A 57,671-nucleotide genomic window follows, 5' to 3' on the forward strand; every position below is an offset into this window, starting at 1 on the left:
TGGAGTTGGCAGGGAAGAGCTTGGACGGGTCTCCGCCATAAGGGCTGAGCATCCGTTCGACAAATGCGCTTGATACACCAGCACCGCCGCTCACGATGAATTCGGAAGGTGTGCTGTCGAGCGCTGCGTAACGTGCGCCATTGACAGTAACGTAAGAACCGCTCGTCAAACTGTCATCGGCTTTTGTTGGAACCATAGCATTAGCGTTGAACAGATCGGACATAACCAGTCCTGCACCCGTACACGCGCCGCCTGGAGCAAGTCCTGAAATTCCACAGAAGGAACGCGTCACGACACCATCTGGAGCTTGGAATCTGGAGCCTGCATTGACCAATTCAGGATCGTGTTGCTGAGTTGTGTTCATCAAACGTGCCCATAGTTGGTTGACACGGGTTGATGGGTGGCCGTACTGGTTGCTCGCGATACTCATCTTGAATTTCTCGCGATCATAGCCGAGCCAGACACCCATTGTGATATTTGGGTTATAGCCGACAATCCAAACGTCGGTAGAATCCTGGGTCGTCCCTGTTTTCCCGGCAAAATCTCCGCCGAATGCCAGGAGATTCTTCGCGCGGTTCGCAGTTCCGCGTGGTGTGTTGTAAACATCACGCAGCATATCAGTCAGAATGTATGCAGTTTGAGGTGAGAACACCTCTGTTTTTGTCTGCGGGTTTTCGTAGACGACTTTGCCTTCCGCGTCTTCGATCCGATCAATCATCGTCGATTCGATCGAAGTCCCGCCATTGGCGATCATTGCGTAAGCGTGTGTCAGTTCTTCAACTGAAGCTTCTGCACCACCACCTAGTGCGGAAGAAGGGTAATCGTTATACGCTTCTTCGATTCGTGAAAAGCCGGTTTTCTTCATGAACTGGATCGGCATTTGATTGCGGATGTCCGCAAGTAACCGGACAGCAGGCAAGTTTTGTGATTCAGCTAATGCCTTGCGTGCCGGCATGATGCCTTGTTCACTCGAGTTGATGTAGTTCACAGGGCTGTAGATCGTACCACCGACAGGCAGTTCGAACTTGACATCGACGACCGGAGAACCGGCGCCGATTCGGCCGAATTCGATCGCTGGACCATAGACAAGAAGCGGTTTGATGGTTGACCCGATGGAACGGAATCCTTGCGTCGCGTGGTTCATGTTTTCGATGGCGTAATCACGTCCACCGATGAAGCTCAAGATCCGGCCCGTTTTGTTCTCGATGGTCATTGATCCGACCTGGACAGGGAACTCTTTATCGACTTCTTCGCCATCTTCATTCAGCACACGGTCGATCGCTGTTCTCCCATAGTTATCGAAAGAGGATTTCGCGGCATCCTGTGCCAAGTAAAGGTCTTTATCGATCGATGAATGGATCCGGTAACCATTGGAACGGACTGCGCGGTCCGCAAGAATCGCATATTCCTCGAACAATTTATCGTTTTCTTCCAATGTTACTGGATCGATGCCGTTCTGTTCGGCAAGCACATCCATGACGATGCGCGTCGCACGACGTTCCAGCTCAGCTGTGACAAATGGGAATTCTTCATAAGCACGTGGAACCTTCCCGCGGAAATCTTGTGTGATATCATAAGCGACCGCTTCTTCGTACTCCGCTTCCGTAATGTACTCGGTTTCTTTCATCCGGTACAGGACGGTGTGCATCCGGGAAATACCCGGCTCCAGGCCTTCCGCATCTTTCAAACTGCCGTCATTCGTGAATGGGGTGTAGCGGAACGGCGCTTGCGGAATACCTGCGATGAACGCAGCTTGCGGCAACGTCAATTCACTTGCTGAAACGTTGAAAATTCCGTTTGCTGCCGTTTCGATACCAGCGATGTTGCTGCCTGACGAATTCCGGCCGTAAGGAATAATGTTCAAATACGCTTCAAGAATGTCTTCTTTTTCCATAAAGTGTTCCAGGCGCATCGCGAGCAGTAACTCTTTCGCTTTCCGCTCGTAGGACACTTCGTTCGTCAAGATTTGGTTCTTGATCAATTGCTGCGTCAATGTCGATCCACCAGTTTGCGTGGAGGAGTTCGAAACGTCTTGCAGTAATCCACGAAGGACCGCTTTTGGAACGATTCCTTCATGCTCAAGGAAATATTCATCTTCCGTCGCAAAAACCGCGTTGATCGCATTTTCTGAAACGTTCTCTAGTTTCGTCTCCTCGCGATCAAGATCGGTCCGGAGCTTCCCGAGGTATACGCCATCAGCGAAGAATAGTTCTGAAGTTTCTTCGTAGCTGTAAATTTCGCTGAGCATGGCGTCTTTCGTCCGCAGCTCTTCGTCATTGACGAGCGATGCGAAGTACCCTGCACCAACCGACATGCCGAACACGCCGCCAGCTACCAAGATGACAACTAGTAATAAACCTAAATTCCAAAGTACACTGCCAGTGATGCTCAGACGCTGCGCCCATTTCGCAGACGTCCATTTATTGAACGACTGATCGATTTCCCGCAGTCGCGTTTTAAGATTTTTTTGCACTTCATCAGCCTCCTAAAATCATGCTTTATTATAGCATATCCCGTTATTCACGACGAAAAATATTGACAACTGTCAAAAATAAAGTAGACTTACATATATATTTCATATTTCAAACGTTGAAAAGTCCGAAGTAGGGCATGCGATTTTTGTCAAGAGAGCCGGTGGGTGGTGCGAACCGGTCAAAACGCAATGGCTGAATTACAGACTTGGAGTTTACGGAAGTGTCCCGTTCGGCACAGACGAGTCGGGAGGGCGATCCTCCAAGCTGGGTGGTACCGCGCATATAGCGCCCCTGCATGAATATTTTCATGCAGGGGCGCTTTTTTTATTGCTGCGGGGACGATGTTTGACAATTCAAAGGAGGAACTTGAAAATGGCGAATGAATTATTGGATGACTTGAAATGGCGCGGCTTGCTGTACCAGCAGACGGACGAGGAAGGCATGCGTAAATTGTTGGACGAACAGAAGATCTCCTTGTACTGCGGTGTCGATCCGACAGCTGACAGCATGCACATCGGACACATCGTTCCATTATTGACACTGCGCCGTTTCCAACAGCACGGCCATCAGCCGATCCTGCTTGTCGGAGGCGCAACGGGAATGATCGGGGATCCGTCCGGACGTAACGAAGAACGTCAATTGCAGACAGTCGAACAGATCGACCGGAACGTCGAAGCCATCAAAGTGCAGATGCAGCAGATTTTCGATTTCAATGCGGAAAATGGTGCGCAGATGGTCAACAACCGCGACTGGATCGGCAGCATGAGCATCATCGAGTTCCTGCGTGATTTCGGGAAATTGATCTCCGTCAACTACATGCTGGCAAAAGATTCTGTGGCATCACGTCTGGAAGGTGGGATCTCCTTCACAGAGTTCTCGTACACGCTGATCCAGGCGATCGACTTCAACCACCTATACGACAACTACAACTGCCGTGTGCAAATCGGTGGATCGGACCAATGGGGAAACATCACATCTGGCCTAGAAGTCATCCGTAAAAACCACGAAGAAGAAACAAAAGCATTCGGCATCACGATTCCTTTAGTGACAAAAGCAGATGGTACGAAATTCGGCAAGACGGCCGGCGGTTCAGTTTGGCTCGATGCGAAGAAAACATCGCCATACGAGTTTTATCAGTTCTGGATCAACACTGCGGATGCAGATGTCATCAAGTACTTGAAGATCTTCACGTTCCTAGAGCGTGAAACAATCGAGAAGCTAGAACAATCTGTCGAGACGGAAGCACATCTGCGGACTGCACAAAAAGCACTTGCAGAAGAAATGACACGCCTGATCCACGGTGAAGGGGCACTTGAAGATGCACAGCGCATCACAAAAGCATTGTTCAGCGGCGACTTGAAGGCTTTGTCGTCGGAAGAAATGAAAGCTGCGTTCAAAGATGTACCTTCAGTTGAGCTTGCGAAAGAGCCGGCGAACATCGTCGACTTGCTTGTCGAAGCAGGAATCTCTCCTTCGAAACGACAAGCACGTGAAGACGTCACGAATGGCGCTATTTCGATCAACGGTGAAAAAGTGACGGACCTTGAACACATCGTGGACATCGCTGACCGCCTTGATGACGAATTCGCGATTTTCCGCCGCGGCAAGAAGAAGTACCACATGATTCAGTTCAACTGAAACATACCGTCCCGCTAAGCTGCCAGCGGGGCGGTTTTATTTTGCGTTCGCTGGAGCGATTGTGGCGGATGTTTAACACGTAATACGAAGGGAAAAAGATGAATGTGCAAAGAAATTCTTGAGGAGGCGTTAAGAATGGCAAGAGTAGTCGGTTCGTACGGAACGGAAAGAGAAGCGATCGAAGTGATTGAAGATTTGAAACGCCAAGGATATGCAAGTGAAGATATTTCGGTTTTGAGCAAAGATAAACGGGAAAGCGAAGCTATTTCGGAAGAAACGAATACGAATGTCGGGGAAGGTGCAGCAGCTGGTGCTCTTACCGGCGGCGCACTCGGCGGAGTCGGTGGTGTGCTTGCAGGAATCGGTGCGCTGGCCATACCAGGCATCGGCCCGATCGTCGCAGCAGGTCCGATCGTCGCTGGATTGACAGGCGCAGCAGCCGGAGCAGGGATTGGTGGACTTGCTGGTGCATTGATCGGTATGGGCATTCCGGAGGATGAAGCGGAAAGATACGAAAGAAGCTTCAATGAAGGAGAAATCCTGGTTCTCGTCGATGATGACCGGGCTGACTTGGCCGGCCGTCACGAAGGGGAACATCGCTTGTCTGATGACGGTTTGCTTGGCAAAGGCGGTCCGAATAATCAAGATCCGCTGAGTGGCGACAATACGGACCCGCTGAATAGAAGAGGATTCTAACAAAAGAAGGGGATGTCCCCTTCTTTTTATAGGACTAAAAGCTCCGGACAGTATTTTCGAAATGCGGACAGTAAATGAGTGATTCCGGACAGTGTTTTTCCCGATCCGGACAGTATTTGAAAATAGTGGAAATTAAAAGACCTCGAAAAGCGCTATCTAATGCGTTTCGAGGTCTTTTTAAAAAGCGTTTCACTAAACTCCACAACAATTCACGTTCAAAGCCAGCTTCAGGTCGCTGATTTCACTTGCAAAAAAGAAGGAAGTTCAATATCGCTGTAGAGTTCGGGATGGAGCAGCTGGCCGAGTTTGATCGCGCCTTCGAGTAGACGCGGCGAAGGACGGCAATACAATTCTTCTTCCATTATATGAATGGCATCTTGCGCTTTCATGCCAGTGAAACCATCACGCTTCCGCACGAGTGCGGGTTTCACTTTCGAAGTCATGATGCCGACCCACGCGAGCAAGATGGCGTCAGGGTCAATGTCGATCACTTCTTGCCACTCGGCTTGATAATTCGCAGTATCCTTGTCACCGAAGCAATTCCGTGCACCGGTCAGTTCGCTGATCTCAGTCAGCCAGTTCGTACCGCCGGGAGAGAAAATCGGCTTGGGCCACCATTCCCAGTAGACGAGCTTCGGTTGTTCGACTTTCGCCGTACGCTCACGCAAGTTTTTGATCGTCTGCTCGTACTCTGCGAGGATGGAAGATGCATCCATCCCGATCGCTTTTGCGACAGTGCGCAGATCCTCAGCGATGTCCGTCAAACTTTGTGGATCGAGGACGAGGTGGGGAATGTTACGCTCCATCAGCGCCTCGACATTCCGTTCCATTCCAGGGACGCTAAGTGAAGCGAGGACGAGATCCGGATGAAGCGCCTCAAGCTTGTCCATGTCGATGTTCAAATCGGGACCGAGTTTCGGGAGGCCGTGGACAGATGCGGGCCAGTCCGAGAAATCATCGACGCCGACAAGCAAGTGCTCGGCGCCGAGAAATGCAAGTAATTCCGTATTGCTTGGGCAAATAGAAATGATGCGCATGCATTCCAACTCCTTTTCACCATCGTACCATTGTGGGAAATACTCTACCACCCCCGAGAAGTTTTGAAAAGACAAAAAAACCGCCACCAGCCATCCGGAAAACCGGGGAGGCTGGAGCGGTTTTTTCGATCAGCGAGAGATCAGCGAGAGTAGAACTCAACGATAAGCTGTTCGCTGATTTCAGCAGACAATTCGCCGCGCTCTGGGTAGCGTACGAGTGTACCTGTTTTAGAATCAGCATCGAAAGATACATATTCTGGTACGAAGTTAGTCACTTCGATTGCTTCATTGATGATGTCCAAGTTGTTTGAACGTTCACGCATAGTGATCGTTTGACCTGGTTTCACACTGAATGAAGGGATGTCAACGCGTTTGCCGTCAACAAGGATGTGACCATGGTTTACCAATTGACGAGCTTGGCGACGAGTGCGCGCAAGACCCAAACGGTAAACAACGTTGTCAAGGCGAGCTTCAAGTAAGATCATGAAGTTCTCACCGTGTTTACCAGGCATTTTGCCTGCTTTGTTGAACAATGTTTTGAACTGACGCTCAGTTACGCCGTACATGAAACGTAGCTTTTGCTTTTCTTGCAACTGCAAACCGTATTCAGATACTTTACGACGTTGGTTAGCACCGTGCTGACCTGGAGCGTAAGGGCGTTTTTCTAATTCTTTACCTGTGCCTGTCAGGGAGATACCTAGACGGCGGGATAGTTTCCAAGATGGACCTGTGTAACGAGACATGGATGTCTCCTCCTCTATTGTTGGTTTTTGTTTGTAAAATAAAAAACCAGATGTATTCACGCGACCGCCATTTCATTTTCATGCACCTTCGCCCAGCAGCCTAGGGTTACACGATGCACCTCTACACGGAATCACTTCCCTGCAAGGAACAAAATGGACTTCTCCGCACATACAACTGCTGCGATTATTTTACACAAAGAATAGTATAACCTGACACCTTCAGCTCTGTCAATGAAAACAAAGCTTTCCCTTTTCTTTTAAGGATAATCGATGTAGAATGGGAAGTGATAGAAATGTAAGCGCTTTCTAACATAGTTGAGGGGTGTAAGATCAATGAAAAAGCATTCGAACCATTTGGAAACAACCATTATTCATCACGGGTATGACAGCTCAGAGCACCATGATAGTTTAGCGGCACCGTTATACCAGACGTCGACGTATTCATTCGCGGATGCAGCCGAAGGGGAACGGCGCTTTGCGGGAGAAGTGGAAGGAAACATTTATTCACGACTCGGGAATCCGACTGTGCGTATTCTTGAGCAGCGGATGGCTGCAGTAGAACGCGGGGCGGGGGCTCTTGCATTCGGTTCCGGGATGGCAGCGGTCAGCGCAATCTTAATCTATTTGACGAAGGCGGGAGATCATGTCCTTTGTTCACGAGGGATTTATGGCTGTACGTTCGGCCTGCTTGGGATTATGGAAGAGAAGTACGGCATTACGCATAATTTGATCAGCATGACGACAGAGGAAGAAATCGAGCAGCACATCCGGCCAGAGACGGTGTGTCTATACGTAGAGACGCCGATCAACCCTACGATGGAACTTGTTAATTTAGAAGCGGTGGCACGTGTCGCTGCGAAGCACAACATCAAAGTGGTTGTGGATAATACGTTCAGCTCGCCTTACTTGCAGAATCCGCTTGAGCAAGGGGCGGATTACGTATTGCATAGTGCGACGAAATACTTGAACGGCCATGGGGATGTCATTGGTGGCGTTCTTGTCGGCAGTGACTGGGAAGATATGCAGAGCTTGCGCATGACGGTCCAAAAGGATATCGGCGGCATCATGTCGCCATTTGATGCATGGCTATTGTTGCGCGGAATGAAGACACTTCATATTAGGATGGATCGCCACGTAGCGAATGCGGAGAAAGTGCTTGCGTTCCTGAAAGGTCAAGATGCAGTGAAGTCGATTTATTACCCAACGGACGAGAATCACCCGCAGCATGACATCGCAATCAAGCAAATGCGTGCAGGCGGAGGTTTGATCTCCTTCGAGCTTGAAGGCGGGAAGGCGCAGGCGCAAAACTTCATGGACGCGCTGTCACTCGTCAAGATTGCTGTTAGTCTCGGAGATGCGGAAACGCTCATCCAGCATCCGGCTTCGATGACGCATGCGGTGGTTCCACAGGAAGAGCGGGAATCGATGGGCATCACGGATTCGTTGCTGCGCTTGTCGGTCGGACTGGAACATACGGATGACATCATCGCCGACCTTGAGCAGGCATTTGCGAAGCTCGGTTCGGAATTACAAGAAATCTAAAAAAGCTGGGCCGGACTCCGCCTTCAATAGGCAGAATTCCGGTCCAGCTTTTCACTTTTTTTATAGATGCTTCATCAAGACTGCCGCAAATTGTTCGAGACCTTCTTGATCTTCGTGTGTAAAGCGGCTCAGTTCAGGGCTGTCGATATCGAGCACACCGATGACTTCGCCGTCTTTTTCGAGCGGGATGACGATCTCGGAGCGGGACGCAGGATCACATGCGATATGGCCTGGGAACGCATGGACGTCTTGGACGAGCAATGTCTTGTTCTTCGAGACTGCCGTTCCGCAAACTCCTTTGCCGACTTTGATCCGGACACACGCTGTTTTTCCCTGGAATGGACCGAGGACGAGCTCGCCATCTTCCATTAAATAAAACCCGACCCAGTTGATGCGTTCGAGGAATTCATTGAGTAAAGCAGAAGCGTTGCTTAAATTGGCGATTCGGTTTGGTTCGCCTTCGAGTAACGCATCCAATTGCTTGCTGAGCATTGCATATTGTTCTTGGCGGGTACCGCTATAGTCTGTTTGTGTATACATGTTTACTTACCCCCTGAAATTTAGATCGTATCTCTACCGTCAGTATAGAATTGTTCGTATCGCTGGTGCAAGCCCGACACACTATGTGCATCAGATCCGAAGACGAGTGGAATGCCGAGACGACGGGCTTGTTCAATGAAATGAAATGGTGGATAAGGCTCGCGGCAATCCGGTTTCGCGAGTCCGGCACTGTTGACATCGAGTTCAAGGCCAGCTGATTTAATCTTTTTCAAAACAGCTATGATTGCTTCGTTGTCATCGATTTTTTCGCCGTGCGCATACTGGAATTTATGGATCAACGTCGGATGACCGATCCGCTTCGGCTTGTAGGGGCCAAGGTTTGCTGCAATGGAAGCTTCAACCGCTTTGTAATAAAGCTGATATGCCGCTTCGACAGAGCCAGTTTCATGTGCCAGTTCCATGAATACGTCCGCGCTGTAATCGGCACAGAATATCTTGTCGTTCGCTTGAAGGAAGTGGACGGACAAGATGGCGTCGTCGAGTTCCGGTCCGAACTCATTCAAGAACGCCGTCGTCCTATCTTCATAGCCAGCAATAAAGTCGACTTCGAGGCCGACCCGGATGCGGATGCGGTCCTTGTATTCCTCTTTGATGCGCTTGACTTCATCCAAGTAAGGACGCAGCTGAGCGGCTGTCATTCCGCTGTCCTTCAACGGTGTCGGGTCCGTGAAGGAAGAGGGAAGGGGAGCGTGTTCCGTGAATGTCACATCAGTAAATCCGGTTTTTATGGCTTTCTCGACGTATGAACGGAGAGGGTCTGTCGTGCCATGTGGGCAATAAGGTGTATGGATATGACCATCTCTTTTCATGAATGCAGCACCTTTCTTTCAAGGAAATGGCGCACTTGACTTCGCTCGCCGCGAAACATTCAAGCACGCGTTACATTACAAAATGATTGCAAGAAAAATATTTAGCGCTTTTTGCTGGATTAGGTAACATAAGCTTATAGATACATGGTAAAATGAATAGTATCCAGCTAATAAGTTGGAATTAATAGTTTTTGTCAATGGTTTTCGAACAACTAACGGACATTCCAAAGTAGCTGGTTTATAATGACATAAGCACTCAACCGAGTGGTTAAATTACTACATAAGCGATGGAAATGTAATGGGGAACAGGAGGCTATATGGCTTATTATGGAGTATATCATCATAGCAGTCATCATTCTAATAGCGGCAATTATTACGGTCTTTTTGTTTCGGAAAAAACACAATGCCGAAATTGAGCGCTTAGAACAACTGAAATTGCAAATACAGAACAAACCGATTCTTGAAGAACTGACGAAAGTGAAACAACTGAATATGAACGGCCAGACGGAAGAGATGTTCGAGCGCTGGCGCGCGAAATGGACAGAAGTGATGGACATACATATCCCGAAAGTCGATGCTTCCTTATTCGACGCAGAAGATGCAATCGACCGCCTGCGGTTCCGGAAAGCTTCGGCGATCGAGAAGCAGATCGAAAAAGACATCGAAGAGTGCGACAAGGAAATGACGAAGATCCTGAACGAACTGGAAGAACTGATCGGCAGTGAAGAGAAGAATCGCACGGAAATGGATGTATTGAAAGAACAATACAAACTTGCGCGCAAAAAACTTCTTGCCCATCAATACTCATTCGGCGTCGCTGCAGAGCCGCTGGAAAAACGTCTTGAATCATTCGCTCCCGCTTTCAAGGAATATGATGAACTGACGGATCAAGGCAACTATTTGGCTGCCCGCGAAATCGTCATCGGTCTACTCGGTCAAGGAACGGAAACGTTCACATTGATCGAAGAAGTTCCAACATTGCTTTCTGAGATCCAATCGAAGATCCCAGCGAGCATCAACGAGCTGAAAAGCGGCCAACGTGAGATGGAAGAACAGACCTATTACTTGGGGCACCTTGAACTGACAGGGAAGCTCGACGCAATGGAAGCGGAACTTGCGGAATTGAAAGTGCAAGTATCCGAGATGAATACCGCTCCGGTGAAAGTGCGGATCCAGGAAATGAAAGATGAAATCGAATCATTCTACGATCTTCTTGAGGATGAAGTGGAAGCGAAGCATTTCGTGGAAGCTCATCAAGAAGAGACGGCAATGCAATTGGAACAAGCGATTGCGGATGCGAAAGAAATTTCAGCTGAAGCTGCACTTGTTCAACGCACATACAAGCTCCCTGAGCAGGAAGCAGCGATTCCGAAAGATCTGCAAAGTCAATTGGAGAAAATGTACCAGCGTTTCGAATTGCTGCATTCGCGTACAGAAGAGCAGCAGTCTGCGTATTCCGGATTGTCGGAGGAATTGGAAGATGTCCGTGCAGAGCTGTTGAAAGTACAAGGAGCACAGGCGGCGTTTTCACAATCGCTGCGTGATCTGCGTGTCGAAGAGAACGGTGCGAGAAGCCGTGTCGAGGAATTGAAGCGTCAATTGATCGACACGGACCGGATTTTGCACAAAGCGAATATCCCGGGGATCCCGGAAGAACTTGACGCACGCTTTGAAGAAGCGGAAGAGGATTTATTCGTCGTCATCAAAGCGTTGAACGAAGTCCCGTTGAACATGAAGCAAGTGAGCCAGCATTTGGCCAAAGCGGAAATGAGCATCGAAGAAGTCGCGAAACGGACAGACGAAACGATCGAGAACGTGGAACTTGTCGAACGGATCATCCAATACGGGAACCGTTACCGGAAAGCAGACCAGCAATTGGACGGCAAACTGAAGGAAGCGGAAGAATCGTTCAGACAACTCCGATATGCGAAGGCGCTTGAAGAAGCGGCGACAGCAGTCGAAGATTTCGAACCAGGCTCGATGAAGCGCATTGAAGTACTTTCAAAAGAAGAAGCGTGGCGCATGTAATAGATTGACGAAAACCATCAGCGTTCTGCTGATGGTTTTCTTTTCGGAGGGAAACAGATGATCTACTTGGACAATAGTGCAACGACGAAGCCGCGGGAAGAAGTGCTGGAGACTTTTGTAAAAGCGAGTGCACAATTTTATGCAAATCCGGCATCCCTTCATACATTGGGGAACGCAGCGGAAGACTTGCTGGAGAGTGCACGCCGGCAAATCGCCGGGTCCTTACAGATGGACACCGTTTATTTCACTTCCGGTGGAACGGAAGCGAATAATTTGGCATTGTTCGGTGTCGCGCACACTTATGCACACCGTGGCAAGCACATCATCACGTGTGTCACGGAGCATCCAGCTGTGTTGAATACAGCACTAGCACTGGAGCGGCAAGGCTTTGAAATCACCCGGCTGCCGGTAGACGAAGGTGGCCACATCAGTTTGGAAGACTTGCAGCAAGCATTGCGACCGGATACGATTCTCGTCAGCCTGATGCATGTCAATAACGAGATCGGGACCATCCATCCAATAGCGGAAGTCAGTCGGCTGCTTGCCGGCAAGCGTATTTTCCTTCATGTGGACGCGGTGCAAAGTGCCGGGAAATTAGCGCTTCCTGCAGATGCGATGCCGGATTTGCTGACTGTGTCTGCCCACAAACTGCACGGGTTGAAAGGAAGCGGCATTTTGGCGACCAACAACGTCGAGCTCGCGCCGGTTCTTCATGGTGGTGGACAGGAAAGCGGTGTGCGGAGTGGGACGGTATCAGTGCCGCATGCTGCTGCTTTTGCGAAAGCGTTGAGGTTGGCAACACCATCGCCGGATCAAAGGGCTTGGAACAATGACCTGCGAACGTTCCTTTCAACATTTGAACGCGTGAAAATCGTTTCACCACAAGGGGCAGCACCGCATATTTTGGCGGTTGCTGTAAGAGGTGTAAAAGGGGAAGTAATCGTCTCCGGTTTGCAGCAGCAAGGCGTCGTCGTCTCGACTTCCAGCGCCTGTTCGTCGAAGAACACGAAGACAAGCCATGTAATCGAAGCAATCAGACTTCCGCAACCTTACCGCAACGGCGTCATCCGGATCAGTTTCGGAGATTTTACAAATCGCACGGACATTGATAAATTTAAACAGGCATTCCAGAATGTTTATGAAGTGATCAAAGGAGTTTAAATAGATGAAAACAAATCAAGTATTGATCCGTTACGGAGAATTATCGACGAAAGGGAAGAACAGAAAGTCGTTCATCTCGCATCTCCGAGAAAACATCCGGCAAACGTTGTCCGATCTTTCTTCTTTCAAGATCCGCGCTGAACGTGACCGGATGTTTATCTTCTGTGAAAATGAGCGGGAGATGGAAGAAATCATCGTCCGCCTGCCGTCCGTCTTCGGGATCCAATCGTTCAGCCCGGTCATCGAATGCGGGCATGAGCCGGAGCAGCTCAAGGTGACAGCGAAGGAAGTCATCAGCAAGCTAGATACGGAAGGCAAATCTTTCAAAGTGACCGTTAAGCGTCCGTACAAAGCATACCCGTTGGAGAAGCTCGAGATCATGAAAGAAATCGGTTCGCATGTTCTCCGCAATTTTCCGGAGCTTCACGTGCAGATGCAAAAACCGGATATTGAATTGAAGGTCGAGATCCGTGAAGAAGCGGCATATTTGATGGCTGAAGTCATCCAAGGTGCGGGTGGTTTGCCGGTCGGTGCTGGCGGCAAAGCGCTCCTCATGCTTTCGGGTGGCATCGACAGTCCGGTGGCAGGCTACTACATGCTGAAGCGTGGGGTCCGTCTCGAACTCATCCACTTTTTCAGTCCGCCATATACGAACGAGCGAGCGAAAGAGAAAGTGTTTGATTTAGCAGAACGCTTGAGCCGTTACGGCGCATCCATCAAGCTTCACATCATCCCGTTCACGGAACTTCAGCAGCAAGTGCACAAGCAGATGCCGGAGAATATCACGATGACATCTACACGACGCATGATGCTTCGGATCGCGGAGCGTGTCATGAAAGAGGTCGATGCCAAAGCGATCATTAACGGGGAAAGTCTCGGTCAAGTTGCGAGCCAGACAATCGACAGCATGCACGCGATCAATGCGGTCACGTCGGCACCGATCTTACGTCCACTCGTCGCGATGGATAAGCTGGAGATCATCGACGTCGCGCAAAAAATCGACACGTACGATATTTCGATCCGTCCATATGAAGATTGTTGTACGATTTTCACGCCTGCCAATCCGAAGACGAAACCGAAGCTTGAGAAGGTCGAGCATTATGAAAGCTACCTCGATTTCGATTCGCTAATCGAAGAATGCGTTGCGCAGCGTGAAGTCATTAAATTCCCGCGTGTCGACAAGAAAGAATTCGAAGATTTACTTTGAAAAGTGCGAGCAGCGCATCCAAGGCAGTGAACCTTGGATGCGCTGTTTTTTTGATTTTGCAACCAATTGCTCCTGCATCGCTTCGCTGCTTCGTCGCAGAAGTAGTAGCCAGACTGCCTCTGGCTACTACAACCAATTGCTCCTGCATCGCTTCGCTGCTTCGTCGCAGAAGTAGTAGCCAGACTGCCTCTGGCTACTACTTTGCAACGATCCCCCCAACCTAACAAACACCTTCACCCAGCAAGGCGTTCTGTCATTTTTGTAAAATTATTCTGAATAATAATTTTAAACAAACTTTATTGAGGTATAATAATAATTGGAGTATTTACAACAAAGGAGAGATTCAGATGACTACACAAAATTTGCATGCACCAGAATCGTATAACTTGGTCGAGGAAATCGAGCGTTATGCCACCGGGGAAGGCAAACTTGCAATTCACTGGGAGAACGATCAAGGGGACCAGAAAGAGATTACCTATGACGAGCTGATCAAGCGAGCGAACCGTGCTGCGAACAGCTTCGAAAAAGTGGGATTGAAAAAAGGCGATATCGTCCTGGTCATGGTACCGCGACTTGTCGAAGCATACGTTACATATATCGGCGCATTGAAAGCTGGATTAGTCGTAATTCCGAGCTCTGAAATGCTGCGTGCGAAAGATATTTCTTACCGATTGACGCATAGTGATGCGAAAGCTGTCATTGCGTATGAGCCATTCGTGGATCAGTTCGAAGGGGTAGCCGAACTGGACAACGTTGTGAAATTCGTCATCGGGAAAGCTGGAGAAACTTGGGTTTCCTTGACTGATGAAATCGAACAAGCTTCTGATGTCTATAAAGACCCTGGCACGAAGAGCAGTGACATGGCGTTCCTTTCATACACGTCTGGGACCACAGGCAATCCGAAAGGTGCAGTACATAGCCACGGCTGGGCATATGCGCATCTTCGCACATCAGCTGAACATTGGTTAGGGGCAACTGAAGGAGACCTTGTTTGGGCAACTGCAAGTCCAGGCTGGCAGAAGTGGATCTGGAGTCCGTTCCTTGCAACACTTGGAAGCGGCGCGACTGGGTTCGTCTACAACGGCAAGTTCGACGCGACAGTTTACTTGGAGCTTTTGCAAGAGCGTAAAATCAATGTTCTTTGCTGTACGCCGACAGAATACCGGATCATGGCGAAACAGCCGGACCTTGGTTCATACGACTTGTCATCACTTCACAGTGCAGTTTCAGCAGGCGAGCCGCTGAACGGTGAAGTCATCAATGTCTTCCAGGACAAATTCGGCTTGGAAGTACGCGATGGTTATGGCCAGACAGAGAACACTCTTCTGGTCGGTGTCATGAAGGGCATGGAGTCCCGTGCAGGTTCGATGGGGAAACCGACACCGGGGAACCGTGTCGAGATCGTCAACGAATTCGGCGAGCCAGCTGAAGTCGGTGAAGTAGGGGATATCGCAGTTCACGTCGAAACAGCTGCGCTGTTCAAAGAATACTTCAAAGACGAAGAGCGGACGAAAATGCAGTACCGTGGCGATTACTACATTACGGGCGATAAAGCAGCTAAAGATGAAGACGGCTACTTCTGGTTTGAAGGCCGCGGCGATGACATCATCATTTCTTCTGGCTACACAATTGGGCCGTTCGAAGTTGAAGATGCACTCGTCAAGCACCCAGCGGTACAAGAGTGTGCGGTTGTCGGTTCACCAGATGAAATCCGTGGTGCAATTGTCAAAGCATTCGTCGTTCTAGTCGAAGGACAGGAAGGAACGGAAGAATTAGTGAAGGACCTTCAAAACCACGTGAAAGAAATGACAGCACCATACAAATATCCACGTTCAATCGAATTCCGCACAGAACTGCCGAAGACGGCTTCTGGTAAGATTCGCCGCGTGGAGTTGCGCAAAGCAGAACAACAAAAGAAATGACTTTCCGGAAACTGTGTGTCATCCCGTAAATGGGATATGCACAGTTTTCATTTATATCGAAATGGATTCAAATGGGCTATAGTGTAATAAAGCGAAAGTAAAATACACGACGATTGGTGCGATCACGATGACAGATGAAAAAAGAGGGATAGTTCTTACCGTTTTTACGTACATGATCTGGGGGATGCTGCCGATTTTTTGGAAGCAAGTCGAACACGTCCCGGCAGATGAATTACTGGCAGCACGTATTGTCTTTGCCTTCATCCTGACTGTGCTGCTCATCATCACGCTCGGTGGCGGGAAGCAGTGGATCGCGGATATCAAATCATTGTGGCGCGACAAGAAGAAGTTCTTCACGCTGATGCTGGCGTCGCTCTTCATCTCGGGCAACTGGTTCCTCTACATATATGCTGTCACGAATGATCACATCGTCGAGACGAGTCTCGGCTACTACATCAACCCTCTCATTTCGATGCTGATCGGGGCGATTGTCTTGAAGGAAAAACTATCGCCGTCGATCAAAATTTCCTTCGTCCTTGCGGCAGTCGGCGTGACGATTTTGACCATCTCGTATGGATCCTTGCCATGGCTCGCAATCGGGATGGCTACTACTTTCGCGACCTATGGCTACATCAAGAAAACGATCCAGCTCAACGCCTTGCGTGGGTTGGCGATCGAGACGCTATTTGTCCTGCCGGTTGCACTCGGCTATTACGTCTATTTGTTCGTGGATGGCCGCGCCGCCATCGGACATACCGGCTTATCGACCGATTTTATGCTGATTATCAGTGGAGCGGCGACAGCACTGCCGCTATGGCTCTTCGCAATTGCGGCACCGCTCATCCCTTTGTATGTCGTCGGCTTCCTGCAGTACATCGCGCCGACATTGATGCTCGTCATCGGTGTCTTCCTTTACGGAGAAGCATTCGGCGCAATCGACTTGCTGTCCTTCTCACTGATCTGGGCCGCTTTGGTCTTATTTACAGGGACGAAAGTGGTGGAAGCGCGGAAGAGGTACAAGGACAAAAGATCGACTTTACGCTGAAAATGATGGAATGACGAAACGTTTTATCATGTAGGTCGTATAAGTTACAGTAGAGAGAGAAGGAGGAATGGAAAATGAATATGAAACGTTGGATTGCATTAGGAGCAGCAGCATTGGTTTTGTTCATCTCGATCGCTGTCAGTTCTGCGTATGCGATTTTTCAAGCAACCTTATCGACGAGCTTTGATGACATGTTAATGGCGACGGATACGGAGCTCGGTGAAAATATCATCGAGAGCGGGGATCTGAACAACCGGATCGCCGTGCTGAATGTGGATGGCGTCATCCAGGACACAGGAAGTACTTCGCCGTTCTTCGGAACTGTTGGCTATGACCATAAACTGTTCATGGAACAACTGGAGCAGATCCGGAACGACGATACGATCAAAGGTGTCGTATTGAAAGTCAATTCGCCAGGTGGCGGAGTCGTGGAATCAGCACAGATTTACGATAAGATCATCGAAATTCAAGAAGAGACGGAAAAAGCATTCTATGTCTCGATGGGATCGATGGCAGCTTCCGGTGGGTATTACATAGCTGCTCCGGCCGATAAGATTTTCGTCAGCGAAGAGACATTGACAGGTTCGATCGGCGTCATCATGGAGAGCGTCAATTACGGCGAGTTGGCTGAACGTTACGGAATCGACTTCGTGACGATCAAATCCGGTCCGTACAAAGATATTTTAAGCCCTTCACGTGAAATGACAGATGATGAACGCGCATTGCTCCAGGAAATGTTGGACAGCTCGTATGAAGCGTTCGTCGATGTCATCGAAGCAGGACGTGGAATGTCCGAGGAGCAAGTGAAGACGTTCGCGGATGGCCGCATCATGAACGGTCGCCAAGCAGTCGATCAAGGACTGGCGGATGACTTCGGTTATGCAGAAGATACGATTGCAGCGATCAAAACGGATCTAGGTGTCGAGAATGCGACTGTATTCGAATACGGCATCGGCGACAGCTGGGGATCATTGTTCTCAGCGAAAGCAGGTTCATTGTTCGGAGCGAGTGCGGAAGAACAAGCCATTGCGAAACTATTGGCAGATTACAGCGCACCACGCATGATGTATATTTACGGTGAGAAATAAGGAGGGACGATCATGGCAGAAGATGTACACAATGAAGGACAGGAACGTGTGACATTGGAAAAAGAACGCCACGTCACTCCGCAGTATTCGGAAACCATCGCGTATGAACGCAAGCCTGCAGGATTTTGGGTGCGTTTTTGGGCGTACTTGCTGGACGTTGCAGTCATCTGGGGCATCACCTCGATCTTGTTGAAGCCGGTGTTCGGCATACTCGGCATGGAGACGGGCGGAACGGAATGGTACGCACCATACGCGATTTTGTCAGCCATTCTGTTCTACAGCTATTTCGTCTTGATGACGAAGTTTTTCCGTCAGACACTCGGCAAGATGGTGATGGGGATCCAAGTCGTTTCACTGAAGCAGGAAAAGCTGACATGGGGCACATTGCTGTTCCGCGAATGGATCGGCCGCTTTTTGTCAGTGACGATTTTGCCACTATATTGGCTTGTCGGTTTTACACCGCTGAAGCAAGGTGTCCATGACTTTATCGCGGATACAACGGTCATTCATGAAGCCTCTTACCGCGAGCGCAAGGTACGTGTGGAAAGTGTTGGGCGGAATGAGTTGCAACAAACAGAGGCATTCGATTAAAATGAAGGAACAATGAGTAGGAGGCGTTCTATTTTGGTACAGATCACATTTATGGGGAATCCGGTTACTTTACCAGGTTCAGAAGTGAAAGTCGGAGACACTGCACCAGACTTCACAGTACTATCGAATGATTTGAAGGCAGTGACATTGGAAAGCAGCGCAGACAAAGTTCGTTTGATTAGCGTCGTACCTTCACTTGATACGGGCGTCTGTTCAAAACAAACTGCCCGTTTCAATGAAGAAGCGGAAAAATTCGGCGACAACGTCGAAGTGCTGACAATTTCAGCTGACCTTCCATTCGCACAGAAACGTTGGTTGGAAAGCAACAATGCTAAGAAAATGAACACACTATCTGATCATCGCGATCTTTCTTTCGGGGAAGCTTACGGCGTATCAATGAAAGAACTTCGCCTACTTGCGCGTTCGATCTTCGTCATCGATCCAGAGGACAAAGTGACATACGTTGAATATGTCTCTGAAGGAACGGATCATCCGGATTACGACGGAGCAATCAATGCCGTCAAACAACTAACAAATGAATAATACAGAAAACCCACTCAAGCAGAGTGGGTTTCCTTGTTGAGGTGGAATATCAATGAACAGCGAAATGGAAAAATTATTTTATTGGCTTGAAAGTGAAACAACGAACATCCAGCAGCAGGAAGACCTTTCCTATTTGGAAAGCTTGCTTGCTGCAACAGACAAATGGCTCGACGGCGACCTGCGTCCAGAAGGAACACCTTCGAAAGAGGATATCCGGAAAGCAATTCAGCTCACGGTTCTAAAGGGCATGCAGGAAAACGTCCAGCCACATCACCAAATGACACCGGATGCACTCGGCTTATTGATCGGATATCTAGTCGACTTGTTCGTGAAAGAAGAGGCAATCTCCATCCTGGACCCGGCAGTCGGAACAGGGAACCTTCTACTGACAGTCATGAATCACCTCGGCGATCGGACGAGAGCGGCAGGCGTCGAAATCGATGATCTGCTGATTCGTCTGGCAGCGAATACTGGGAATTTGGTCGAACAGCCGGTGATGTTCTATTTGCAGGATGCATTGCAGCCACTCCTGATCGATCCGGTCGATGCAGTCGTCTCGGATCTGCCAGTCGGCTATTATCCGCATGATGACCATGCAGCTGAATTCGAGCTGAAAGGAGAGGAAGGGATGTCTTATGCACATCACCTATTCATTGAGCAATCGTTGAAGCATACAAAAGAAGGCGGCTATTTGTTCTTCGTCGTCCCGCAAGCGTTATTCGAATCTCCGCAAGCACCGCAGCTCCATTCTTTCTTGAAGGCGAATGCGCACATCCAGTCCGTAATGGAATTGCCTTCGAATTTGTTCAAGAATGCTGGACACGCAAAAGGCATCCTTGTTTTGCAGAAGAAAAAAGAAGGACTTCGCGCACCGAAGGAAGTCCTTCTTGCGAAAGTGCCGAACATGTCCCAACCACAGTCAATGTCCAAGTTTTTCATGCAAGTGAACGCATGGTTCAAAGACAATAAATGATGGTTCCCAGCGCCCATTCCGTAAATCGGATGGGCGTTAATTAATTTTACGGAGCAATTGTGGTAAACTATTGTAGCAATCTAAATAGAAGTGAGATGATTTTTTTGAAAAACGAACAAACATTTCTTCCGGTCCTGCTTGGGTCGGATATGAACGCATATGGGATGGCGCGTGCATTCCATGAGGCATACGGCATCGAGCCACTCATCCTTGGAAGAGCCAGCCTGACCGCTACACAGGACAGCAGCATCCTCGAGTTCCGTGCAATCCCGGACTTGACGGACGAAGACAGATTCGTTCCTGCGCTCATGGAAGTGGCGAAGGAATTTTCTCATCTGAAACTATTGCTCCTTGCATGCGGGGATGATTATGCAAAACTCATCATTAAAAATAAACCTCAGCTGACATCGTATTTTGCAGTTCCGTATATAGATGAAGAGCTGATGAACCGAATTGTCCTGAAAGAGAACTTTTACGAGATCTGTGAACAGTATGGCTTCAGTTATCCGAAAACGACGATCTGCACGTATGAAAACCATCGTGAATTCGATCCAGATTTCGCTTACCCGATTATCATCAAAGCGTCCAACTCAGTCGCTTATTGGGCATGCTCATTCCCAGGGAAGAAAAAAGTGTTCGTCGCACACGACCCAGCAGAGAAGGCGGCAATCTTGGATGCAATCTATAAGTCGAGCTACAAAGACAACTTGACAGTCCAGGAGTTCATCCCTGGTGATGACTCGTACATGCGCGTACTGAATTCGTATGTCGGCAAAGACGGCAAAGTGAAGCTGATGTCACTTGGTAACCCGATCCTCGAAGAACACACACCGGAAGGCATCGGAAGTTATGCAGCGATCATCAACACATTCGATGAAAAGCTGATGGACAAAGTTCGTCACTTCCTCGAAGACATCGGCTACACAGGCTTCGCGAACTTCGATATGAAGTATGATGCGCGTGACAATGAATACAAGCTGTTCGAAATCAACTTGCGTAACGGCCGCAGCTCGTACTACGTGACTGCTGGTGGCTCGAACTTGATGAAATACGTCACGGACGACCACATCTTCAACGTTGACCAGCCGCTTCATTACGCGAAAGAAAAGCACCTTTGGACAATCATTCCAAACGGTGTCCTGTTCAAGTACGCACAAAATGAGGTGCTGTTGAATCAAGCGAAGCAATTGATCAAGCAAGGAAAAGTGACCAACTCGTTGTTCTATAAGAAGGATATGAATCCGAAACGATGGATCAAATTGACGCTCAATAACTTGAACTACTATCGGAAGTACAAAAAATACTTCAACAACAAAGGGTTGTCCTGATCGATGGAGAAGAAGATTTTAGGAATCCTCGGCGGTGTCGGTCCGTTGGCGACGATGATGATCGGTGAGATGATCGTCCGGTTGACGAAAGCGCAGAAGGATCAAGAACATATCCATACCATCATCACGAACAACACGTCCATTCCCGACCGCACTGCATACATCCTCGGGAAGTCTGAAGAAAATGCGGTACCGGTCATGGTCGAGGACACGAAACGTCTTGCAGCGGCTGGTGCGGATCTGATCATCATCCCTTGCAACACAGCACACACATTTTATGATGAGCTTTCTGATGGTTCGCCGATTCCGATTTTGCACATGATCCATGAAACAGCTGCGCGTGCAGCAAAGGATGGGGCGAAGAAAATCGGGATTCTCGCGACAAGCGGGACGATTCAGTCGAAAGTGTATCAAGAAGCATGCCGTGCACACGGTTTGGAAGTCGTATTACCGGATGCAGACGTGCAGAACAAAGTGATGGCAGTCATTTATGAACAGATCAAAGCGGGCGAACCTGTAGATCTTGCGATGTGGAACGACGTCGAGCAGTTCATGACCGCAAATGGCTGTGACCGCGTTATTCTCGGCTGCACGGAGCTTTCGATCGTCAAACGCGAACTCGGTCTTGGCGACTTGTATTTGGATTCCTTGACGGTGCTTGCCGAACAGGCGATTCTTGCATGTGGCTATGAATTGAAAGGGCAGTGACTGCTGACCAGAGAAGTGGAGGAGAAGGCATGGAGAAAGCTGCGACGCAGCCGAAGCTATTCGGCATTGGCTTATTGAATTCGATGATGCTCGGCTTGCCGTTTCTCGTGTTCATTTATCTATTCCTGAATTACGAGAGCGGCAATAAGCTCCAGTGGATATATGGCGGCCTCGCCTTAGTCGTTTATATATTTGTGCCGGTCATGAAGCCGTTCAAGGAAGAGCGGAACAAAGGTCTCAGCAGGAAATGGTTTTTGCTCGGCAGCGTCCTGGGTACAACGATGATCGTCGCATTACTTTGGGCACTAGCTTGATAATTTTATTATGTTAACCAAGACTATTCTTCTTAATTGAAAAAGGGGAATGGTCTTTTTTGTTGAAACGCAGGAATCCAAATTGAAGGAACAAAGGAGTGAGTGTTGAATTATATTAAAGCACAGAGGGGGATGAGGACTTGAAAGTATTGTTGTATATTGTCGTTTTTTCGATGATTGGTTTTATCATCCTGCAGGAGCTGGGCATCATGCTGGGTGCAATTTGCGGGATTTTAATGGCATTCGGGTATTCGAACGAACGGAGACTTAATCTTCTGGAAAAACGGATGGAAGAAATGCGCCATGCGCGAGATGTAGAATAACAATAAAAAAAGCAGCTTGCCAAGTAGATAGCAAGCTGTTTTTCGTTTTTTTCGATTAAAGCTGTTTGAATGAATCGGATGCTTGGCCCTGCACGTCCTCTTCAGTCCGCACAACGAGTACGTCACAATTTGCGGAACGGACGATGTGTTCAGAAACACTACCGATCAAGAAGCGCTCGACCGCGTTAAGGCCAGTCGCACCACAAATGATCAAGTCGGCATGGACTTTCTTGGACAAATCGCGGGAAATCATCGATTTAGGAGAACCGTAGTCAACGACGATGTTGATGTTTTCAACACCTGCCGCTTCCGCCTCTTTCTTGTAACCATTCAAGAGCTCTTCCGCGAAAGCTTGTGCGCGGTCCGCGATCGACCGGTCGTATGCTTCGATTGCTGCGAATGAACGTGTATCGATAATATTAGCCAGGTTCAACGACGCGTTGTTCCGTTTTGCGATCCCGATCGACTTCTTGAACGCCCACTCCGCTTCTTTGGAACCGTCAACTGCTACGAGAATATTCGAATACTGTAATGTCATTTTGCATTCCTCCTTTGATTAATGAACTATTTCTTCAGTAGTGAAGTGAATCCCTGCTAATATTCCCGGAAAACTTTACAAATCTGTGAATTCTTTTATTTAAGGCAGAATTTCGAGTTTTATCGTTTTCTGAAAAGACAATTAACTATACCGGACATTGTAATATCTGATAGAATTGATATGCTTGAATAATTAGAAATATTGCTTTCCGCCAATTGGCGTCCATTACATTTAACGGAGGGTTTTGCAATGCGTATCGGTGTACCTACAGAAGTGAAGAACAATGAAAATCGTGTGGCGATGACACCAGCTGGCGTCGTCAATCTTAAACAGAACGGCCATGAAGTGTTCATCCAGTCCGGAGCAGGAATCGGCTCCAATTTCATGGATGAAGACTACGAAGCAGCAGGTGCACAGATCGTTGCAACTGCCGAAGAAGCTTGGGCTCAGGAAATGATCATGAAAGTGAAAGAGCCGATCCAGTCCGAATACGGGTATTTCCATGAAGGCATGATCCTGTTCACTTATCTACACCTGGCTCCTGAACTGGAATTGACGCAAGCGATGCTCGATGCAAAAGTTGTCGGAATCGCTTACGAAACAGTTCAACTCCCAAACAATACATTGCCATTGTTGACACCCATGTCTGAAGTGGCTGGCAGAATGTCTACGCAGATCGGTGCACAATTCCTTGAAAAGATCCACGGCGGGGCAGGCGTTCTACTAAGTGGCATCCCAGGCGTCAGCCGCGGGAAAGTAACAGTCGTCGGTGGCGGCGTAGCAGGAACGAATGCAGCGAAAATCGCTGTCGGCATGGGAGCGGATGTAACGGTTCTTGACTTGAACCCGGATCGCCTGCGTCAGTTGGACGATCTATTCGGCAAGAGTGTTCAGACACTCATCTCGAACCCGTTGAACATCGCGGAATCTGTGAAGAACTCTGATCTCGTCATCGGAGCGGTCCTGATTCCGGGTGCAAAAGCGCCGAAGCTTGTATCGGAAGAAATGGTCAAATCGATGAAACCAGGTTCAGTCGTTGTCGACATCGCAATCGACCAAGGCGGGATCTTCGAAACGAGCGACCGCATCACGACACACGATAACCCGACATATAAAAAACATGATGTGGTCCATTATGCAGTCGCAAACATGCCGGGTGCAGTGCCACGTACATCGACGATCGGTTTGACGAACGTCACAGTTCCTTACGCTGTCCAAATCGCGAACAAAGGCTACAAGCAAGCGATCCAAGACAACGAAGCATTGAAAAAAGGTGTCAACACATTGGAAGGCTACGTCACGTACAAAGCGGTGGCAGACGACCAAGGACGCGAATACAAATCAGTGGATGAGCTATTGGCTTGATCTCATAGAAAAAAGCAGCAGGCATCGTGCCGCTGCTTTTTTGCGTATTATGAAATGATGCGCATCTCTTTCGGATAGTTTGTCAACACTTCGTAACCATCAGCTGTAACTGCCACATCGTCTTCGATGCGGACGCCGACTTCACCCGGAATATAAATGCCCGGCTCTATCGTGAAGACCATGCCAGCTTCCATCGGCATGTCGTTTGCGCCGTGGATGGATGGGAATTCGTGGACGGATACGCCGAGTCCGTGGCCAAGGCGGTGGGTGAAGAACTCACCGAAGCCAGCTTCTTCGATTACGTCGCGTGCGATACGGTCCAGGTCAGAGGCTTTGATGCCAGGTTTAACGGCTTCAAGCGCTGTTTGTTCAGCACGCAGAACCGTTTCGTACACTTCACGCTGCTTGTCACCCGGTTCACCGAACACAAGTGTGCGCGTGATGTCCGAGCAGTATCCTTTATGGACAACGCCGAGGTCAAGCAAGACAAAATCACCGAGTGCGAAAGGTCTGCTGCCAGTCGATCCATGCGGGGATGCTGCTTTCTCGCCGCCTAAGATCGTCGTCTCGAATGACATTTGCTTGATGCCGCGCTCTTTCAATGCCGATTCGACAATCGTCATCAGTTCAAGCTCCGTCATGCCTTCTTTCAAGTTCGCTGCAGCTATTTCGATCGCATAGTCTGCGAACTGTGCCGCTTCACGCAAAATGACCAGTTCCGCCTCGTCTTTGATGACGCGCATTGTGTTCATTTGATCGTCAAGCGAGTGGAACGTCGGTGCATTGAAGCGTTCTTGCAGTGCTTCGTAACGATCCACTGTCAGATGGTTCTTCTCGATGCCAAGCGTGCCGATTTCGCCGACTTTTTCTTGAACCTTTTCACGAAGCAATTCCATAGAATCTTGCGTGTCTTCGTGTCCGACCATTTCATAAGCCCATCCAGCGGCTTTCGCATCGGGCATTTCCATTTTCGGACAGATCAAGAATGGTTCAGCATCTTTGAAAATCATGATGCCCAGCAAGCGCTCGTGCGGGTTGCTGCGGAAACCGCTGACGTAAAAGACGTTGTCGGGGTTCGTGATGAATGCTGCGTCCACCTGTGCAGTTTGTAAATACTGTTGCAGTTGCTCGATTTTATTCATATATGATCTTCCTCCTCTACTCCATAAGCATAACAAAAATGAGAGCGGTTGAGTAATTGCCAGCCATTCCGATTATTCTGTATAATGTGGGTATAGGTTGGACTAGGGTGTTGGGGGAGATGGATATCGCGAGTTAAATCGCTTGCGGCTTAAGGACATGGCTCCCGGGATAAGCTGAGCTAGACGCAGACCAAATGTAATTTGGAATGTGTCTCTGCGACCGTAGCGCAAAGCGCTATGAGAGCACAGGAAGCTCACCTTATCCCTCCGCCATGTCCAGGCCAGCCACTTCGCTGGGAGGGGGGTTAATTGTTAGAGAGTGTCATCAGCATTTCATTCTATTGTTGGTATTGAGTTGAATGTCTGGGCGGCTGACTGCGTAGGCCGCTGAGTTCTAATTTTGGAGAGAGAAAAGTAAGTGGGAGAGGCCAGTTTTTGTCGAGTTAATACTTCGGCACCGAATCAAGCTTGAAAATGTGCGAGATACGACTTGTTGGTCATGAGATACGACCTCATGCTCCTGAGGTACGACTTTGCCAACTCGAGATACGATATGCATCATCGACTCGCTCATTTTCAAGAGTGAAAAAATCTGAGTCGCGACTAAATCCAGAATTAGCATGAAAGCTGAAATCACTCACTAATACCTGACTCCAAATCACTAGCATTCCATACAACATCCTGTTATCGAAGGAGCTGAGCCGGAATGGAAGAGTGAGCACGTTGGAGGAGGAAAGCTAAGACGAGACCCCGCAGGTTGCGATAGCGACCGAGGAGGCTCGGCTCAGCGCCTCTAATGTGTGAAACTCTGGAATGCGGGTCAGCCGGACTCCGACAAAGTCCATCCTCACAAAAACTCAAGAATGCAGGTCAGACGGTCTCTAATTATTTATTACACCAATCACTCTAGTTCGATGCACCATCAAATACTATTCAAGATAAATTGAAGGAGGTACTCACATGCAAATTTCTTATCATGGACATTCAGTTGTGAAAATCAAGACAGGCTCGTACACGATATTGATCGATCCGTTCATCAATGGGAATGGTTTGACAGACTTGAAAGTGGAAGAAGAGGCACCGGACGCAATCCTGTTGACACATGCGCATAATGACCACGTCGGTGATACGGTGGAGCTGGCGAAGAGGAGGGATGCGGTAGTGGTGGCGCCCGTGGAGCTTGCCAATTATCTTGGAAGCTTCGGCTTGGATGTGGTGCCGATGAATCTAGGTGGGGCGAAGAAGTTCGATTTCGGAACTGTCAAGTTCACGAAAGCCTTCCACAGCTCATCTTATACGACAGATTCAGGTGATGTAATATATGGCGGCATGCCGGCAGGAATCTTGTTCAAGGCGGAAGGGAAAACCCTTTACCATGCAGGGGATACGGAATTGTTCGGAGATATGGAATTGATCGGTAAGCGCAATGATATCGATGTTGCATTCGTGCCGATCGGCGACCACTTCACGATGGGTCCGGAAGATGCGGCGTATGCGTTGGAGTTGCTGCAGCCGAAGCTGGGCGTGCCGATGCATTACAATACGTTCCCGCCGATCAAGCAAGATCCAGAAGTTTTCAAGAAATTGGTTACAGCGTGTGAGGTGAGGGTCCTGCAGCCAGGTGAAACAATCGAATGAACGGGGAATCCGGAAAGCTGGGGCTTTCTGGATTTTTTTATTCGCCGACACAGATGGACATCCGTTATCGGCCGGCATGTGATACACTGAAATTAAGAGGATAGTATGAGGAAAAGGTGAAAATATGACGACCAAACATGAACTCATTCTTGCGTATATCGAAGAATTGGAAGTGGGAGAGAAAATCTCCGTTCGGCGCATCGCGAAAGAGCTGAGCGTCAGTGAAGGGACGGCTTACCGAGCAATTAAAGAAGCGGAGACACGGCGTCTTGTGTCGACGATCGAACGGGTCGGGACCATTCGGATCGAACGGAAGAAGAAAGAAAATATCGAGCGGCTGACTTATGCGGAAATCGTCAATATCGTCGATGGGCAAGTGTTTGGTGGTAAAGGCGGCTTGCATAAATCGCTGACGAAGTTCGTCATCGGCGCGATGCAGTTGGAGGATATGATGCGCTACACGGCAGCGGGGAATTTACTGATTGTCGGGAACCGGTACAAAGCGCACGAATATGCATTGCGGGCAGGAGCGGCCGTCTTGATCACAGGCGGATTCGATTGTTCCGATGAAGTGCGGAAGCTCGCGGACGAGTATGAATTGCCTGTGATCTCGACAAGCTATGATACGTTCACTGTAGCAACGATGATCAACCGGGCGATTTATGATCAGTTGATCAAAAAAGAGATCCTCTTGATCGAGGATATTTTCATTCCGATCGAACAAACGCATTATCTTCATCAGAAGGACCCGGTAAGCCGTTATAGGGAATTGAATCGCGAGACCGGCCATGGAGGCTTCCCAGTCGTGGATGACCAGAAGAAATTGATCGGTATCGTCACATCTCGGGATGTACTCGGCAAAGAAAATCACGAAACGATCGATAAAATGATGACGAAAGATCCGATCACCGTGGCATTCAAGACAAGTGTCGCAGCCGCTGGACATCGGATGATCTGGGAAGGCATCGACTTGTTGCCGGTTAGTGACGAGCAAGGCTTTCTGCGAGGAGTCATCAGCCGGCAAGATGTCTTGAAGGCGATCCAGACCGCACAGCGTCAACCGCAGCAAGGCGAGACCATCGATGACATCATCAAGACCCAGCTGAACCAACAAGGCAATGATCCGATGACGATGGAATTCAAAGTGACGCCGCAGATGACCAATGCATACGGCTCCATTTCGAACGGTGCTTACACGGCGATCCTTGAGGAAAGCGCGAGTCGTGGCTTGAAGCGGAACAATCGGAAAGACGCAGCGCTCGAGAACTTCACGGTATATTTCCTGAAGCCGGTCCAAATGGATTCGATTGTCACGATCAAATCAAATATATTGGACATCACGAGGAAATCGGCGAAAGTCGAAGTTGAAGTGGCGGAAGGGAACAACATTGTCGGAAAAGCCATGCTGACATTCCAGTTGCTTGACCGGTGAATGCACAGGAACTAAAAAAACTCTCCGGGAAGGGAGAGTTCAGGCATTGAGTTCGGCTTCTTCTTCCACGAACGAGTGGTAGTGCTTAGCCGCTTTGTAGTTGTAGATGATGAGTGCTCCGCCGAGGATGATGAAAATGCCGGCGATGATGTAAGTGAGCATCGTTTGGAACAAGAAAATCTGGTTGATGCCGAAGAATAAGACGAAGCTGCCGAGTGCCAGCGAAGCGATCGATGCATACCATTTCCGGCGGATCGGCAGTGCCGTACGGAATTGTTTTGTTTTATAATAAAGATAAGCGACAAGCGACAACACGATCAAACCTGCAAAAACTAACATGAATAAAGGACCTCCTGTAACGCAAACTTTCTTCCATTGTACTGAGAATCGGAAAGAAATGCGAATGGAAATCCTTTTGAATCGGAGGAGTATTCAATGCACAGTCAAATCATTGACACAATTAAACAAGCAGAAACGATCATTATCCACCGCCATGTCCGGCCGGATCCGGATGCATATGGCTCGCAATTAGGATTGAAAGCCCTGTTGGAACAAGCTTATCCGGAAAAGCGGATTCTCGCTGCCGGAACACACGAACCGACGATGGATTTCATGGCAGGACCGGATAAGGTGGAAGATACCGATTTCGAGGGAGCACTTGTCATCGTGACGGATACGGCGAACCAGGAACGAGTCGATGATCAGCGCTACAAGAACGGGTCTGGCTTGATCAAGATCGACCATCACCCGAACGACGACCCATATGGAGATATTACATTAGTCGATACAGGTGCATCATCCGCATCGGAAATGATTTTCGAACTATATACATATGGCGCTGAGCACGCAGGATGGAAGCTTACAGAGAAGGCTGCCCGATTCCTATATGCGGGGATTGTCGGAGACACGGGGAGATTCATCTATCCGAGCACGACACAGCGTACGTTCGAGGTCGCATCCGAATTGATCCGTTTCGATTTCGACCGGGAAGAACTTTATGATGGCATGTACGAGAAAGAGCGTAACTTGCTGAATTTGCAAGGGTACATTTACCAAGAATTCCAGCTGGAAGAGAACGGCGCTGCGTATATCCGGATCCCGTCTTCAGTTCTGAAGAAATTCAATGTGACGCCATCTGAAACGTCATTACTCGTTTCATCACTTGGTGATGTGAAAGGGATGCGTGCATGGGTCATGTTCATCGAAGAAGAAACGGAAATCCGCGTGCGATTCCGTTCGAAAGGACCGATTATCAATACACTTGCGAAAGAATATGGTGGCGGTGGGCATCCGCTCGCTGCAGGGGCATCCGTACATTCGTGGGACGAAGCGGATGTAATCGTCGAAAAATTAATTGCACTATGTGATAACGACTAAAAGTAAAGGGGGGATTGGAGTGGCGAAGGTTTATCCGTATATAAGCACGTCAGCCGATTTGCTAAAAAGCACGGTACGCCTTAACCAGCTGTTCCCGCTTTTAAAACAGCAAGGCGCTGTCTCGGCAGCGATTGTGAATACGACATTATACGGCGTACTTCCGTTCTGGGAAGCATGTAAGCAGGCCGGCATCCACGGGGTGATCGGCTTTTCTTCATTTATCGACTTCGAAGCACAGCACTTGCCCGTCACGTTTTATGCAAAGACCCAGCAAGGGTATGAAAACTTGTTGAAGATATCAAGTGCACTTGGCACACGCGACCGGAAATCCATCCCACAAGCATGGTTGAAAGCATACGCGGAAGGGCTTTATTGTCTCGTACCGAACAAAGCGGTCTGGACAGCTGAAGGCCGGGAAGATGCATTCGCCTTTTTGAAATCGGTGTTCGGCGATTTAGTGTTAGGTGCGGTCGAACGCCCTGGTGGAGTCAAAACAGGCCATGAAGAATTATTCATCGAGCGGTGTGAACATACGGGCATGCCTATCATGGCAATCCACGAAGTGCGTTACTTGAAAAAAGAAGATGCTTTTGCGCTGGAAGTCGCTTCGGCAATTTCACAAGGTGTGAAGCTTGGTGATCCGGAGTGGCAAACTCCCCCGCATACAGATGCATACGTTCCAGAGCCAGGTGAATTTGAAGACTGGTTCCAGGACCAGCCACAGTGGATTGGGCAGACGGAGCAAGTACTTGCGAGTTGTCACGTAACGATTCAAGTGGATCAGAAATTGTTGCCGATATTTCCGCTTCCTGAAGGAGTGGATCACGGGCGCTATTTACGCGAGCGTTGTGAACAAGGGTTGAAAGAGCGCGTACCGGAAGCAGGACAAGCGTATATGGAACGGCTCGGATACGAACTCGGCGTGATTGACGAGATGGGCTATAACGATTATTTCTTGATTGTCTCGGATTTCATGGCGTTCGCCAGAAGCCGCGACATTTTGACGGGGCCAGGGCGGGGGTCTTCCGCGTCGTCTCTCGTCGCATATGTCTTGCGGATCACGGACGTGGACCCGCTCCATCATGGTTTATTGTTCGAACGATTCTTGAACCCGGAACGGATCACGTTACCGGATATCGACATTGACTTCGCCGACCACCGAAGACATGAAGTGGTCGAATATGTCGCGCAGAAATACGGCCAGGATTATACTGCGCAGATCATTACGTTCGGTACGCTGTCTGCGAAAGCTGTCGCGCGTGACACCGCCCGCGTTTTCGGCTTCGAAAAGGAAGAGCTCGATGCCATTTCGAAGTTAATTCCAGGACGTCTCGGCATTCAGCTGAAGCAAGCGTTTCACGAAGAGCCGCGTTTCAAGGAGTGGGTCATGGCGAGTGACATCCGTAAGAAGTGGCTGAAGACGGCAACCCAGCTTGAAGGACTGCCGCGCCATGCTTCGACGCACGCGGCGGGAGTCATCTTGAGTCCGGTGCCGCTTGTCCGTCACGTTCCGATTGAGACGGGAAGCGAAGGCGTTTATTTGACGCAATGGCCGATGAAGGAACTGGAAGCGATCGGCTTGTTAAAAATGGATTTTCTCGGACTCCGGAATTTGACGATTCTCGACAAAATCCGTTTCTTGGTGAAGAAAGACACAGGGCATCAGATTGATTACCGGGCGCTGCCTCTCGATGACCAAGCGACTTACGAGCTGCTTGCCAAAGGGGAGACGCTTGGCGTGTTCCAGTTGGAGTCGGAAGGGATGCGAAAAGCGCTTCGGCAGATCAAGCCGACGATGTTCGGTGATATTGTCGCAGTGAATGCACTTTACCGTCCGGGTCCGATGGAATTCATTCCACTTTATGCGCGGCGGAAGCACGGCCAGGAACGGGTCGATTACAGCCATCCAGACCTCGAACCGATTTTGAAAGAGACGTACGGCGTTATCGTCTATCAGGAGCAAATCATGCAGATTGCCTCTAAGATGGCCGGCTTCTCACTCGGTGCAGCCGATCTATTGAGACGCGCTGTTTCGAAAAAGGAGCGACACATTCTCGACCAAGAGCGAAAGCACTTTGTCGATGGTGCAAGGACGAAAGGATACGGCGAGACCTCGGCACAAGCCGTCTATGACTTGATTGTCCGGTTCGCCGACTATGGCTTCGCCAAAAGCCACGCGGTCGCTTATAGTATGATCAGTTATCAGCTAGCGTTTATGAAAGCGAATTACCCGGTCCACTTTTACGCTGCACTGCTCGCGAGTCACTCCGGAAACAATGACAAGACGAATCAGTTTTTTCAGGAGCTGAAAGATCGGGGCATCCGCATATTGCCGCCGTCGATCCAATCGGAAGTCGGTGCGTATTCTGTCGAGAGCGGGAATTTGCGCATCGGGCTTTATGCTGTCAAAGGGGTGCCAGGCAGTACAGTTCGCGCCATTACAGAAGCGCGGAAAGATGGAGAGTTCACGAGCATTTACGACATCGCAGCGCGCATCTCGGCGATCCATTTTTCCCGTAAGACGATCGAACCGCTCATTAAGGCAGGTGCCCTCGATGCCTTCGGGAAAGATCGTGGTGTCTTACTGTCTTCTTTGGACGGAGCGGTCAAGCATGCGGAACTTGTCCGGCCGAACGAAGAGCCTGGATTGTTCGATGATTCAGGGTTCTCTTTCCTTAAGCCGAAGTACGCTGAAGCATCGCCGATTCCAGAAGAACTGAAACTTGATTACGAAAAAGAATCGCTCGGCTTTTACGTTTCCACACATCCGGTGGAGCGGGAGAAGAAAATCCGTGGCAATGCATTCGCCGACCTGAAAGACATTCGGAGCATGCGGCACCAGCAGCAAGTGAAAGTGCTCGGTATGGTCGAAGAAATCAAGCGGATCCGGACGAAGAAAGGGGACGCAATGGCGTTTCTTACGCTGCAAGATGATTCGGCGGCATGTTCGCTCACGCTGTTCCCGAAAGAATATGCCGCATTCAGTTCTTTATTAGAAGAGCACAGGATTCTGGAAGTCGAGGGCACCGTCGAAAACAGGCAAGGAAAAATAGCAATCCAAGTGAAAGACATGAAAAAATGAGAACATCACTTCTATAATCGAGAGCCCTTCCGGCGAGTCATATCCGAAGACTTGTCCGGGAGGGTTCTTTTTTATATGCACGAAAATCATCGAACCTTTGTAAATAAGACGGAAGGCAAGGCAAATCAGACAAAATTGCACTTTTTTCTTTACATTCCTCCCGTTTTTTACTAATGTATAGAAAGTAGGTGGTCTGACCACTTTCAAATAAATGGTAAATGAGGGGCCGCGATGAATCAGCCCAAACGTTATTTGGACATTGTGCGCGATATCCGCGACATGATCCGGAATGACAAAATTAGAGTGGGTGATCGGATTCCATCCGAGCGTGAATTAGCGGAGCGTCTGCAAGTCGGGCGTTCGACGATACGGGAAGCACTCAGGAGTTTAGAGCTGCTTGGTCTGATCGAAACACGCAGAGGAGAAGGGACCTTCCTTTCAAACCACCGCAACCATCAACTCGTCGAGACACTTTCGACATTCATCCTTCAAGACAACCAATCGATCCGCGACGTAGAAGAAACGCGGTTGATGCACGAATTGTGGGCGATCAAGAACGTCTGCCGTCATGAGTCACTCGGGAATCTGCGTGTCTGGGACAGTTTCCGGCAACGGTTGATCGGTGAGAACCGATTCCAGCGGGAAGACTTCGTCAAGGAATTGATGGTGCTTTCGGGGAACAGGTTATCATTGAAGATCTGGATGCTGCTTGAGCAATTCGACGGCAAACCATTCCAAGGAATTGTGGGACAACAGGAAAAAGAAATGTTGCTCGGGATTCTTGGAGCAATTGAGAAGCAAGAGGAAGAGCAAGCGATCCAAGGCTATATGGCCTGGTGTGATTTTCTGCGAAAAGGGAGCGAAGAACGAAATGGCGATCATCCGTGAATTATTTAAAAATAAACGACTGAAAAAAGAGACGACGATTCCGACACAAGCTGCGAAAGATGTACCGGAAGGCATCATGACGAAATGTCCGGAATGTAAAGAGATTACGTTGACGAAAGAATTGATGACGGCGCACAAAGTATGTCCTAAATGCGATCATCACTTCAAAATGACAGCGTTCGAGCGTGTGGAATGCTTAATGGATACAGGAACATTCGAATCGATGGATGACCACCTGCAATCAGCGAATCCGCTCAGCTTTCCGGGATATACTGAAAAAGTGCAGAGCGACAGTGCGAAAACAGGCTTAAACGAAGCGGTACTCACAGGAATCGGAACATTGAAAGGGCAGGAAGTCGCTGTCGCGATCATGGACTCCCATTTCCGGATGGGCTCGATGGGCTCGGTCGTCGGTGAGAAAATCACGCGTGCGATTGAAGCGGCGACAGACAGAGGCGTCCCGTTCATCATCTTCACGGCGAGTGGCGGAGCGCGCATGCAAGAAGGTGTCTTGTCACTCATGCAGATGGCAAAGACGAGCGTCGCTTTGAAGCGCCACAGCAATGCAGGGCTTCTTTTTATCTCGATCATGACGCACCCGACGACGGGCGGCGTATCTGCAAGTTTCGCATCAGTCGGTGATATCAACTTGGCGGAACCGAAGGCGTTGATCGGCTTTGCTGGTAGACGCGTCATCGAGCAGACCGTGAGGGAAAAACTGCCGGAAAACTTCCAGACAGCGGAATTCCTGCTGGATCATGGACAGCTTGATGCAGTCATTCACCGGAAAGATATGCGCGACAGACTATCTTCCATCGTAAAATTGCACGCGAAGGGAGTAGAGAATCGTGGCTAAAACGACCATCAAACATTTATCTTTCGAGGAACCACTACTGGAACTGAGGAAAAAAATCGATGAACTGAAAGAATATACAGCGACAGCTGATGTCGATTTGACAGAAGAGATCACGAGTCTTGAAGGGCGTCTGGAGAAGCTCGAAAAAGAAACGTATGAAAACATGAAGCCGTGGGACCGTGTCCAAGTGGCCCGTCATCCGAAAAGACCGACGACGCTCGACTACATCCCGCTTCTATTCGGCGACTTCCTTGAACTGCACGGCGATCGGCAGTTCGGCGATGATCAGGCGATTGTTGGCGGTATCGCTTCGTTTAAAGGCAGACCGGTTACTGTCATCGGCCATCAGCGCGGCAGGGATACGAAGGAAAACGTCCGCCGCAACTTCGGGATGCCACATCCAGAAGGTTACCGTAAAGCGTTGCGTCTGATGGAACAGGCGGAGAAGTTCAACCGTCCGATCATCTGTTTGATCGATACGAAAGGTGCATATCCGGGGAAAGCGGCTGAAGAGCGCGGCCAAAGTGAGGCGATCGCGCGGAACTTGGTCGAGATGGCCGGTTTCACTGTTCCGATCATCTCCATCGTCATTGGCGAAGGCGGAAGTGGCGGAGCGTTGGCACTTGGTGTCGGGAACCACATTTTGATGCTCGAAAACTCGACTTTTTCGGTCATTTCACCGGAAGGCGCAGCATCGATTCTTTGGAAAGATGCGGCACTTGCACAAACTGCGGCTGAAGCGATGAAGATCACGGCAAGCGACTTGCTTGAGCTTGGAATCATCGAGCGGATCATTCCGGAAGTGCGCGGTGGTGCGCATCATGATGAGGTGCAACAAGCACGGTTTATCGAAGAAGCGATCGAACAGTCTTTGGTGGAACTTGGCGGGATGAATGGGGATGAATTGGTCGCGCAACGTTACGACAAATTCAAAGCCATTGGTGTTTATGGAGAGTGAACAGCGAAAAGCTGCTTCACTCTTCTTTTTTAGCGTTCGGACAGTGATTCCAAACTGACATCGGTCCCCGAACGTGGTAAGGTAAATCAAGGATAGCAATGGCAGGAGGTAGTGTGATGAAGCGAATTGGAGTATTAACGAGTGGCGGAGATGCGCCAGGAATGAATGCGGCCATCCGTGCAGTCGTGCGGAAAGGGATTTACCACGAACTTGAGGTGGCAGGAGTCTATAGCGGCTACCAAGGATTGATCGAAGGAAAGATCGAGAAGCTGGAGGCAGGGGACGTCGGGGACATCATCCAAAGAGGCGGAACAAAGCTGTATTCAGCCCGCTGTCCGGAATTCAAGACGTCGGAAGGACGTGAGAAGGCAGTCCGGAATTTGAAGGAACATGGCATTGAAGGGCTTGTCGTCATCGGTGGGGATGGCTCCTACCGCGGAGCAATGGAGCTGACGAAGCTTGGCATCCCATGCATCGGCGTGCCAGGCACGATCGATAATGACATTCCAGGTACGGACTACACGCTCGGCTTCGATACGGCATTGAACACCGTCATCGAAGCGATCGACAAAATCCGCGATACGGCGACGAGCCATGAACGGACGTTCGTCGTCGAAGTAATGGGGCGTGATGCAGGAGACCTTGCCTTGTGGGCAGGTCTTGCAGGCGGAGCGGAAAGTATTTTGATTCCGGAGGAGCCTTATCAGCTCGATGACATGATTGCACGCCTTGAAAAAGGGAAGAAGCGTGGCAAGAAGCATAGTATCATCATCGTCGCTGAAGGTGTGACGGATGGGAATACACTGGCGCGGGAAATCGCCGATAAGGCGGGAGTCGAGACGCGCGTTTCGGTTCTTGGCCATATCCAGCGCGGTGGCTCACCGACCGCACGTGACCGCGTGCTCGGCAGTCTGTTCGGCGCTCGAGCGGTGGAAGTTTTGATGGCTGGCGGCAAAGGCCGTGCCATTGGCATGAGAAATCACCAGGTGGTAGACTATGATATGACACAAGCTTTCACCGAATCTCATGAAACGGATATGAGCTTATATACACTATCTAAAGAATTATCAATTTAATAGCTAAATGGAGTGAGATCATTGAGAAAAACTAAAATCGTTTGTACAATCGGTCCGGCAAGTGAATCACCGGAAAAATTGGAAGCACTGATTCTGGCGGGCATGAACGTTGCACGCCTGAACTTTTCGCATGGTGACCACGAGGAGCATGCTGCGCGCATCAAGAACATCAAGGAAGTAGCAGCGAAGCTCGGCAAGACGATCGGGATCCTGCTGGATACGAAAGGTCCGGAAATCCGTACGCACAAAATGGAGAACGACGAGATCGAACTCGAAACAGGACAGGAAATCGCAATTTCCATGACAGAAGTGCTTGGAACCGCTGAGAAATTTTCAATCACTTATGATCGTCTGATTGAAGATGTCAAAGAAGACTCCGTCATCTTGCTTGACGACGGATTGATCGAACTGCGTGTTACGTCAATCGACAAAGCGCATAGCTTGATCCATACAGTCGTTGAAAACGCTGGTACATTGAAGACGAAAAAAGGCGTAAACGTTCCTGGTGTTTCTGTCCAATTGCCAGGGATTACGGAAAAAGATGCGCAAGATATCCTTTTCGGAATCGAACAAGGCGTCGATTTCATCGCAGCATCATTCGTCCGACGTTCTTCCGACGTTTTGGAAATCCGCGGATTGCTTGAGAAAAACGGTGGCAAACACATCCAGATCATCCCGAAAATCGAGAACGGTGAAGGAGTCGACAACATCGACGAAATCCTTCTTGTTTCAGACGGCTTGATGGTTGCGCGTGGAGATCTTGGTGTAGAGATCCCTGCGGAAGAAGTACCGATCGTCCAGAAGAAACTCATCGAGAAATGTAACAGCCAAGGGAAGCCTGTCATCACTGCGACGCAGATGCTTGATTCGATGCAGCGCAACCCACGCCCGACGCGCGCGGAAGCAAGTGACGTGGCGAATGCTATCTTCGACGGCACGGATGCGATCATGCTTTCAGGTGAGACTGCAGCGGGACTATATCCTGTAGAATCAGTCGAAACGATGGACCGCATCGCAATGACGACGGAAGAAGCATTGAACTACAAACAAATCGTTTCTACTAGAAGAAAAGAAAAAGAGTCGAATATGACGGAAGCGATCGGTCAAGCGGTCTCTTATACAGCGCTCAACTTGCAAGTGAAGGCGATCATCGCTCCGACAGAAAGTGGCTATACAGCGAAAATGATTGCGAAATACCGCCCAGGCGTTTCCATCATCGGCGTCACTTCAAGCGAGGTATCTGCACGTAAATTGTCACTTGTTTGGGGCGTACAGCCAATCGTTGGGAACAAAGTGGAATCTACGGATGAACTACTTGAATCAGCTGTGGAAGAAAGCTTGAACCACGGTTACGTGAACTACGGCGACCTTGTTGTTATCACTGCAGGTGTCCCAGTTGGACAAGCAGGCACAACGAACTTGATGAAAGTGCATTTGATCGGTGATGTTCTTGCGAAAGGGCAAGGCATCGGAAAATCATTGGCACGCGGTAAGACACTGGTCGTAGGTAGCGGAGATGAAGTTTCTCCAGAAGATGCACAAGGCCGCATCCTCGTCACGATCGGTTCGACGAAGGAAATGATGCCAGCGATCGAGAATTGTGCTGCGATCATCACGGAAGAAGGCGGATTGACAAGCCACGCAGCTGTCGTAGGTCTTAGCCTTGGCATTCCAGTGATCGTCGGTGTTGACAATGCAACAACGATCATCGAAGACGATTACGAAGTAACGATGGATTCCGAATCGGGATTCATCTACCATAGCCGTGCGAGTGTTCTCTAAACCCGAAGAAATGGGGAGTTATAGTGAAATGGCTTTTAGTGCTGATTATCGCTGCACCAATCGTTGAACTTGGTCTTTTGATTTGGGCGGGGACGGAAATCGGCCTGTTCCCGACGCTCGGGCTATTACTAGCAATCGGGCTCGTCGGGGCATACCTGGCACGACGCCAAGGGCTGAAAACTTACCGGGACATCCAGGAAAGTTTGAGCCGCGGCGAACAGCCGGCGGAGCAGTTAGTGAAAGGGATCTTCATCGTCATCGGGGGATTGCTTCTCCTGTTGCCTGGTTTCCTTTCGGATCTGGTCGCCTTGACGCTATTTTTCCAACCGACCCAAAAGATCTATCGGCCATTAATTAACAGATGGTTCCAGAAAAGAACAAAGAATGCTCGGATTATTGTACAATAATCCGAGTTTTTTTCTTGGAAAAGTGGAAATTTCACAAAAACAAGCGTTTTCATTCACAAAACACTCATGATTGATTATAATGGCATAGTAAGAGTTATGTGCAGAATAAAATTGCCGATAACCCATCATCTGTTTTCGACAGTTTGGTGAATTTTAAATTGCAGAAGGAGCGATATCAATGACCGCATCAAAAGGTTTAGAGGGTGTAGTTGCAACCCAATCCGCTATCAGTTCCATTATTGATGACACGCTTACATACGTGGGCTACGACATCGATGACTTGGCGAACAATGCGAGTTTCGAAGAGGTCGTATATTTGCTTTGGCACCAGCGTCTGCCTAAAGCTGACGAACTGGCAGAACTGAAGCAACAATTGGCTGACAACATGTCAGTTCCACAGGAAGTATTGAACCACTTCAAAACATATGACATCCAATCAGTCCACCCGATGGCAGCGCTTCGCACGGCTGTATCCATGCTTGGTCTATTCGATGAAGAAGCGGAAGAAATGAACCCGGAAGCAAACTACCGTAAAGCAATTCGCCTACAAGCGAAGATCTCTACAGTCGTTACTGCTTTCGCGCGCATCCGCAAAGGCGAAGAGCCAGTATCACCGAAGAGCGATCTTAGCTATGCTGCAAACTTCCTTTACATGCTTTCTGGCAACATGCCTGAAGACATCGAAGTAGAAGCTTTCAACAAAGCACTTGTTCTTCATGCTGACCACGAATTGAATGCTTCGACATTCACTGCACGTGTAGCAGTAGCGACTCTTTCTGACGTATACTCAGGATTGACGGCGGCTATCGGTGCATTGAAAGGTCCACTTCACGGCGGTGCGAACGAGCAAGTCATGAAGATGCTTACAGAAATCGGCTCGGTAGACAAAGTCGACGAAGTAATCAATGAGAAATTGGCGAACAAAGAGAAAATCATGGGCTTCGGACACCGCGTTTACCGCAAAGGTGATCCGCGTGCAAAACACTTGCGCGAAATGTCCCAGAAATTGACAGAGATTCGCGGCGAAGAAAAATGGTATGATATGTCCGTACGCATCGAAGAAATCGTCACTGGCCAGAAGAACCTTCCGCCAAACGTCGACTTCTACTCGGCATCGGTTTACCATTCATTGAACATCGACCACGACCTGTTCACGCCGATCTTCGCGGTATCACGTACTTCAGGCTGGCTTGCTCACATTCTTGAGCAATATTCAAACAACCGCCTGATCCGTCCACGCGCTGAGTACATCGGCCCGGACATGCAGAAATACGTTCCAGTAGAAGAAAGATAAGAAAGAAAAGCGAAGGCTGCCGTTCAGCCCCGACAAGCGCTGGAGTCTTTGCGCATGATGGCGTTTTTCCGCCATCGTGTGTACAGACGAAGCGACTCAAGGGGTTGGCAGCCGGAGTCTGGACAACGAAAAGCGGTAACGATTATTGAAAATGCAAAGTCATGGGGCTCGCTTGCTGCGAAGCCCTATGCCTTTGACCACAGGAGGAAATTACAAATGACTAACGGCGAAAAAGTAGCATTGGAAAACGGTGTTTTGAACGTTCCTAACAACGCAATCATTCCTTTCATCATCGGTGACGGAACTGGCCCGGATATCTGGAACGCAGCTTCACGCGTTTTAGAAGAAGCAGTGAAAAAAGCTTACAACGGCGAGAAATCAATCGTATGGAAAGAAGTCTTGGCTGGTCAAAAAGCATTCGATGAAACTGGAGAATGGCTTCCAAAAGAAACGCTTGACGTGATCCGTGAGTACTTGATCGCGATCAAAGGACCTCTTACAACGCCAATCGGTGGCGGTATCCGTTCATTGAACGTAGCACTACGCCAAGAATTGGACCTTTACACTTGCTTGCGTCCAGTACGTTACTTCACTGGTGTTCCTTCACCGGTTAAACGTCCTGAAGACACGGACATGGTCATTTTCCGTGAGAACACTGAAGATATCTATGCTGGTATCGAATACGCGAAAGGTTCTGATGAAGTTCAGAAACTTGTTTCATTCCTACAGAACGAAATGGGCGTAGACAAAATCCGCTTCCCTGAAACTTCAGGTATCGGAATCAAGCCAGTTTCTGAAGAAGGAACAAAACGTCTAGTACGCGCTGCAATCAACTATGCGTTGAATGAAGGCCGCGAGTCGGTAACACTGGTTCACAAAGGAAACATCATGAAGTTCACTGAAGGAGCTTTCAAAAACTGGGGCTACGAAGTGGCTGAACAAGAATTCGGCGACAAAGTCTTCACTTGGAACGAATACGATAAGGTCAAAGATGAGCAAGGAACTGACGCTGCAAACAAAGCACAAGAAGACGCTTTGGCTTCTGGCAAGATTCTGATCAAAGACTCGATCGCTGATATCTTCCTACAGCAGATCTTGACACGTCCAAGCGAGTTCGACGTTGTTGCAACAATGAACTTGAACGGCGACTACATCTCTGATGCACTTGCTGCACAAGTCGGCGGCATCGGTATCGCACCAGGCGCGAACATCAACTATGACACAGGACATGCAATCTTCGAAGCGACTCATGGTACTGCTCCGAAATACGCTGGCCTTGACAAAGTTAACCCATCTTCAGTCATCCTTTCAGGTGTCTTGATGCTTGATCACCTTGGCTGGAGCGAAGCAGGTAAATTGATCACTGCTTCTATGGAAAAAACGATCGCTTCTAAAGTTGTAACTTATGACTTCGCCCGTCTGATGGACGGCGCTAAAGAAGTTAAAGCTTCTGAGTTCGCTGACGAATTGATCAAAAACCTATAATCCAATCTTACAGGGCAGCCCCGAAAGTCATGATCTATGACTTTTAGGGGCTGCCCTTTTGCGACTGCAGATTCCTTTAGGCATATGATGAGAACTCATCATCTACGTAAGCATTCATTCCATTAGCTCTAGCCGGGACCAATGGGAAAAAGCCTAACGCTCCATATACTTTTTGAAAAATTATTGCTACTATAAAAGTATCATGTAATAGGAGGGAATCGATTTGCAGCTCGGGAAAAAGAGGAAGCTCGGCCGACGCATCGAGGAATTGGAAGTCGGCGAGACATTTGAATTGACCGAAAAGATGGAAGATCGTGATTTACTTCTTTATCTTGGCTTGACGAACGATAATAATCCTTTGTACATCCAGCATGATTATGCGGCACAGACACCGTTCGAGAAACCGATTGTCCCGCATGCCATGCTGACAGGCATTCTAACTTCAGCCATCTCCAAACATCTGCCCGGACCAGGATCTTACATAAAAGGGCAGCAATTGACGTTTCATGCACCTGTCTTTCACGATGATACGATCGAGTGCTCGCTGCGGATCGAAGAAATCCGGGAAGAACAGAGAGAAGTAAATATCCACGTCCTAGCGAGACTTACTGACGGGACGATCGTGCTGGAAGGTGAAATGGCAGTCAATCCGCCATTCACCAATGAAATTACGGACGGATCTATGAAAGAATAAGTGTTGATTGTTTGGAAGGGGTTCCAAACTGAATGTGGAGGAACGTATATGTCTAAGAAAATTTTGATTGTTGAAGATGAGCATTCGATTGCAACATTATTATCCTATAATCTGGTCCAGGCCGGATTCGAAACAGCTGTCGCGAATGATGGCCGCAAAGGATATGATCTGGCAGTGTCCGAGAACTTCGATCTGATCGTACTTGACTTAATGCTGCCCGAGATGGACGGAGTGGAAGTATGCAAGACACTTCGCCAAAACAAAGTGAACACACCGATCATCATGCTGACAGCGAAGGATGATGAATTCGATAAAGTGCTCGGGCTTGAGCTCGGTGCGGATGATTATATGACGAAGCCATTCAGCCCGCGAGAAGTTGTCGCGCGTATTAAGGCGGTACTTCGCCGTTCCGAGACGACGAAAGTACAACAAGACGATGCATCCGCTTCATTTATTTCAGGAAAATTGGAAGTGTATCCGGACCGTTTCGAAGCGTTCCTGAGAGGAGAGCCGCTCGAGTTCACTCCGAAGGAATTTGAACTGCTCGTCTATCTGATGGAAAACAAGAACCGCGTGTTGACGCGTGATCAATTATTGAGTGCGGTTTGGAAGTACGATTTCGCCGGAGACACGCGGATCGTCGACGTGCACATCAGCCACTTGCGTGAAAAAATCGAAGAAAATAGCCGCAAACCGATCTTCATCAAAACGATCCGTGGCCTCGGTTATAAATTCGAAGAGCCGAAAGCCGGATGAAAGCATTCCGCCACCGTCTTCTCCTTTCACAACTATTTTGGACGGGCGCGCTGCTCGCTGTCCTACTCATCGTAGTCGGACAGCTTTTTTCCATTTACGGGAAGCCTGGATACATGGGGGAGGTCTGGCTGATCCTCATCATCGTGTTCAGTGTGGCCCTGGTCATAACCGCCTTCTTCGCTCATCGCATCATCCGCACGCACGCGTTGCCGATCGAGAACGTTACGGAGACAGCACTTGAACTTGCGAAAGGGAATTACCAGGCGCGTGCATTCGAGAACAGTTCAGGTGCTTCAATTGAACTGAGTACGTCAATCAATATACTGGCGAGGAACTTACAGGAAATCGCAGCGATCCGCGAAATGGAGCAGGAACGTTTGAAGACGCTGATCGAAAATATGGGAAGCGGTTTGATCATGATCGGACGGCAAGGTTCAATCACACTTGTCAACGAGCCGTTCCTGAAAGAATTCAAAGTGAAAGAAGCGGATGTCTATCAGCAGTTTTACAAAGAATTGCCTGTTCCGGAAGAGCTTCAGCAATTCTTCGAGGAAGTGTTCATGACGGAAGAACCGGCGAGACAGCAAGTGGAAATCACCCAAGGCATCGTTACGAAGCACTTGAACGTCTACGGCGCACCGGTCATCGGTTCTCATGAACGTTGGCTCGGGATCGTCATCGTCTTGCATGACATTACGGAGCTGAAGCGTTTGGAGCAGGTCCGCAAAGATTTTGTCGCGAACGTCTCACATGAGCTGAGAACACCGATTACATCGATCAAAGGGTTTACGGAGACGCTGCTGGACGGTGCCTATCATGACGAAACGTCGCTTCTCTCGTTCCTGGAAATCATCCAGAACGAAAGTAACCGTCTGGAAGTGCTGGTGAAAGATTTACTTGAGCTATCGAAGATTGAACAGAGCGGCTATCAAGTAAACGTGAAGCCGCTCAAGATGGAGACAGTCATTTTACAGGCGATCGAAAGTGTCTGCTTTCGTCTGCAAGACAAAGAGATTGCACTGAAAACTGAGCTCTCACCGGTCAAAGTGACGGGAGACGATAACCGGCTCGTCCAAGTCATGATCAACTTGCTGATCAATGCTGCGACGTATTCCCCTGAACAGACAACGATTACAATTCGGTTGTATAAAAATGACAGCGATGCCATCATTGAAGTGGAAGATGAAGGAATCGGCATTGAAGCGTCCGAAATCGGGAGACTGTTCGAACGGTTCTACCGGGTCGACCGGGCGCGTAGCCGGAATTCCGGTGGTACCGGGCTCGGCTTATCGATCGTCAAGCATATCGTCGAATTGCATCAAGGGAATATCGAAGTCGAAAGTGAAGTCGGGAAAGGGACGAAATTCATCTTGTCATTACCGCTTGCAGAATACTAAAACGAATCTTTACATCTCGTTAACATGTTCTTCATAATCGGTTGCTATAGTGTAGTAGAACCCCTTTCAACTTCATATATGGAAAAAGAGTCCTCCCCGGGCTCTTTTTCTATTTTGTGAAACTATTTCACGATTGTTCCGTATAACTACTATACATAGAAAAAGGGGGAACTAATTATGAGTACAAAACGTGTATGGAGCATCATCGGCTTGTCCGTCGCAGGCATCTTGCTGCTGATCGCAGTCTTCACCTCCTGGTATACCGTGGATGAGTCGGAACAAGCGGTCATCATCACATTCGGTGTCGCCAACGAGACCGTGACGGAGTCCGGACTGCATTTTAAACTGCCGTGGCCGATCCAAAAAGCGGAAGTGTTATCGAAAGAGACGTACAGTTTGCAATTCGGCTATGATAAAACGGTAGACGGAGAAATCACCGGCTATGACAAAGAGACGAAGATGATCACTGGAGATGAGAATATCGTCCTTGCTGACTTGGTCGTCCAGTGGAAAATTGCAGATCCCATCAAATACTTGTTCAACGCTGAAAACCCGGAAGAAATTCTTCATGACGCAACTTCTGCATCGATCCGCTCGATCGTTGGCAACTCGCTGATCGACGACGCATTGACTTCCGGAAAAGCGGAAATAGAAATGGAGACACGGGACTTGCTTGCGAGCCTTATCGAGAAGTATGATATCGGGATTTCCATCTCGACCGTGCAGCTGCAAGACGTAGAACTGCCAAACGAAGAAGTACGTGCAGCGTTCACGAACGTGACGGATGCACGGGAGACGATGAATACGAAAATCAACGAAGCACGTAAATACGAAAACGAGAAGCGGAACGGAGCACTCGGTGAACAATCGGCGATCCAGTCACGGGCAGAAGGGCAAAAAGTGGCACGTACTGAACAAGCGCGCGGAGATGTCGCCTTGTTCAACGAATTGTATAAGGAGTACACAGCAAGCCCCGAAGTAACGCGCCAGCGACTTGTCATGGAGACGCTCGAGGCTGTGCTCCCGAACGCGAAAATCTACATCATGAACGACGAGGGCGGGACGATGAAGTACTTGCCGCTCGAAGGGTTGAATACAACACCGGTTCCACCGGTCACTGAAGAAGAAGGGGGTGGCAACTGATGGATCCGAACAAACCGAATGACAATATGAAGAGTTTTGATGCCTTTAATCGCCCCGCCAAGCCCAAAAAGGTTAAAAGAGAAAAAGAGCCGATCAACTTCAAGAAGTATTGGAAGATGATTACGGGTTTGGCGGTCCTTCTGATTGCTGCAATTCTTGTACTTGTCAATATTTATGTCGTGAAAGAAAATGAATACCGGGTCGTCCGCCAGTTTGGGGAAGTCGTGAAGATCCAGGAACAGCCGGGAATCAAGATGAAAGTCCCGTTCATCCAAAGCACGACAACGATTCCGAAATACCAGATGACATACGATGTATCCGAAGCGGAAATCAACACGCGTGATAAGAAGCGGATCATCATCGATAACTATGCTGTTTGGCGTGTAACAGACCCATTGAAACTGATCACGAACGCTGTGACGCTTGTCAATGCGGAATCGCGGATGGAAGAATTCGTATACTCAGTCGTCCGGACGGAACTTGGTCAGATGAACTATGATGAAATCATCAACGATGAAAAATCTTCCCGTGGTAGCTTGAACGAAACGGTCACTGAGAAAGTGAATGACCTTTTGAAAAATGCTGAGTACGGCATCGAAGTAGTGGATGTCCGCATCCGTCGTACGGACTTGCCACCGGAAAACGAACAATCGGTCTACACACGGATGGTTTCCGAGCGTGAATCGACTGCACAGGATTACTTGTCCCAAGGAGATGCGCGGAAGTTGGAAATCGAAGCGCAAGCTGACCGTGAAGCACAGGAAGTGATTGCGACTGCTAAAAAAGACGCAGCACTCATCCAAGCTGAAGGGGAAGCGGAAGCAGCCAAGATTTATAACGATGCCTTCTCGAAAGACCCGGAGTTTTACGCATTATACCGTTCACTCGAATCTTATCGTAAGACGATCAACGACGAAACGATGATCATCATTCCATCAGACTCGCCATATGCACGAATTTTGTCTGGATATATCGAGTAATCGAGGCCGTCATTTCTATTCCATTTGCCTGCATGGTAAAATGAATGGAATGACGGTTTTTTAATTTGGCTGAAAGGTTCCCACTAAACTCGTGGGAAATGACGGATTCAGCTTTCATAAAAGAAAGGGGTCATATTGTGGCGAAGAAAATTTTATTGTTGGACGGAAACAGTTTGGCATACCGCGCGTTTTTCGCGTTGCCGCTCCTAACGAACGATCACGGAATCCATACGAACGCAGTTTACGGATTCACGATGATGCTCCAAAAAGTGCTGGACGAGGAACAGCCGACACATATGCTTGTCGCATTCGATGCGGGCAAGACCACGTTCCGTCACGAGACATTCAAGGAATATAAAGGAGGGCGCCAAAAGACGCCACCAGAACTTTCCGAGCAATTTCCATACTTGCGTAAGCTGATCGATGCTTACCGCATCCAGCGATACGAATTACCGAACTACGAGGCGGATGACATCATCGGCACGCTCGCACTCGAAGCTGAGAAGGCGGGAGACGAAGTAATCGTCATATCAGGAGACAAGGACTTGACGCAGCTTGCTTCGCCGACGACGACGGTCTACATCACACGTAAAGGAATCACTGATATCGAAAAATACACAGTGGGGCATATCGAAGAAAAATATGGATTAACGCCGCTGCAGATCATCGACATGAAAGGGCTCATGGGGGATGCATCGGATAACATTCCGGGCGTACCTGGAGTTGGAGAGAAAACGGCGATTAAACTGCTGAAAGCGCACGGCTCGGTCGAAGGTGTGTACGAAGCGATCGACCAGCAAAAAGGCAAATTGAAAGAAAAGCTTGTGGAAAACGAGCAGCTGGCTTACATATCTAAGCAGCTTGCGACAATCGAACGTCAAGCACCGATCGAAGTTTCAGTAGGAGAGCTTTCCTACGATGGTCCGGATATGGACGCTCTCGTAGAAGTTTGGCGCGAATTGGCATTCAAGACTTTGCTTGAGAAGCTGGAGTATACGGAAGAAGAAACCGTGAAAGAAGACCTGGCATTCGATGTGTTGACGGAGATTGGACCAGAAATCCTGGAAGATGAGATGGCTGTCCATTTGGAGATGTTCGATGAGCAATATCATACGAGCGATATGCTCGGCATTTCGCTCGCGACAGCGGACCATGTATACGTTGTATCGATGGAGGCGGCACTTGCATCCGTTGCGTTCAAAGAATGGCTGGAAGATGACAGCAAGAAGAAGTTCATGTTCGACTCGAAAGCCTCCACTGCAGCGTTCTTGCGTTGTGGTATCGAATTGCGCGGCGTCCATTTCGACTTGATGCTTGCTGCATATATCAACAATCCGTCGCTCACTTCGGCAGACCTTGCAGGCATCGTTAAAGAATACTCGAGTGCAGAAGTTGCTGCGAACGAACAGGTTTACGGGAAAGGTGCGAAGAAGGCAGTGCCGGAGTTGGGTGTGCTTCATGAGCACTTGGCGCGGAAAGCTGAGACGATCTGGAAAGTCCGACCGCTCGTTTCCGAAAAACTGCATGCTAATGCACAATTCGATCTGTACGATAAACTGGAATTGCCGCTCGCCTCCGTTCTCGGCCAGATGGAATCAATCGGTGTCAGTGTCGACCGTGAACAATTGACAGTGATGGGGCAGGAGCTGTCTGGCAAACTTGCCGGCATCGAAGCAGAAATCCATGAACTTGCCGGCGCACCGTTCAACATCAATTCACCGAAGCAGCTGGGTGTCGTGCTGTTCGAGCAGCTTGGTTTACCGGTCTTGAAGAAGACGAAAACAGGATACTCGACAGCAGCGGATGTACTGGACAAATTGGAAGGAAAGCACCCGATTATTTCTCACATCTTGCTTTACCGCCAACTCGGCAAATTACTGTCGACATATATTGAGGGGCTACTCAAGGAAATCCACGAGGACGGTAAAGTGCATACACGTTTCCAGCAGGCACTTACGACGACTGGCCGACTCAGTTCCATCAACCCGAACTTGCAAAACATCCCGATCCGTATCGAGGAAGGTCGGAAGATCCGCAAGGCGTTCGTTCCTTCCGAGCCAGGTTGGGTACTTGTCGCAGCGGACTATTCGCAGATTGAGCTGCGTGTTCTTGCACACATTTCGCAAGACCAGCGCTTGATTCAGGCATTCAAGGAAGACCGCGACATCCACACGACGACAGCGAGCGACGTTTTCCATGTCGAGGAGTCGGAAGTGACGTCAGACATGCGCCGTGCTGCGAAAGCCGTCAACTTTGGAATCGTTTACGGCATCAGTGACTACGGCTTGTCCCAAAGCTTGAACATCACGCGGAAGGAAGCGGCATCGTTCATCGACCGCTATTTGGCGAGTTTTGAAGGAGTAAAGCAATACATGTCAGATATCATCGACACGGCGAAGAAGGAAGGCTTCGTGACGACGCTCATGAATCGTCGCCGCTACTTGCCGGACATCACATCATCGAACTTCAACTTGCGCGGCTTTGCGGAGCGGACAGCGATGAACACGCCGATCCAAGGAAGTGCCGCTGACATCATCAAAAAAGCGATGATCGACATGGACGAAGCGATTGAAGAGCAGGGGCTCAAAACGCGGATGCTTCTGCAAGTGCACGATGAACTGATATTTGAAACACCGGCAGACGAGCTGGATCGTCTTTTGAAGCTCGTACCGGAAATCATGGAAAACGCAGTAAAACTGGACGTACCACTGAAAGTCGATATCGCATCGGGCGACAGCTGGTACGACACGAAATAGAAGGAGTGACAGCAAGTGCCAGAATTACCGGAAGTCGAAGGAGTCGTCCGGCAGATCCGGCCGGCTGCTTTGAATCGAACCATCCGCTCCATACACGTTTCTGACGTTATCCGTCTGTCAAAGGCGAATGGAAAAGAAGCCATCATCAAAGTGACGGATGTTGAAGACTTCATCGAGCGCCTGACGGATGCAGAAATTCTCCAAGTGGAGCGAAGAAGCAAATATATTTATTTCACAATGCATAAAGACCAGTCGTTTCTCCTGGTCAATCATCTTGGCATGTCGGGTGCATGGTTCCATGTGAATGAACTGGCGGGCATCACGGAAGATAAATTCCGCCGCCACGCACACGTCACGTTCGAGTTGGATGATGATTCACTTCTTGTGTTCTCCGACATCCGCCGTTTCGGCGAGATGCGGTTGCTGGAGGATGAATCAGGGTTCCCGCCACTTCTATTGATGGCGCCGGAACCATTCGAACCGCTTGCGCTCAGCCATTTCCTCGATTTGGCCGAAAGCAGTCGCTTCAAGGACAAGCCGATCAAGGAAGTCATCATGGACGGGCAAGTGATCTCGGGCTGTGGCAATATTTATGCCACGGAAGCGTTGTTCGCGATGAAAATCCATCCGAACCGTGCGGCGTCCCGCATCAGCCGGAAGCGCAAAGTAGAACTGTTCGAGAAGATCGTCGCCATTCTGCTAGAAAGCATTGAAGCGGGAGGCAGTACCATCTCAGATTACCGTGATATCAACGGCGAATCGGGAAGTATGCAAAACCGCTTCGGAATGTATGGGAAAAAACAGTGTACGGCATGCGGTACGCCGACCAAGTCGTTGAAAATCGGCGGACGGACTTCAGTGTATTGCCCTGCGTGCCAGAAATGAGGGAGTAATATGATCATCGGATTGACGGGGAGTATCGCCAGCGGAAAAAGTACCGTCTCGGCGATGCTAGTAGAGAAGGAATATCCAATCGTGGACGCGGACCTTGTCGCGCGTCAAGTTGTCCAAGCAGGAACGGAGACGCTCGCGGAAATCGTTGCCACTTTCGGTGAACAAGCTCTCCGAAAGGACGGAACGATGAACCGGGAACGTGTCGGAGAAATTATATTCAACGATCCTGTCAGCCGAAAGAAGCTGAACGATATCATCCATCCAGCAATTCGGAGAGAAATGCTTAGGCAGCGGGATGCTCTCCTCGCCGAAGGCCATCCAGTCGTCATCATGGATATCCCGCTCCTGTTCGAAAGCAAGTTGCAGCACTTCGTGGATAAAGTGCTTGTCGTTTCGGTCACGGACGAAAATCAGCTGCGTCGACTTATGGAGCGCAACCAATTTCCGGAAAAAGAAGCACGTGCGCGCATCGCCTCACAATTGCCGATGTCGGTGAAAGAGCAAGGGGCTGACGCAGTCATCTACAACAACGGTTCATTGGCAGAGACGAAAGGCCAATTGGAACGGATTTTGGAAATGTGGCATGCTTTGCCGAGAAAAGAGCGATAAAAACACATTTCATGTTCCTTAAAAGAGATAATGTGTTATACTATATAACGGATTGACCAATAAGTATAACTCATTTAACTGGAGGACTTTTAAATATGACTACTTCTATTGCGATTAATGGATTTGGCCGTATCGGCCGAATGGTTTTCAGACAAGCGATCTTGATGGACGATGTAACGATTGCAGCAGTAAATGCAAGTTACCCTGCCGAAACTTTGGCTCACTTGATAAAGTATGACACAAACCACGGGACCTTCGCTGCGGATGTTTCATCTGAAGAAGGCGTCATCATCGTGAACGGTAAACGCGTTCAGCTCGTGAACGAACGCGATCCAGCCAAATTGCCATGGAGCGAAATGGGCGTGGATATCGTAATCGAAGCAACTGGCAAGTTCAATGCGCGCGACAAAGCGGCATTGCACCTTGAAGCAGGGGCGAAGAAAGTCATTTTGACTGCTCCAGGTAAAAATGAAGATATCACGATCGTCATGGGCGTCAACGAAGACAAGCTGGATGTCCAGCGCCATGACGTCATTTCGAACGCAAGCTGCACGACGAACTGCCTTGCACCTGTTGTGAAAGTACTGAACGATCGTTTCGGTATCGAAAACGGCTTGATGACGACAGTTCATGCTTATACGAATGACCAGAAGAACTTGGATAACCCGCATAAAGACTTGCGCCGCGCACGTGCTTGCGCACAATCGATCATTCCGACATCGACTGGAGCTGCAAAAGCGCTATCACTTGTGCTTCCAGAGCTTGAAGGGAAGCTTCACGGAATGGCACTTCGCGTTCCGACACCGAACGTCTCACTCGTTGATCTTGTCGTCGACTTGAAACAGGACGTGACAGTGGAAGAAGTGAACGCTGCATTCGTCGATGCTTCGAAAGGCTCGATGGAAGGTGTACTTGAACTGACGATGGAGCCGCTCGTATCGATCGACTTCAACTCGAATGCTAGCTCGGCAATCGTCGACGGTCTATCCACGCTTGTCATGGGCAGCCGCAAAGTGAAAGTCCTTGCTTGGTATGACAACGAGTGGGGCTACTCTGCACGCGTTGTCGACTTGATGCAAAAAGTCGCTTCCGGACTGAAAGCGGAAATCGCATAAGAACAATACTAGCTCCAGCTTCCTCTTTGGCGGCTGGTTTTTTGATGTCTGAAAAAGCGATGGAATACATGAGTTTTTTACAGAAAAGAGCTTGTTGAGCGGAGAAACGTTGATATGACAGGAAAAGGAGGTGTGCGTTAAAGTTAACAAAAAGTATTGTTAAAATATATTTATTGCTTTTGAACAAAAATCATTTTATACTATGAAACGTAGCTGATCGAAAAACGCTAGCTCATTCATCGAAAGAGCGCACTCAGTAGTAGGATCGCTATTTTGGCTGCTTAAAGGGTTGGGACCTCTTTGGACTAACTTTCCCCCGTGGCGGTCAACTTTGGATATTTTGCATTTTCACAAAATCACTCAAAGGGGGAAACAAACCATGGAAACGATGGGACGGCACGTAATTGCAGAATTATGGCAGTGTGACTTTGACAAATTGAACGATATCGAATTTATCGAACAGACTTTTGTTGATGCTGCACTGAAATCAGGGGCGGAAATCCGCGAGGTGGCATTCCACAAATTTGCACCTCAGGGCGTAAGCGGAGTGGTCATCATCTCGGAATCGCACTTGACAATCCACAGCTTCCCGGAACACGGCTACGCAAGTATCGACGTTTACACTTGCGGTGATTTGGATCCGACAATCGCAGCGAACTATATCGCTGAAGCGCTTGGGTCACAAACACGAGAGCTCGTCGAAGTGCCGCGTGGCATGGGGCCGGTAGCGGTTGGACAGGCAAAAGCAGTAGCTGCAGTCTGATAGAATAGTTTAAATAACGGAAGCAGGGGACAAATCCTCTGCTTTTTCTATTTTCATGGGGAAATTTTGTTATACTGTAGTTTAAGAAGAAGTCTATGTTGAATTTTATACAAGTCTGGAAGAACGCGCTCCAGGCGGACGCTTTCCGCGGGAGCAGCGAAGATGTTGAACGAAGGTGGCTCAGTCAACATCTTTGATACGAAGCTAGCGAAGCGATGCAGGAGCACATCTTTGCCCTTCGCCGCTTTCCGCTCTTTCTTCTTCTTGGAGTGTGGTGGCACCAGATATCACTCCTCATCATTATCTACGAAAAGATATGGAGTAAAACAGCGGAGACTCCTGTGGAATAGCTCGGCGCGAGGCCACTGGACGCGGAGCTATTTTACGGAATATCGGGCAAAATATTAAGTTCAACTTAATTATAGATATAGAAACATTCAATTTTTCCATCACTAGTATAAGTTTGAGGAGAGGTATACATGAAATGTCCGGCATGCCAGCATAATGGAACGCGCGTCGTGGATTCGCGGCCAGTGGACGAAATGAAATCAATCAGAAGACGCAGGGAGTGTGAATCTTGCGGCTATCGTTACACGACATTCGAGAAAGTGGAAGAAATGCCGCTGATCGTCGTCAAGAAAGACAGTTCGCGTGAAGAGTTCAGCCGCGAAAAAGTGCTGCGGGGTCTCATCCGTGCATGTGAGAAGCGTCCAGTTCCGTTGGAAGAATTGGAGAGAGTCGTATTCGATATCGAGACCGTGCTACGTCGTGCTGGAAATGCGGAAGTGAAATCCGAGGAAGTCGGAGAGCTTGTGATGGAACGTCTCGCTTTGATCGATGAAGTGGCGTATGTTCGCTTTGCCTCCGTTTACCGCCAGTTCAAAGACATCACGGTCTTTATCGATGAATTGAAAGACTTATTGGAGAAAAATGCGGACCAGCGAAAAACTTTGTGAGGCGATAAACGATGACAACTGCATTTTATAAAGAGTTGAAGGCGATGGATATTTACAAGACAACCATGCCTTATCCATTTTCCGATTTTGATCGTCAATTGCTGACACTCTTGTATCAGCCGATGATTGGGTCCGAAGCGGTCTCGCTGTATTTGACGCTTTGGGCGGACGGAGAAGCAGGAGAGCAGGAAGCGACGCATTATCAGTTGATGAGTTTACTTGGGCTGCCGATTTCCCGCATATTCGAAGCGCGCATCCAGCTTGAAGCGATCGGGCTTTTGAAAACGTTCCGCAGAAGTGGAGAAGTGCGGACATTCCTTTATGAACTGCAGCCACCGCTCGACCCGAAAACGTTCTTTGCGGATCCGCTCCTGTCGATGTTCTTATTCAGTAAAATCGACAATACGGCGTACCGCAAGCTTCGCGACCGTTTTGTGCGACCAGTGGAGGCGATGACGGATTTCGAGGATGTGTCACGCACGTTCACGGACATTTTCCTGCCGGTCCATGCGAAAGCGGGGTACCCGGAACCGATCACGAATTTGCGGGAACGTTCACGGAAAGGGTATGAGGCGGATCACGATTTCGACTTCTCGCTTCTTTTGAACGGATTGTCGGAGCAGTTAGTTCCGCGCCGCGTGATGACGGCTTCGATGAAAGCGATCATTGCGAAACTTGCCTTCCTCTATGGTTGGGGGCCGCTCGATATGCAAAAAGTGGTTCTGCTCGCACTGGACGAGGAAAACAAAATGACCGAAGAGGCGCTGAAGAAAGCCGCTTCGGAATATTATAAAATTACGGTATCTGTCACCGCTCCTAAGCTGACGCCTGTCTACCGGGCAGAGCAGCCGAAAGAAGAGGAGCAGGCGCTACCTGAGACGAAACAAGACGAGCTTGTCGAGTATCTCGAATCGACGCCGCCAGTCCAAGTGCTGCGTGACATTGCGGACGGCAAAGAACCGCTATCCGGTGACATCCAGCTGGCCAATCAATTGGTCATGAATCACGGGATGAACGCGGGTGTGGTTAATGTCCTGTTGCAATACGTCATGCTCCGGACTGATATGAAGCTGACGAAAAGCTTTGCTGAGAAAATCGCTTCGCACTGGATCCGTAAGAAAGTGACCACAGCTAAAGAAGCAATGGAATTGGCACGGACCGAACACGATGAATACATGAAGTGGAAAACGGAAGGCCCGGCACCTTCGAAAAGCTCAGGTGGATCGAAGCGCAAGCCGGTGCGTGAAGAGAAATTACCGGAATGGTTCTATAAGAAAGAAGAACAACCGAAACCAGCCGACAAAGCAGCTGATGAAAGTTTTGAATTAGAGAAACAGAAATTGCTCGCTTCGTTGGCGATGAAGAAAGGGAAGGGTGAGTAAATGGAACCGATTCGTGAAACAATGAAACGTGTTGTGAACGCACCTTCTTTTTCGGAACGCTACGACGCTATGCGGAAAGAAGTGCTGGAGCAGCCAGGAGTCCAAGAATTCATTGACGCCCATGCGAATGAAATCAACACGGAAATCGTTGACCGTGGCTTGGTGAAGTTATACGAATACACGGATCAGTCGCATGACTGCAACAAATGTCCAGACTTAGGCGACTGCATCAACCACTTGAAAGGCTTCGAGCCGAATCTTGTGCTTGAGCGCGGAACGATCGGCATCGCTTATACGAAATGCCGGTTGAAGACGGAGCATGACAACAGACGTCGCGCATCGTCGATGATCCATAGCATGTTCATGCCGAAGGAAGTGCAAGAAGCGACGCTTGCCGGCTTCGAGCCGGAAGATAGCCGGATGGCTGCACTGCGCGCAGTCGGCACCTTCCTCGGATCGACGAGCGGACCGAACGACTTGCCGGAGAAAGGGTTGTATTTATACGGCCAATTTGGAATCGGGAAATCCTACTTGCTTAGTGCAGTCGCGAATGAACTTGCCGAAATGAACATCAAGACCGTGCTCGTCTTCGTGCCGGAATTCATGCGTGAAATGAAGCAGTCGATCGCAGACCATACGTTGCAGGAAAAAATCGACTACGTCAAACAAGCGGACGTCCTCATGCTCGACGACCTCGGTGCAGAGGCGATGTCTTCCTGGACCCGCGATGACGTACTCGGCACTATCCTGCACTACCGTATGGCGGAACGGAAGCCGACATTCATCTCTTCCAACTTCAGCTACGACGAACTGCAGCACCATTTGACATACTCGCAGCGCGGGGAGAAGGAAGACTTGAAAGCCGCACGCATCATGGAACGCGTTCGTGCATTGACCACCCCGGTGAAATTGAACGGCCGTAACCGGAGAACGTGATTCTTCATTTGTGCATATTTTTAGTGCGGTATCCTATTGCCTTTTCAAATGTTTAGCAGTATAGTAATAACAATCAGATTTTATGTAAATGCGTTGACAAGGACACGGGTGTCATTTATCGGCTCACAGAGAGAGAAGCCTAGGCTGCAAGCTTCTTAGCACGAGACGTCACTCACCACCTTCGAGCAGCAATTGTGAACCTCGAGTAGCAATTGCCGGTCCAGGCCCGTTAGCCGATGCAGAGCTTCGCTTTCGCCACCTTTCGGCAAAAGCAGAAGAAGGGTGGAACCACGAACATTAGCTTCGTCCCTTTGGGATGGGGCTTTTTTGTGTTTTTATATAGAAAAGCGGAAGCGGCTGTTCAGCTCTGACCGGCATAAGACGGACCAGCGAAGCGGCGGTTTTTGCCGCGCAGCTGGGCTGGCTTATGACCCGAAGAGCTAGCCGCTGGAGTTTGGACAATAAGAAAAGCGGAAGCGGCTGTTCAGACCCGACAAGCGCTGGAGTCTTTGCGAATGATGGCGTCCTTCAGCCATCAGACGTAAAGACGAAGCGTCTCGAGGGTCTGGCCGCTGGAGTCTGGACAATAAGAAAAGCGGAAGCGGCTGTCCTGCAAAAATTAAACGCAAATTAAAAGGAGAGAGTTACGATGGCAGACAAAATTCAACTTCAATTTCCTGACGGAGCAGTTAAGGAATTCGAACAAGGCACAACAACTGAAGATGTAGCACAATCAATCAGCCCAGGACTTCGCAAAAAAGCGCTAGCCGGAAAATGGGGAGGCCAGCTTGTCGATTTGAAAGCGGCATTGCCGGGTGACGGAGAAATCGCAATCATCACACCGGAATCGGACGAAGCGCTTGAAATCTTACGCCACAGTACAGCCCACCTATTGGCACAAGCAGTCAAACGCCTGTATCCGGATGCGAAACTAGGTGTTGGCCCGGTCATCGAAAATGGTTTCTACTACGACATCGATTCCGATACACCGATTACGTCGGAAGACCTTCCAGCAATCGAAAAAGAAATGAAACGCATCATTGGTGAGAACTTGGAAATCCGCCGTGTAGACGTTTCACGTGCAGAAGCACAACAACGTTTTGTAGAAATCGAAGATCCATACAAATTGGAATTGCTGGGAGCAATCCCGGAAGACGAACAAGTCTCGATCTACGAGCAAGGTGAATTCTTCGACTTGTGCCGCGGCATTCACGTACCAGCGACAGGGAAATTGAAAGA

51 protein-coding genes and 1 other annotated feature (2 of these 52 cut by a window edge) are annotated in these 57,671 nt (G+C 49.1%); of the genes, 43 read left to right on the top strand and 8 right to left on the bottom strand.

Annotated features, from left to right (window positions below; genetic code table 11):
- Window positions 1–2,473, bottom strand: the 5' portion of a protein-coding gene (locus GIW82_RS00670) for a transglycosylase domain-containing protein (RefSeq protein WP_370455944.1). It extends 470 nt beyond the left edge of the window; 2,473 of the gene's 2,943 nt are visible here — the first part of the coding sequence; its start codon is at window positions 2,471–2,473; its stop codon lies beyond the left edge, outside the window.
- A 107-nt stretch (window positions 2,474–2,580) separates the two neighbouring features.
- Window positions 2,581–2,770 (top strand) — a binding site (T-box leader).
- A gap of 76 nt (window positions 2,771–2,846) precedes the next feature.
- Between GIW82_RS00670 and tyrS the strand changes: the two genes are divergently transcribed.
- Both tyrS and GIW82_RS00680 read left to right on the top strand, forming a co-directional pair.
- The gene (tyrS, locus tag GIW82_RS00675; RefSeq protein ID WP_154748014.1) at window positions 2,847–4,112 is read left to right on the top strand and encodes a tyrosine--tRNA ligase; all 1,266 of its coding nucleotides are present in this window, start codon (window positions 2,847–2,849) and stop codon (window positions 4,110–4,112) included.
- A 135-nt stretch (window positions 4,113–4,247) separates the two neighbouring features.
- Window positions 4,248–4,808 (top strand): general stress protein, encoded by a 561-nt coding sequence (locus GIW82_RS00680; protein WP_154748015.1) that lies wholly within the window; start codon window positions 4,248–4,250, stop codon window positions 4,806–4,808.
- A 227-nt stretch (window positions 4,809–5,035) separates the two neighbouring features.
- Here the strand turns inward: GIW82_RS00680 and GIW82_RS00685 are convergent, their stop codons facing one another.
- A complete protein-coding gene (locus GIW82_RS00685) occupies window positions 5,036–5,845 on the bottom strand; it encodes a cobalamin-binding protein (protein WP_154748016.1) in 810 nt (269 codons plus the stop codon).
- A gap of 140 nt (window positions 5,846–5,985) precedes the next feature.
- Entirely contained in the window at window positions 5,986–6,588 is a 603-nt protein-coding gene (rpsD, locus tag GIW82_RS00690; protein ID WP_154748017.1) for a 30S ribosomal protein S4, read from the bottom strand.
- A gap of 333 nt (window positions 6,589–6,921) precedes the next feature.
- Between rpsD and megL the strand changes: the two genes are divergently transcribed.
- Window positions 6,922–8,130, top strand: a complete 1,209-nt coding sequence (megL, locus tag GIW82_RS00695; protein ID WP_154748018.1) for a methionine gamma-lyase — start codon at window positions 6,922–6,924, stop codon at window positions 8,128–8,130.
- Between the two features lie 60 nt (window positions 8,131–8,190).
- Here the strand turns inward: megL and GIW82_RS00700 are convergent, their stop codons facing one another.
- Together GIW82_RS00700 and hisJ are read right to left on the bottom strand one after the other, a co-directional pair.
- A complete protein-coding gene (locus GIW82_RS00700) occupies window positions 8,191–8,670 on the bottom strand; it encodes a GAF domain-containing protein (protein WP_154748019.1) in 480 nt (159 codons plus the stop codon).
- A gap of 20 nt (window positions 8,671–8,690) precedes the next feature.
- Window positions 8,691–9,500, bottom strand: coding sequence for a histidinol-phosphatase HisJ (gene hisJ / locus GIW82_RS00705; protein ID WP_154748020.1), 810 nt, complete (start codon window positions 9,498–9,500; stop codon window positions 8,691–8,693).
- A 327-nt stretch (window positions 9,501–9,827) separates the two neighbouring features.
- Here hisJ and ezrA point away from each other — a divergent pair, with 327 nt between their 5' ends.
- The 13 genes from ezrA (at window position 9,828) to GIW82_RS00770 (ending at window position 22,731) form a co-directional block, all read left to right on the top strand.
- Window positions 9,828–11,528, top strand: coding sequence for a septation ring formation regulator EzrA (gene ezrA / locus GIW82_RS00710; protein WP_154748021.1), 1,701 nt, complete (start codon window positions 9,828–9,830; stop codon window positions 11,526–11,528).
- Window positions 11,529–11,585: 57 nt separating this feature from the next.
- Window positions 11,586–12,689 (top strand): cysteine desulfurase family protein, encoded by a 1,104-nt coding sequence (locus GIW82_RS00715; RefSeq protein WP_154748022.1) that lies wholly within the window; start codon window positions 11,586–11,588, stop codon window positions 12,687–12,689.
- A 4-nt stretch (window positions 12,690–12,693) separates the two neighbouring features.
- The gene (thiI, locus tag GIW82_RS00720; RefSeq protein WP_154748023.1) at window positions 12,694–13,896 is read left to right on the top strand and encodes a tRNA uracil 4-sulfurtransferase ThiI; all 1,203 of its coding nucleotides are present in this window, start codon (window positions 12,694–12,696) and stop codon (window positions 13,894–13,896) included.
- A 347-nt stretch (window positions 13,897–14,243) separates the two neighbouring features.
- Window positions 14,244–15,818: an acyl-CoA synthetase MbcS gene (gene mbcS / locus GIW82_RS00725; RefSeq protein ID WP_154748024.1), complete on the top strand. Its 1,575-nt coding sequence runs from the start codon at window positions 14,244–14,246 to the stop codon at window positions 15,816–15,818.
- A 127-nt stretch (window positions 15,819–15,945) separates the two neighbouring features.
- Complete coding sequence (gene rarD / locus GIW82_RS00730) at window positions 15,946–16,863, top strand: EamA family transporter RarD (protein ID WP_154748025.1); 918 nt, start codon at window positions 15,946–15,948, stop codon at window positions 16,861–16,863.
- A 74-nt stretch (window positions 16,864–16,937) separates the two neighbouring features.
- The gene (gene sppA, locus GIW82_RS00735; RefSeq protein ID WP_154748026.1) at window positions 16,938–17,951 is read left to right on the top strand and encodes a signal peptide peptidase SppA; all 1,014 of its coding nucleotides are present in this window, start codon (window positions 16,938–16,940) and stop codon (window positions 17,949–17,951) included.
- 12 nt (window positions 17,952–17,963) lie between these two features.
- Window positions 17,964–18,542, top strand: coding sequence for an RDD family protein (locus GIW82_RS00740; protein ID WP_154748027.1), 579 nt, complete (start codon window positions 17,964–17,966; stop codon window positions 18,540–18,542).
- Window positions 18,543–18,575: 33 nt separating this feature from the next.
- Complete coding sequence (gene tpx / locus GIW82_RS00745) at window positions 18,576–19,085, top strand: thiol peroxidase (protein ID WP_154748028.1); 510 nt, start codon at window positions 18,576–18,578, stop codon at window positions 19,083–19,085.
- 52 nt (window positions 19,086–19,137) lie between these two features.
- On the top strand, window positions 19,138–20,058 hold the full coding sequence (locus GIW82_RS00750) for a class I SAM-dependent methyltransferase (RefSeq protein ID WP_154748029.1): 921 nt from the start codon (window positions 19,138–19,140) through the stop codon (window positions 20,056–20,058).
- Window positions 20,059–20,162: 104 nt separating this feature from the next.
- Window positions 20,163–21,386 carry a carboxylate--amine ligase gene (locus tag GIW82_RS00755; protein WP_154748030.1) on the top strand — a complete coding sequence of 408 codons (1,224 nt, stop codon included), beginning with the start codon at window positions 20,163–20,165 and terminating at the stop codon, window positions 21,384–21,386.
- A 3-nt stretch (window positions 21,387–21,389) separates the two neighbouring features.
- The gene (gene cuyB, locus GIW82_RS00760; protein ID WP_154748031.1) at window positions 21,390–22,094 is read left to right on the top strand and encodes a cysteate racemase; all 705 of its coding nucleotides are present in this window, start codon (window positions 21,390–21,392) and stop codon (window positions 22,092–22,094) included.
- Between the two features lie 29 nt (window positions 22,095–22,123).
- Window positions 22,124–22,408, top strand: coding sequence for a hypothetical protein (locus GIW82_RS00765; protein ID WP_154748032.1), 285 nt, complete (start codon window positions 22,124–22,126; stop codon window positions 22,406–22,408).
- Between the two features lie 140 nt (window positions 22,409–22,548).
- Window positions 22,549–22,731 (top strand): hypothetical protein, encoded by a 183-nt coding sequence (locus tag GIW82_RS00770; RefSeq protein ID WP_154748033.1) that lies wholly within the window; start codon window positions 22,549–22,551, stop codon window positions 22,729–22,731.
- Between the two features lie 55 nt (window positions 22,732–22,786).
- Here the strand turns inward: GIW82_RS00770 and GIW82_RS00775 are convergent, their stop codons facing one another.
- Complete coding sequence (locus tag GIW82_RS00775; RefSeq protein WP_154748034.1) at window positions 22,787–23,269, bottom strand: universal stress protein; 483 nt, start codon at window positions 23,267–23,269, stop codon at window positions 22,787–22,789.
- 249 nt (window positions 23,270–23,518) lie between these two features.
- On the opposite strand from GIW82_RS00775, the gene ald reads away from it, so the two are divergent.
- Complete coding sequence (ald, locus tag GIW82_RS00780; protein ID WP_154748035.1) at window positions 23,519–24,634, top strand: alanine dehydrogenase; 1,116 nt, start codon at window positions 23,519–23,521, stop codon at window positions 24,632–24,634.
- Window positions 24,635–24,681: 47 nt separating this feature from the next.
- On the opposite strand, the gene GIW82_RS00785 is transcribed toward ald, so the two are convergent.
- Window positions 24,682–25,776, bottom strand: coding sequence for a M24 family metallopeptidase (locus GIW82_RS00785; RefSeq protein WP_154748036.1), 1,095 nt, complete (start codon window positions 25,774–25,776; stop codon window positions 24,682–24,684).
- 960 nt (window positions 25,777–26,736) lie between these two features.
- Here GIW82_RS00785 and GIW82_RS00790 point away from each other — a divergent pair.
- The gene (locus GIW82_RS00790) at window positions 26,737–27,414 is read left to right on the top strand and encodes a metal-dependent hydrolase (protein WP_154748037.1); all 678 of its coding nucleotides are present in this window, start codon (window positions 26,737–26,739) and stop codon (window positions 27,412–27,414) included.
- A gap of 124 nt (window positions 27,415–27,538) precedes the next feature.
- Complete coding sequence (locus GIW82_RS00795; RefSeq protein WP_154748038.1) at window positions 27,539–28,846, top strand: DRTGG domain-containing protein; 1,308 nt, start codon at window positions 27,539–27,541, stop codon at window positions 28,844–28,846.
- A 39-nt stretch (window positions 28,847–28,885) separates the two neighbouring features.
- Here GIW82_RS00795 and GIW82_RS00800 read toward each other — a convergent pair whose 3' ends face one another.
- Window positions 28,886–29,185 (bottom strand): YtpI family protein, encoded by a 300-nt coding sequence (locus GIW82_RS00800; protein ID WP_154748039.1) that lies wholly within the window; start codon window positions 29,183–29,185, stop codon window positions 28,886–28,888.
- Window positions 29,186–29,281: 96 nt separating this feature from the next.
- Here GIW82_RS00800 and GIW82_RS00805 point away from each other — a divergent pair, with 96 nt between their 5' ends.
- From GIW82_RS00805 to thrS, 24 genes are all read left to right on the top strand, one after another.
- The gene (locus tag GIW82_RS00805) at window positions 29,282–30,223 is read left to right on the top strand and encodes a DHH family phosphoesterase (protein WP_154748040.1); all 942 of its coding nucleotides are present in this window, start codon (window positions 29,282–29,284) and stop codon (window positions 30,221–30,223) included.
- A 19-nt stretch (window positions 30,224–30,242) separates the two neighbouring features.
- Window positions 30,243–33,305, top strand: a complete 3,063-nt coding sequence (gene dnaE / locus GIW82_RS00810) for a DNA polymerase III subunit alpha (RefSeq protein WP_370455945.1) — start codon at window positions 30,243–30,245, stop codon at window positions 33,303–33,305.
- A 231-nt stretch (window positions 33,306–33,536) separates the two neighbouring features.
- Window positions 33,537–34,193 (top strand): FadR/GntR family transcriptional regulator, encoded by a 657-nt coding sequence (locus tag GIW82_RS00815; protein ID WP_154748042.1) that lies wholly within the window; start codon window positions 33,537–33,539, stop codon window positions 34,191–34,193.
- Window positions 34,177–35,049 carry an acetyl-CoA carboxylase, carboxyltransferase subunit beta gene (gene accD, locus GIW82_RS00820; RefSeq protein ID WP_154748043.1) on the top strand — a complete coding sequence of 291 codons (873 nt, stop codon included), beginning with the start codon at window positions 34,177–34,179 and terminating at the stop codon, window positions 35,047–35,049. Before GIW82_RS00815 ends, accD begins: the two co-directional genes overlap by 17 nt.
- Window positions 35,042–36,007, top strand: coding sequence for an acetyl-CoA carboxylase carboxyltransferase subunit alpha (locus GIW82_RS00825; RefSeq protein WP_370455946.1), 966 nt, complete (start codon window positions 35,042–35,044; stop codon window positions 36,005–36,007). The genes accD and GIW82_RS00825 overlap by 8 nt, the downstream gene beginning before the upstream one ends.
- Before the next feature lie 116 nt (window positions 36,008–36,123).
- On the top strand, window positions 36,124–37,083 hold the full coding sequence (gene pfkA, locus GIW82_RS00830) for a 6-phosphofructokinase (protein ID WP_154748044.1): 960 nt from the start codon (window positions 36,124–36,126) through the stop codon (window positions 37,081–37,083).
- A gap of 21 nt (window positions 37,084–37,104) precedes the next feature.
- Window positions 37,105–38,865: a pyruvate kinase gene (gene pyk / locus GIW82_RS00835; protein ID WP_154748045.1), complete on the top strand. Its 1,761-nt coding sequence runs from the start codon at window positions 37,105–37,107 to the stop codon at window positions 38,863–38,865.
- 23 nt (window positions 38,866–38,888) lie between these two features.
- Entirely contained in the window at window positions 38,889–39,272 is a 384-nt protein-coding gene (locus GIW82_RS00840; protein WP_154748046.1) for an FxsA family protein, read from the top strand.
- A gap of 178 nt (window positions 39,273–39,450) precedes the next feature.
- On the top strand, window positions 39,451–40,566 hold the full coding sequence (gene citZ, locus GIW82_RS00845) for a citrate synthase (protein WP_154748047.1): 1,116 nt from the start codon (window positions 39,451–39,453) through the stop codon (window positions 40,564–40,566).
- 216 nt (window positions 40,567–40,782) lie between these two features.
- Complete coding sequence (icd, locus tag GIW82_RS00850; RefSeq protein ID WP_154748048.1) at window positions 40,783–42,051, top strand: NADP-dependent isocitrate dehydrogenase; 1,269 nt, start codon at window positions 40,783–40,785, stop codon at window positions 42,049–42,051.
- 223 nt (window positions 42,052–42,274) lie between these two features.
- A complete protein-coding gene (locus GIW82_RS00855) occupies window positions 42,275–42,745 on the top strand; it encodes a MaoC/PaaZ C-terminal domain-containing protein (RefSeq protein ID WP_154748049.1) in 471 nt (156 codons plus the stop codon).
- Window positions 42,746–42,793: 48 nt separating this feature from the next.
- Window positions 42,794–43,501, top strand: coding sequence for a response regulator transcription factor (locus GIW82_RS00860; RefSeq protein WP_154748050.1), 708 nt, complete (start codon window positions 42,794–42,796; stop codon window positions 43,499–43,501).
- Entirely contained in the window at window positions 43,498–44,898 is a 1,401-nt protein-coding gene (gene pnpS / locus GIW82_RS00865) for a two-component system histidine kinase PnpS (protein WP_154748051.1), read from the top strand. The genes GIW82_RS00860 and pnpS overlap by 4 nt, the downstream gene beginning before the upstream one ends.
- Before the next feature lie 177 nt (window positions 44,899–45,075).
- Entirely contained in the window at window positions 45,076–46,041 is a 966-nt protein-coding gene (hflK, locus tag GIW82_RS00870) for an FtsH protease activity modulator HflK (protein WP_154748052.1), read from the top strand.
- Entirely contained in the window at window positions 46,041–47,021 is a 981-nt protein-coding gene (hflC, locus tag GIW82_RS00875) for a protease modulator HflC (RefSeq protein ID WP_154748053.1), read from the top strand. The genes hflK and hflC overlap by 1 nt, the downstream gene beginning before the upstream one ends.
- Before the next feature lie 134 nt (window positions 47,022–47,155).
- On the top strand, window positions 47,156–49,777 hold the full coding sequence (gene polA, locus GIW82_RS00880) for a DNA polymerase I (protein ID WP_370456161.1): 2,622 nt from the start codon (window positions 47,156–47,158) through the stop codon (window positions 49,775–49,777).
- 15 nt (window positions 49,778–49,792) lie between these two features.
- Window positions 49,793–50,662, top strand: coding sequence for a bifunctional DNA-formamidopyrimidine glycosylase/DNA-(apurinic or apyrimidinic site) lyase (gene mutM / locus GIW82_RS00885; RefSeq protein ID WP_370455947.1), 870 nt, complete (start codon window positions 49,793–49,795; stop codon window positions 50,660–50,662).
- A 9-nt stretch (window positions 50,663–50,671) separates the two neighbouring features.
- Window positions 50,672–51,280, top strand: a complete 609-nt coding sequence (coaE, locus tag GIW82_RS00890; RefSeq protein ID WP_154748055.1) for a dephospho-CoA kinase — start codon at window positions 50,672–50,674, stop codon at window positions 51,278–51,280.
- 95 nt (window positions 51,281–51,375) lie between these two features.
- On the top strand, window positions 51,376–52,395 hold the full coding sequence (locus GIW82_RS00895) for a glyceraldehyde-3-phosphate dehydrogenase (protein ID WP_154748056.1): 1,020 nt from the start codon (window positions 51,376–51,378) through the stop codon (window positions 52,393–52,395).
- A 379-nt stretch (window positions 52,396–52,774) separates the two neighbouring features.
- Window positions 52,775–53,158, top strand: a complete 384-nt coding sequence (gene speD, locus GIW82_RS00900) for an adenosylmethionine decarboxylase (RefSeq protein ID WP_154748057.1) — start codon at window positions 52,775–52,777, stop codon at window positions 53,156–53,158.
- Between the two features lie 479 nt (window positions 53,159–53,637).
- Window positions 53,638–54,114, top strand: coding sequence for a transcriptional regulator NrdR (gene nrdR, locus GIW82_RS00905; protein WP_154748058.1), 477 nt, complete (start codon window positions 53,638–53,640; stop codon window positions 54,112–54,114).
- A gap of 11 nt (window positions 54,115–54,125) precedes the next feature.
- The gene (locus tag GIW82_RS00910; protein ID WP_154748059.1) at window positions 54,126–55,496 is read left to right on the top strand and encodes a replication initiation and membrane attachment family protein; all 1,371 of its coding nucleotides are present in this window, start codon (window positions 54,126–54,128) and stop codon (window positions 55,494–55,496) included.
- On the top strand, window positions 55,497–56,432 hold the full coding sequence (dnaI, locus tag GIW82_RS00915; RefSeq protein ID WP_154748060.1) for a primosomal protein DnaI: 936 nt from the start codon (window positions 55,497–55,499) through the stop codon (window positions 56,430–56,432). It abuts the gene before it with no gap.
- 649 nt (window positions 56,433–57,081) lie between these two features.
- On the top strand, window positions 57,082–57,671 hold the beginning of the coding sequence (gene thrS / locus GIW82_RS00925; protein ID WP_154748062.1) for a threonine--tRNA ligase. It continues 1,339 nt past the right edge of the window; 590 of the gene's 1,929 nt are visible here — the first part of the coding sequence; it begins with the start codon at window positions 57,082–57,084; its stop codon lies beyond the right edge, outside the window.

The sequence above is a fragment of the Planomicrobium sp. YIM 101495 genome (genome assembly GCF_009707665.1).
GTDB lineage: Bacteria > Bacillota > Bacilli > Bacillales_A > Planococcaceae > Planococcus.

Excerpts from the sequence above, each read along its gene's own strand:
- megL (WP_154748018.1), top strand. The coding sequence starts at position 6,922 with ATGAAAAAGCATTCGAACCATTTGGAAACAACCATTATTCATCACGGG.
- hisJ (WP_154748020.1), bottom strand. The coding sequence starts at position 9,500 with ATGAAAAGAGATGGTCATATCCATACACCTTATTGCCCACATGGCACG.
- ald (WP_154748035.1), top strand. The coding sequence starts at position 23,519 with ATGCGTATCGGTGTACCTACAGAAGTGAAGAACAATGAAAATCGTGTG.
- ezrA (WP_154748021.1), top strand. The coding sequence starts at position 9,828 with ATGGAGTATATCATCATAGCAGTCATCATTCTAATAGCGGCAATTATT.
- GIW82_RS00680 (WP_154748015.1), top strand. The coding sequence starts at position 4,248 with ATGGCAAGAGTAGTCGGTTCGTACGGAACGGAAAGAGAAGCGATCGAA.
- dnaI (WP_154748060.1), top strand. The coding sequence starts at position 55,497 with ATGGAACCGATTCGTGAAACAATGAAACGTGTTGTGAACGCACCTTCT.
- nrdR (WP_154748058.1), top strand. The coding sequence starts at position 53,638 with ATGAAATGTCCGGCATGCCAGCATAATGGAACGCGCGTCGTGGATTCG.
- GIW82_RS00775 (WP_154748034.1), bottom strand. The coding sequence starts at position 23,269 with ATGACATTACAGTATTCGAATATTCTCGTAGCAGTTGACGGTTCCAAA.
- GIW82_RS00740 (WP_154748027.1), top strand. The coding sequence starts at position 17,964 with ATGGCAGAAGATGTACACAATGAAGGACAGGAACGTGTGACATTGGAA.
- GIW82_RS00800 (WP_154748039.1), bottom strand. The coding sequence starts at position 29,185 with ATGTTAGTTTTTGCAGGTTTGATCGTGTTGTCGCTTGTCGCTTATCTT.
- hflC (WP_154748053.1), top strand. The coding sequence starts at position 46,041 with ATGGATCCGAACAAACCGAATGACAATATGAAGAGTTTTGATGCCTTT.
- thiI (WP_154748023.1), top strand. The coding sequence starts at position 12,694 with ATGAAAACAAATCAAGTATTGATCCGTTACGGAGAATTATCGACGAAA.
- accD (WP_154748043.1), top strand. The coding sequence starts at position 34,177 with ATGGCGATCATCCGTGAATTATTTAAAAATAAACGACTGAAAAAAGAG.
- GIW82_RS00795 (WP_154748038.1), top strand. The coding sequence starts at position 27,539 with ATGACGACCAAACATGAACTCATTCTTGCGTATATCGAAGAATTGGAA.
- hflK (WP_154748052.1), top strand. The coding sequence starts at position 45,076 with ATGAGTACAAAACGTGTATGGAGCATCATCGGCTTGTCCGTCGCAGGC.
- icd (WP_154748048.1), top strand. The coding sequence starts at position 40,783 with ATGACTAACGGCGAAAAAGTAGCATTGGAAAACGGTGTTTTGAACGTT.
- GIW82_RS00715 (WP_154748022.1), top strand. The coding sequence starts at position 11,586 with ATGATCTACTTGGACAATAGTGCAACGACGAAGCCGCGGGAAGAAGTG.
- cuyB (WP_154748031.1), top strand. The coding sequence starts at position 21,390 with ATGGAGAAGAAGATTTTAGGAATCCTCGGCGGTGTCGGTCCGTTGGCG.
- rarD (WP_154748025.1), top strand. The coding sequence starts at position 15,946 with ATGACAGATGAAAAAAGAGGGATAGTTCTTACCGTTTTTACGTACATG.
- GIW82_RS00790 (WP_154748037.1), top strand. The coding sequence starts at position 26,737 with ATGCAAATTTCTTATCATGGACATTCAGTTGTGAAAATCAAGACAGGC.
- GIW82_RS00860 (WP_154748050.1), top strand. The coding sequence starts at position 42,794 with ATGTCTAAGAAAATTTTGATTGTTGAAGATGAGCATTCGATTGCAACA.
- tyrS (WP_154748014.1), top strand. The coding sequence starts at position 2,847 with ATGGCGAATGAATTATTGGATGACTTGAAATGGCGCGGCTTGCTGTAC.
- speD (WP_154748057.1), top strand. The coding sequence starts at position 52,775 with ATGGAAACGATGGGACGGCACGTAATTGCAGAATTATGGCAGTGTGAC.
- GIW82_RS00805 (WP_154748040.1), top strand. The coding sequence starts at position 29,282 with ATGCACAGTCAAATCATTGACACAATTAAACAAGCAGAAACGATCATT.
- GIW82_RS00685 (WP_154748016.1), bottom strand. The coding sequence starts at position 5,845 with ATGCGCATCATTTCTATTTGCCCAAGCAATACGGAATTACTTGCATTT.
- GIW82_RS00815 (WP_154748042.1), top strand. The coding sequence starts at position 33,537 with ATGAATCAGCCCAAACGTTATTTGGACATTGTGCGCGATATCCGCGAC.
- pfkA (WP_154748044.1), top strand. The coding sequence starts at position 36,124 with ATGAAGCGAATTGGAGTATTAACGAGTGGCGGAGATGCGCCAGGAATG.
- GIW82_RS00910 (WP_154748059.1), top strand. The coding sequence starts at position 54,126 with ATGACAACTGCATTTTATAAAGAGTTGAAGGCGATGGATATTTACAAG.
- coaE (WP_154748055.1), top strand. The coding sequence starts at position 50,672 with ATGATCATCGGATTGACGGGGAGTATCGCCAGCGGAAAAAGTACCGTC.
- GIW82_RS00750 (WP_154748029.1), top strand. The coding sequence starts at position 19,138 with ATGAACAGCGAAATGGAAAAATTATTTTATTGGCTTGAAAGTGAAACA.
- GIW82_RS00700 (WP_154748019.1), bottom strand. The coding sequence starts at position 8,670 with ATGTATACACAAACAGACTATAGCGGTACCCGCCAAGAACAATATGCA.
- mbcS (WP_154748024.1), top strand. The coding sequence starts at position 14,244 with ATGACTACACAAAATTTGCATGCACCAGAATCGTATAACTTGGTCGAG.
- GIW82_RS00765 (WP_154748032.1), top strand. The coding sequence starts at position 22,124 with ATGGAGAAAGCTGCGACGCAGCCGAAGCTATTCGGCATTGGCTTATTG.
- GIW82_RS00785 (WP_154748036.1), bottom strand. The coding sequence starts at position 25,776 with ATGAATAAAATCGAGCAACTGCAACAGTATTTACAAACTGCACAGGTG.
- pnpS (WP_154748051.1), top strand. The coding sequence starts at position 43,498 with ATGAAAGCATTCCGCCACCGTCTTCTCCTTTCACAACTATTTTGGACG.
- citZ (WP_154748047.1), top strand. The coding sequence starts at position 39,451 with ATGACCGCATCAAAAGGTTTAGAGGGTGTAGTTGCAACCCAATCCGCT.
- sppA (WP_154748026.1), top strand. The coding sequence starts at position 16,938 with ATGAATATGAAACGTTGGATTGCATTAGGAGCAGCAGCATTGGTTTTG.
- rpsD (WP_154748017.1), bottom strand. The coding sequence starts at position 6,588 with ATGTCTCGTTACACAGGTCCATCTTGGAAACTATCCCGCCGTCTAGGT.
- GIW82_RS00895 (WP_154748056.1), top strand. The coding sequence starts at position 51,376 with ATGACTACTTCTATTGCGATTAATGGATTTGGCCGTATCGGCCGAATG.